The sequence below is a fragment of the Corallococcus exiguus genome (genome assembly GCF_009909105.1).
Taxonomy (GTDB): domain Bacteria; phylum Myxococcota; class Myxococcia; order Myxococcales; family Myxococcaceae; genus Corallococcus; species Corallococcus exiguus.
The window spans coordinates 167,426-223,360 of the sequence record NZ_JAAAPK010000015.1; the positions used below are offsets into that span (position 1 = coordinate 167,426).

A 55,935-nucleotide genomic window follows, 5' to 3' on the forward strand; every position below is an offset into this window, starting at 1 on the left:
CTCCTCCGGGGTGCGCACATCCAGCAGCACCGCGCCCTGGGCGACGAGTTCGTGGGCCTTCTGAGAGCGTTCCTGAGGCGTCATGCACCCCATTCAACCAAAGCCCGGGGCCCCGTCGGGCTGAAAACTGGAGGCCGCCGCACCGGGCGCTACAGTCCTGTATCGATACCCATGCGACTCGACAAGCTCACCCTGCTCCAGCAACTGTCCGAGCGACTCCAACAGAGCGACCGGCTGGCCCACCGCGCGGAGGCCGATGCCCGCGAGGCCGCCCGCAGCCTCGCCACGGAGTCCGAGAAGAAGGAGGACGGCCGCGCCGCCATCGAGTACGGCAGCCTCGCCACCGGCCAGGCCCAGCGCGCCCGCCGCCTCCAAGAAGAGCTCCAGGCCCTCACCGCCTTCGGCCAGAAGGAGCTGCCCCGCTTCTCGCGCCAGGGGCCCGTGGGCCTGGGCGCCCTGGTGGACTGCAGCACCGAGGACGAGGACGGCTTCGCCGAGCGCACCTTCTTCGTGCTCCCCGCTGGCGCGGGCACCGAGCTCACCGGCCCCGGCGGCGACGGCTTCCTCTCCGTCATCACCCCCAGCTCCCCCGTGGGCCGCGCCCTGCTGGGAAAGAAGGCCGGCGACACCGTGGAGGTGACGCTCGCGGGCGAGGTGCGCGAGTGGACGGTGCTGGAGGTCGCCTGAGCTGAAAGAGACGCGGGCCTACCCGGCGCCTACCCGCCTTGGGTGGGCCCCGGCGCCGCGTGCGCGACAAGCCACTCCTCCGGGATGTCGCCCCGGGGCAGCTCCAGGAGGAACGTGGCGCCCTCCCCCGGCGTGCTCACGGCGCTCACCTTGCCGCCGAACGCTTCGACAATCTGGCGCGTGATGTAGAGCCCCAGGCCCAGACCGCCGTAGTGCCGGTCGCTCACCGCGCGCTCGAAGCGCTCGAAGATGCGCGCCAGGTCGGCCGGCGCGATGCCGATGCCGTGGTCCTTCACGGCGAGCCGCGCCAGCGTGCCTTGCGCCTCCACGCTCACGATGACGGGCTGGCCCGCTCCGTACTTGAGCGCGTTGGACACCAGGTTCGTCACCACCTGCTCCAGGCGCAGCCGGTCCCACCGGCCCACCACCGGCACCGGCGCCTCCAGGCCCAGCTCCGTGCCGGCCTGCGCCGCCGCGGCGGAGAAGCGGTAGAGGATTTCGGCGGCCACGCTCGCCAGGTCCAGCTCCTCCAGCTCCAGCCGCAGCCGGCCCGCGGTGATGCGCGACACGTCCAGCAGGCTGTCCACCAGGCCCGACAGCCGGCGCACCTGGCGCTGCACCACGTCCAGCGCGTCCGCGACACGCTCGGTGGGCACGTCCTTGCCCTCGCGCGCCAGCACCACCACCTGCTTCTGCAGCAGCTGCACCTTGAGGCTCAGCGGCGTGAGCGGCGTCTTCAGCTCGTGGCTCGCGATGCCCAGGAACTCGTCGCGCTGGCGCACCGCTTCGCGCGCCTCGCGGTACAGCCGCGCGTTCTCCAGATAGAGCGCGGTGCGGTGGGCCAGCTCCGTGAGGAAGTGCTCCTCCTCCTCGCCAAAGGACCGCAGCGCGTTGGAGCGCAGCACCATCAGCGCGCCCAACACGTTGCCGCGCGCGCCCAACGGAACGCTCAGGCAGCCGTGCGGCCCCACCTGGCGCAAGAGCCGCGCGTGCTCCGCGTCCCGCGCGATGGCCACCACGTGCTCCTCGGACAGGATGGACAGACGCCCCGCCGCCCCGGACGCGAACACCTGGGGCAGCCCGCCCGGCACGGAAGACTCCTGCGGATAGCGCGTGAGCAGGTCACGCAACAGCGCGTGCCGTCCTGAGTCCGCGTGCAGTGACGCCGCCACGCGCAGGCCTTCATCGCCCACGGCGCCCGGTGTCCGGAGGACGAGCAGGGCCCCCTCCCCCAGCGCGGGCACCAGCAGCTTGAGCAGCGGCTCCAGCTGCGCCTCCGCGTCCACCGACGTGCCCAGGAGCGCCCCGGCTTCCGCCAGCAGGCGCGACGCATCCAACATGGACGCGGGCACCGCCTCCACGGCATGCGTGCGAAGGAGCGCCGCGGCCACCTGCCCGTCCCCGGCCCGCACCGGCACCGCGATGCAGCGCAGCACGGCGCGCGTTCCATCCGGACGGAGTACATGCCATGGGGACGCGTCCACCGGCTCGCCCGCCAGCGCTCGCGCCAGCGGTGAGTCGCCCGGCGGCAGCGGTGTGCCGTCATCCCGCACCCATTCACACCCAGGCAGGCGAGCGTGCTCGATGTGGAGAGGGACCGGAATGCCGAAGTGCGCCGCGGCTTGTGAGTTGAAAAAAGTCACACGGCCCGTGCATTCAACGAGCACAACGCCTTCGGCGTCCATGACGCGCGTTGACAGGGGCAAGCCATCCCCATCCGTCACGCGGGCCTCCAAGGCTGGAGTGGTGATGCCGGACATGCCAAGGCTTTCCGCACGCATCATGGTGTCATCTCCGCCTCCCGGGAAGAAAGGAAGACAGGACCTGCAGCCCACTCCATCCTCAAGGACAGGGAATGCTTCCCATCCTCACGCTCTTCCCGTGGGCCCCCTTGCCTGCATGATGGCGATCCTCAATCGTTCGACTGTCTCCGTGCGCGTCGCGGATGTTCCGCCCGCACGGCCAAGTTCTTCCACCGCGAGTCCTCCGCATGCAGATGCCGTTCACCCGGCCTGACGGCACCACCCCCACCGAGCGCCGCTTCCGTCAGGTCATCGACACGCTCCAGGAGGTCGTGTTCCAGACGGACACGGCGCGCACGTGGGTCTTCCTCAATCCCGCGTGGACCGAGGTGACAGGCTTTCCCGTGGAGGAGAGCCTGGGCCGCTCCGCGCTGGACTTCGTGCACCCGGACGACCGGGAGCGCACGCTGGTGGTGTGCAAGACCCTGCTCACGCGCGAGCGCGAGTTCGTCCAGCACGAGGTGCGCTACCTCACGCGCGACGGCGGCTTCCGCTGGGTGGACGTCTTCGCGCGGGTGACGGTCGACGAGGACGGCACGCTGCTGGGCATGGCGGGCACGCTCAACGACATCACCGAGCGCAAGCGCACGAACGACGCGCTCGCCCGGCGCGAGCGCTACCTCACCGCCCTGGTGGACATGCAGCAGCGCCTGCTGTCGGTGCCGGAGGGCGGCGACCTGTACAGCCCGGCGCTCGCTCCGCTGGGACAGGCCTCCGGAGCCAGCCGCGTCTACGTCTTCGAGACGTACACCAACGCGCAGGGCACCCTCATGTGCAGTCAGCGCGCCGAGTGGTGCGCGCCCGGTGTCACGGCGGAGATCGACAACCCGATGCTCCAGGACCTGCCCATGCGGCCCATCCTGGGGCGCTGGGCGACCGTGCTGGAGCGCGGCGAGGTCGTCACCGGCCGCGTGGCCACCTTCCCCTCCGTCGAGCGGGACCTCCTGGAGCCGCAGGGCATCCTCACGTTGCTGGTGCTGCCCCTGCGCGTGCAGGGCCGGTTGGTGGGCTTCGTGGGCTTCGACAACTGCTTCGAGGCGCGCGAGTGGGACCGCCTGGAGGTGGACCTGCTGTCCGCGGCCAGCGGCGCCATCTCCGTGTCGCTGGAGCGCCGCGCGTCCGAACGGGCGCTGCGCGAGCACGAGCACCGCTTCCGCCAACTCGCGGAGAACGCGTCCGACGTGCTGTACCTGTACCGGAGGGAAGCGCCGCGCGGCTTCGCGTACGTCAGCCGCGTGGCGCACGCCAAGCTGGGCCTGGGGCCGGAGGCGCACTACACGGATCCGGAGCTGTGGTACCGGCAGGTGCACCCGGATGACCGGGCCGCGCTGGAGCGCGTGCTGGAGTCGCCCCAGTCCCTGGACGGCGGGACGGTGGAGCTGCGCTTCCTGCGCCCTGACGGCAGCCTCCTGTGGCTGGAGCACGTGGTGGCGCCGGTGACGGACACCGCGGGCCGCGTGGTGGCGGTGGAGGGCCTGGCGCGCGACATCACGGAGCGGCGGGAGGTGGAGGAGGCGCTGAAGCGCTCCGAGGCCAGCCTGCGCGCGCTGATGGAGGGCTTCCCCGACCCGGCGGCCATCGAGCGCGATGGCCACATCGTCTACGCCAACGCGGTGCTCGTCACCACGCTGGGCTTCGCGCGCGCGGAGGAGCTGGTGGGCCGCCGGCTGTCGGAGTTCCTGGCGGACGTGCCGGGCACCGGCGTGGCGTCCGTGGACAGCACGCCGCTCACCAGCGAGCGGCGCCTGGTGCTGCGCGACGGGCGCACGCGCGTGGTGGAGCTGGCCTCGCTACCCCTGCGCTTCGACGGTCAGCCCGCGGTGGTGTCCATCGCGCGCGACGTGACGGAGCAGCGCCAGTTGAAGGCGCGGCTGACGCTGGCGGACCGGCTGGCGTCGGTGGGCACGCTCGCGGCGGGCATCGCGCACGAAATCAACAACCCGCTGGCCTTCGTGGTCTCCAACCTGGGCTTCCTGTCGGACGAGTTCCGCCACCACCTGTCCCCCGGACCCGGCGTGCGCGGCGTGCGCCCGCCGGACGTGGCGGAGTGGCAGGAGGTGCTGGGCGAGGCGTGCGAGGGCGCCGAGCGCGTGCGGCAGATTGTCCGCCAGCTGAAGACGTTCTCGCGGCCGGATGAAGAGCGCATGACTCCGGTGGACGTGCACGCGGTGCTGGACTCGGTGGTGATGATGGCCGCCAATGAAATCCGGCACCGCGCGCGGCTGCGCCGGGAGTACGGCACCGTGCCGGAGGTGATGGGCAACGAGGGCCGCCTCTGCCAGGTGTTCCTCAACCTGGTGGTGAACGCGGCGCAGGCGATTCCGGAGGGCTCCGCGCATGAACACGAGGTGGTGCTCGCCACGCGCGTGTCCGGCGGTCAGGTGGTGGTGGAGGTGCGCGACACGGGCATCGGCATCCCGCCGGAGGTGATGGGGCGCATCTTCGACCCGTTCTTCACCACCAAGCCCGTGGGCGTGGGCACCGGCCTGGGGCTGTCCATCTGCCACGGCATCATCACGGGGCTGGGCGGCGACATCCAGGTGGACTCCACCGTGGGCAAGGGCAGCACGTTCCGCGTGGTGCTGCCCGCGCCCCGGCCCGAACCGGTCGTCCGTCCGCCGGAAGCCCCGCTGCCCGCCGCGCCCGTGGTGCCGCGAGGCCGCGTGCTGGTGGTGGACGACGAGCCCGCGGTGGGCCGCGTGCTGCAGCGGCTGTTGCGCGGCCATGACGTGGAGGTGGCCACGAGCGGCCGCCAGGCGCTGGAGCGCATGTCGCAGGCGCCGGGCTTCGACGCGGTGCTGTGCGACGTGATGATGCCGGACCTCGCCGGCCGCGACGTGTACGAAGCCGTGCGGCGCGACCACCCGGGCCTGGAGCGCCGCTTCGTCTTCGTGTCCGGCGGCGCCTTCACCGCGGGCGCGCGCGATTTCCTGGAGCACATCCCCAACCCGCTCCTGGAGAAGCCCTTCGACGAGGCGCGCGTGCGAGGCGCCGTGGAGGAGCTGGTGCGCCACGGGCCGCCTGACGCGGCCTGACGCCGGGGAACGCCGACACGGGGCCCCATCGGTCATCGGGAGGAGGGTCCTCCCACTGACCGATGCGCCCGCGTGACGGGTCTGCGAGCGTGTGCTCGTCCGCTCGCACCCCTTGGGGGAAGGTCCGCCGCGCATGAACCGCACCAAACTGTTGCTGACTCTCGCTGGCCTGCTGTTCGTGGGGGCGCTCGCGCTCGACGCGCGCTCGTTCTTCGCGAAGACCTCCTCGCACCCGCCGGTCGTCGAAGAGCGGCTCCCCAACGGGCACCTGCGCCGGACCCCGCTCCGCTCCCCGACCGTGGCCACCAGCCCCGTGGACCAGACCCACACCGTGATTCAGCCGGATGAAGCGCCCATCCAGGGCGTGCTGCCCGTCGTCCTGGGCCAGCCCGCGTCCGGCAAGGCCGGTCCGGTGGAGCTCACGGGCAAGCTGTCCGGCGCGTACGTGAAGACGGGCCCGGGTGAGGCCTTCGCCGTATTCGAGCTGTCGGCGCGCATGCCGGAGAAGGTCCAGCGCGTGCCGGTGAACCTGTCGCTGGTGGTGGACCGCTCCGGCTCCATGGATGGCGCCAAGCTGACGGACGCGAAGCGCGCCGCGCAGGAGCTGGTGCGGCAGCTGCGCGACGGGGACCGGTTGGCGCTGGTGCACTACGGCTCCGACGTGAAGGTGGTGCCCAGCGTGGAGATCAACAACACCACGCGCCGCGAGCTGTTGAGCACCATCGACGCCATCCAGGTGAATGGCGGCACGCACATGAGCGGCGGACTGGTCGCGGGCGCGGAAGCGGTGCGTGCGTACGCCAGGCAGTACCGGGTGACGCGCACCATCCTGCTGAGCGACGGCGAGCCCACCGAGGGCGTGACGTCCAACGCGGGCCTCTTCTCCGAGGTGGGCAAGCTGCGCGATACGGGCATCACCGTGAGCGCGCTGGGCGTGGGCAGCGGCTTCAACGACACGCTGATGCGCGGCATGGCCGAGCGCGGCGGCGGCTTCTCCGGCTTCGTCAGCGACTCCTCGGAGCTGGCCGCCATCTTCACCCGTGAGCTGGAGCAGGCCGCCAGCACCGTCGCGCGCAACGTGAGCATGACGCTGACCCTGCCGCCCGGCGTGAGCGGCGTGGAGGTGATGGGCCTGCCGTCCACCCGCGACGGCAACGTCGTGCGCATCCCCCTCTACGATTTGACGGGTGGCCAGTCCGCGCGCGTGGTGGTGAAGCTGACGCTGGACGCGCCGGCGAACGCGGCGGACATGAACGTGCTGGACGCCTCCGTGTCGTACGTGGACGTGGCGGCGGACCTGCCGTCGCAGGTGACGGTGGCCCTGGGCGCGAAGGTGACGAACGACGTCCAGGTGGTGCACGCGAACCTGGACCGCGATGTGCGCGTCCATGCCATCCGTGCGTTGGGTACCCAGCAGCTCCAGGCGGCCGCGGAGCAGATGCAGAGCGGCAACCGGGAGAGCGCGCTCAGCTTCCTGACCAACGCGCGTAAACTGTTCGGCGCTTCGGCGTCCGCGCTCGCAGGAGAGCTTGCGGACGTGGACAAGACCCAGGCAGCCTATGGCAGTGCCCAGAGTGACTCCGACGTCCGCCGCGAGGCGCTCGACCTCAAGAAGAAGACGATGAAGAACTTCGGGCAGAGCAACAGCTACTAGTCCCCCCGTCGTACGGAGCCCGGTGCACCATGTCCCTCTCCATCCAACTCATCCGGCGGGAGGACTTCGAGTCGCGCTGCCTCTACGCGCTCGTGGGAGCCGGGGCCATGGCGCTGGTGGCCGGCGTGGCGCGGCAGGTGCTGCGCGTGCCGGTGGAGCCGGGCTACTTCGCGCTGATGGCGGCGGCCATCACCGCGGTGAAGCCGAAGGCGGCGGAGAACCTCCTGGTGCGCGCGGGGATGGTGCTGCTGCCCGCCGTGCCCTACGTGCTGGGGCTCGGGTCGCCCTGGACACACGCGGTGGCGGGAGCCATCGCCGCGGGGCTGCTGGCGTGGCGGGGCAACGGGCGCGACAGCCTGGGCACGCCGCTCCAGGTCGCGCTGTGCGCCGGCGCCGCGGCCGTCACCACCGCGCTGGGCCTGTACGTGCACCAGGTGCTCGACGCGCGCTTCCTCCCGGCGTGGGGCTACTTCCCGCTGATGGTGGACTACGCCGTGGTGGCGCTGTTCTGGAGCATCGGCACGCTGCCGGCGAACCTGGCCATGGACCTGGACGCGGTGGCCACCCGGGGCATGCGCCTGGAGGCCACGCTCTCCGGTGAGGTGCGCGGCCTGGTGGCCCGGGCGCTCACGCTCTACCGTCAGTGCCAGGACGAGGCGCACAAGCTGGCCCGGGGCCCGGGGCTGGAGAAGCTCCAGGCCGTGCTCGGAAAGCTGGCCCGGGACGTCTTCACCCTGGCCGAGTCCCACACCGAATTGGAGACGCAGCTGTCCTCCGCGTCCCAGGGGAGCGTGGACTCGCAGGTGCAGGAATTGAAGAAGCGCGCCCAGGACGCGCAGGACGGCGTGGCCCGGCGCCAGTTGGAGCGCGCCGCCGCGTCGCTGGGTGAGGAGCTCAACCACCTGGACGCGCTGTCGCGCAGACAGGAGCGCCTCTTCGCGCAGCTACACGCACAGGTGGCCCTGCTGGAGCGGGCCCGCGTGTGCTTCATCGGTGCGCGCGCCGCGTCCCCCCTGGACGGCGGCGGCGACCGGGTCCAGGCGCTGGCGGAGAAGCTCTCCGCGCTGGACCTGGAGTCCTCCGGCCCGGAGGGAGCGGCGCAGCCCGCGCGGGCTCCGGCGCTCCGCTCCTGAAGACCGGGCCTTGGGGGCCTGTGGGGCCGCGCCCTACTTCGCCGCCGCGCGCGGGGAGGCGCGGGTGCGCTTGCGAGCCGGTGCGGCGGCCTTCTTCGCGGTGACGCGGGGCGCGTGCAGCTCGCTGGCGATGCGCTCCTCAATCTCCTCGCGCGTGCGGCGGCTGACCTCCAGCGCGGCGTTGATGCGCTCGCGCACGATTTCGGCCTGAGCCTCCGCGGCGGCCCGGTACTCCGCGACGTCGCGGCGCAGCTCCAGGCGGCCCGCGCTGGGTGCGCCGCCCGTCGTCTTCCGGGTGGCCGCCTTCCGCCGCGCGGGGCGTTCCCCCGCCTGGGTCCCACTGCCCTGTTGTCCCTGTGCCTTGCGCGCCATCTGTCCGCCCCCTCGCGCGATCGCTCGCGCCTGTGGGCGGAAAGGTGGGGTGTGGACTTCCCGCATGGAAGTCCGCCTTCGGGTCGGACGGAGGGCGGGCAGACAGACAATGTGCGGGCGCGGCAACAGCGGAGCTTCTCAATGCCTCCAGGAAGGCGCTAAGAGAGCCCTCACCGTTCCTGGGCCAAGGGGCCTCTTGACTGATAGCTCAGGAACCACCGCATCACCCCCAAGGGCCGGGATGCGAGCAAGCCTTCGCGCCACGCGCACCCGGCAGCCCGGGCCCCGCGGCGGAGCGGATAGTGAGGGAATCCCCGTGGCGGTCTCTTTCCTGAACCGGAAGCACAACCTGGACCGGATGTCGCTGCGCGACCTGGTCTACTCGTTCTTCACCTACTACGCCGTCGTCGCCTACATCCTCATCGGTATCACCTGCATCGTGCTGTCGGTGAAGTGGTTCGACGCGCCGGTGCGCATGGGCGCGGCGATGCTGCTGGCCACGGTGGCGTACCCGTTCGGCTGGTACCTCATCCACCGGTACATCCTGCACGGCCGCTTTCTCTACAAGTCCGCGGCGACGGCGGTGACCTGGAAGCGCATCCACTTCGACCACCACCAGGACCCGCACGACCTGCGCGTGCTCTTCGGCGCGCTGCACACCACGCTGCCCACCATCGCGCTGGTGCTCACGCCCATCGGCTACCTCATCGGCGGCCGGTCCGGTGCGGCGGCGGCGCTGGGCTGGGGCATGGTGACCACGTGCTTCTACGAGTTCTGCCACTGCATCCAGCACCTCAACTACGCCCCGCAGCAGAAGTGGCTGAAGGACATCAAGCGCCTGCACATGTCCCACCACTTCCACAATGAGCAGGGCAACTACGGCATCACGAACTACTTCTGGGACCGCGTGTTCGGCACGCTGTACGAGAAGGCCTCCGACAAGCCCAAGAGCGCCACCGTCTTCAACCTGGGCTACACGGCGGAAGAGGCGCAGAAGTACCCCTGGGTGGACAAGCTCTCCGGCGGAACCCGCGGCGACGGTCACCCGCGCCGCTTCCAGCAGGCCGAAGGGCTGAGCGCGCCGGAAGTCACCAGCGAACAGTCCTGAGGACTCCTCCGTGCTTCACCCTGGACCTCCCCGCGCGCTTCGTCGCCCGGGGAGGTCTTCGTTTTGGCGCACGTCACGCGGAGAGCGGCTGGGCCATGTCCTGCTCCTGCTCCTCGCGAAAGCGCCGGGCGGACAGGAGCGGCAGGGTGTGCACGCGAGCCACGAGACACGCCGCGCTGCCGCCGGCCAGGTGGAACTGATCCAACCGCACGCTGACGGGCCGGCGTCCCAGGCCGCGCAGCACCGCCTCCACGCGAGGCACGCGCGCGCCGACGATGACGGTGTTGCCCACCTCCACCAGATTGAGCCCGAACGCGAGCGCGTCCTCGCGCGCGATGGGGACCACCTGCTGGATGCCCTCCGTGCGCGCCAGCATGCGCAGCGACTCCGGCGTGAAGGCCTCCGGACACACCAGCGCGGTGCCGTCGGACAGGACGGTGAGCGCGGTGTCCAGGTGGTAGAGGTACGGGTCGCACAGCTCCAGCGGCGTGACGGGCGCGGAGAGGAACGCCTCCAGCACGCCCGCGGCGCGCTGCGTGGAGCGCATGCCCCAGCCCAGCAGGGCGCCCCGGCCCGCGGGCAGCATGGCCACGTCACCGCCTTCGATGTGCACGCGCGGCGGCTCGATGACGTCGAAGCCGCGCGCGGACAGCCACCGGGCGCGCGCGAACTGCTCACCGCGTCGCTGGCCATGGCGCATGGTGGCGAGCAGGGCGCGCAGCTCACCCTCCTGGGAGACGAGCACCGCGTTGTCCTTGGCGAACACGGAGTCGAACGCGCCGTGGACGAAGGGCAGTTCGAAGAAGCCCGCGCCTGCTTCACGCAGGGCACGCAGGAACTCGCGGTGCTGCGTGCACGCCCGCCGCCAGGCGACAGCGCCGGGCTTCATATGCGGATTGATGTTCCATGCGACCTGATACGCGCAGTCGCGGGAGCGGACGTGGTCTTTCTCGCAACGCACCTGACTGACGGCGAAGGTGGCGGGAGCGATGTGGCCGGTGTGCAAGGTCATCCCCATACATGTGACCGGAAGGCACTCCCGCCTTCCGGTATGTGTAGAGAGGGTGCGCACCATGAGCGGGCTTGGCGAGGTGGCTGGGGAAGCGGGGACGGAGGACGCACGCCTGTCCGAACGGCTTCACCGGACCCTCTTGCGCTTCAACCACGCGCGACTGGCACCGGGGTTTCCCACCGAGGGCTGGCGGGCAGCCGTGCAGGAGGAGACGCAGTTGCGCCTGCTCGAAGGCGAGTACGTGGAGGCGGAGCGGCAGCGCGTGGCGGCGTGGGCGGCGGAAGCACCGGAGGACGCGGACGGGTTCATCGCCTGGTTCGAGGATCTGAAGGAGTCCGGTCCCGGACAGCATGATCCGCTGTTCCCGTGGCTCGCCACGCAGGCGACGCGTGAGCAGATGGACTGGTTCCTCACGCAGGAGGTCGCGGGCGAGGCCGGCTTCGACGACCTGGTGGCGCTGACGCAGTTGCAGCTGCCCACGCGGGCGAAGCTGGAGCTGGCGCGCAACTACTGGGATGAGATGGGCCGAGGGCGCGAGGACGCGATGCACGGACCGATGCTCGCGGAGATGGCGCAGAAGCTGGGGTTGAAGCCCACGGACGAGGACACGGTGTGGGAAGCGCACGCGCTGGCGAACCTGCTCTGCGCGTTCGCGTTCAACCGCCGCTACACGTACCACGCGGTGGGCGCGCTGGGCATCGTGGAGGAGACGGCGCCGGGCCGCACCGCGCGCGTCAACGAGGGCCTCAAGCGGCTGGGGTTCGACATGCGCGTGCGGCGCTATTACGCGCTGCACTCCACGCTGGATGTGAAGCACTCCGAGACCTGGAACAAGGAAGTGCTGCGTCCGCTGGTGGAGGCGAACCCCGCGTGCGCGAGGCCCCTGGCGGAAGGGGCGCTCTTGCGGCTGACGGCGGGCGCGCGATGCTTCGAGCGCTACCGCCACGAGCTGGGCCTGGACCTGAAGTCGCTGAGCTGAAGAAGCGCAGCCTGGCCGTCCTTCCCCCCCGGACCTTGCGCGTGTGCGCTGGGCTCGGGGGTGCGTTTCCCGGAGGACGGTCCGTGCGGGGGATGGGGATGCGCGGCAACCGGGGCGGACGCCAGCTTGGGGCGTTTCCCAGGCCGAGCTGGAGGTCCCGATGTCCCTGTTCCGATGCATCCCCGCCGCGGTGTTGCTCCTGACGGCGTGCGCTTCCCCGGGCACGTCCATGCAGGAGGTGATGCACCGCACCGCGCCCCTGCTGCCGAAGCGGCCGGATCCGCTGACCTACGGCACCCGGCCGGAGAACCCGGTGCGGGTGGGCTGGGGCGACAAGGGCGTGATGGCGTACTTCAAGCTCTTGCGCGGGCCGGAGGGCCAGCCGGTGGCGTGGCGCCGCATGGGGGACTGCTGCGAGTTCACCCAGGTGGATGGCCAGGGCCAGGGGAAGGGCCAGCTGTCCATCTTCGAGGTCACGTACGACGGCCTGGACACGCCAGTGGTGCTCTACGTGGACGCGTTCACCGGCGGGAACGTGTACGCGCCCTGGGGTTTCCTGCTGGAGGGCCAGGGCGACACGCCGCCCGCGTCCGGGATGGAGCCGGAGGTCATCGACCTCTAGGCGTCGCCCGACCTACCCCATGATTCCTTGAAAGCTCCGAACTCTTGCGTCCTCAAAGCATGAGGCCCCCTTCCTGGGTGGGGCCGTCGTGCCTAGATGCAAGGGTCGACAGGAGTATGACTTTCCCCCGGCTGTTGATCGTCACGCTGGCAACCTCCTTTCGTGCATGGGAGGTGCGGCGCTCTTGGCGCTGCGCTAAGCGTTCGACCGCTCTCCCGACGGAGGAGGAACCGTGGCGGCTGTGAAGAAGAAGCGTTGGCCGTATGTGCTGGGAGGCATCCTCGTCCTCCTGATCGCCATCGTGGCGGTGGTGCTGTGGCGCCTGGACGCCATCCTGCTGAAGACGGCGCGCGACCAGGCCGCGACGTACTCGCAGAAGCTGGGGCGCCCCATCGAGATTGGCGACGTCTCCACGAAGCTCTTTCCCTACGTGGGCGCTCACATCCAGAACGTCAGCGTGGGCGCCGCCGAGGGCGAGGACCTGCCGCTCGCGGAGGTGAAGGACGTGACGGTGAGCGTGGCGGCGATGCCGCTGCTCACCTCGAAGGGCAAGGACATCCGCGTACAGGACGCGGAGGTGTCCGGGCTCACCGTGAACGTCCTCCGCCTGGCGGACGGCACCACCAACGTGCAGCGCCTCCAGGAGAAGCTGGCCGCGCAGCAGCCGAAGGAGGAGACGCCCGAGGAGGAGACGCAGCCCACGGACCTGTCGGGCGTGCACGTGGAGCGCGCGGCGCTCATCGACGGCACCATCCGCTTCGTGGACCGCGCGGGCGGCGCGCAGGCGCGCGAGCTGGCGGTGAAGGACCTGGACATCGAGGTGAAGGACCTGCGCGTGGGCCAACCGCTGAAGGTGGACCTGGCGGCCGCGGTGCTCGCGGACAAGCAGAATTTGAAGATGACGCTCGCCGCGGCCCCGCTGCCGGCGACGCTCATCCCCACGCCGGAGCAGGTGACGCTGAAGGCGGAGCACATCGACCTGTCGCCGCTGGGGCCGTTCCTGCCCCCGGACGTGGGGCTGCAGGCGGGCACGCTGGACGCGGACTGGAAGGCGGACCTGGGCGGCGCGGTGCCCGGCGGCAAGGGCCCCACGAAGCTGGTGGGCGTCATCAAGGCGCTGGGGATGAAGTTCGCGGGCTCGGAGGGCGGCAAGGCGCTGGACGTGGTGCTCGACACGGACGTGACGGGCGACATGGCCACCGGTGACCTGGCGCTGGACAAGCTGAACCTGAACCTGGGCCCCGCGGCCATCACGGGCAAGGGCAAGGTGAAGGGGCTGCTCACGGACAAGCCCGCGGTGGAGGGTCTTGAGCTGGTGGGCCGCAACCTGGACCCGGCAGTGCTCGCCGAGTACTACCCGCCGCTGCGCAAGCAGCTCAACGGGATGATCGCCGGCCCCATTGGCCTGGACGTGCGCGGCAGCGGCACGCAGGAGGCGCAGGCCATCAACATCGCGGTGGACCTGACGCCGGTGCGGCTGCGGGTGCCGGATCAGCTGACGAAGGACGCCGGCGGCGCGATGAAGCTGAACGCGAAGGTGACGGGCGCGGCGGCGAGCGGCGGCGCGCTGCGCTTCGATGCGAAGGCGGACCTCAACGGCGTGGACATGCGGCCGGGCCTGCTGGTGAACAAGGCGCCGGGGCAGCGGCTGGAGGTCGCGGCGGCGGGCACGTACGCGCCGGCGAAGACGGGCAGCGGGATGACGGTGAACGTCACCAGCATGAGCCTGGGCGCGCTGGAGGACACGGTGACGGGCACCGCCACGGTGGCGCTCGCGGGCACGGGCAAGAAGGCGACGACGACGTTCAAGGCGGACGTGAAGGCCGCGCGGCTGGATGCGGAGAAGTTGTTGATGAGCGAGGAGCAGGTGCTGGCGCGCACGGGCGGAAAGCCTCCGCCGGAGCCGCCGCCGGGAGAGGCCAGTCGCTTCAACGGCTACCGGGGTGACATCCGGTTCGCCATCGCGTCGCTGCGCTACACGGCGATGGACCTGACCAATGTGACGGGCGTGGTGAAGATGGTGGACGACCTCATCACGGTGGAGAAGTTCTCGACGGGCATCTACGGCGGCAAGGTGGTGGCGGACGGGACGACCATCCGCCTGGGGCCCGCGCCGGAAGCCCGGCCCTTCACCGCGAAGGTGCAGGTGCAGGGCCTGGAGGTCGCGCAGGCGCTGGCGGCGCGCACGCCGAAGCAGGTGCTGACGGGCAAGTTCAACGGCAACGTGGACGTGCAGGGCGTGGGCTACACGCCGGACAAGCTGCAGCAGACGCTGCTGGGCGGCATCAACGGCAACCTGCTGGAGGGCACGTTCCTGGGCAAGGACCTGGTGTCGTCCGTCACGGGGCCGCTGGCCAAGGCGGTGCCCTTCGCGAAGGCGCTCAAGAGCGGCGACGTGACGTCCCTGGGCGGGGACCTGCCCTTCAGCGTGACCATCAAGAACGGCGTGGCGCAGCTGAGCAAGCCCATCACCTGGACGCGGCCGGAAGCGGCGATGAGCTTCGACGGCGGCATCGGGCTGGACGGCACGCTGGACCTGACGGGCGGCGTGTCGCTGACGCCCGCGACCATCAAGACGCTGACGGTGGGCAAGGTAACGCCGACGGAAGCCATCCCGGTAGGGCTGAAGATTTCAGGCAAGGCGTGGAGCCCGGAGGTGACGGGCATCGACGTGAAGCCGGCGGCGACGACCATCCTGAAGCTGGCCGGAGGCGCCGCGCTGGGCGGCCTGCTGGGTGAGAAGGGCAAGGCCGTGGAGGACATCATCACGGGAGGCCAGGACAAGGCGAAGGCCGAAGCGGAGGCGAAGCGTCAGGAGCTGGAGGCGCGCGCCAACGAGGAGAAGAAGAAGCTGGAGGAGCAGGCCCGCATCGAGCAGGAGAAGGCCAAGCAGCGCGCCGAGGAAGAGGCGAAGAAGCGCCTCAAGGGCATCTTCGGCGGGAAGTAGGCGCCGCTCGGTCCTGGGCATCACTCGCGCCGCGAGGTTCCTTCGGGAGCTTCGCGGCGTTCGTGTTTCCGGTGTCTGGCGTAGGCTCGCGGCCATGTCCAACCGGCTCACGCGCATCCAGGCCGAGGGCCTGCGCTCGCTTCGCGACGTCGTGCCGCGTCCCCGGCGGCTGACCGTGATTGTGGATCCGGAGGGCTCGGCCACGCGTGACCTGGTGGCCTTCTTCACGCTGCTGCGCGAACTGGCCTGCGGCCGGCTTCAACAGACGCAGGTGCTGGACGCGGTGGACGGCCCCGTGACGCTGGTGCTGGGCATGGATGACGACGACTACACCGTGACGCTGCGGCGCTTCCCGGATGGCCGGTGGCACGTCGTCCAGGAGGAACTGTCCCTGCTCGCGGGGATATCGATCCCCTTCGTGGAGCCTGGCTCGCCTCGCGACGAGGCCGTGCTCTCCACGTTTCCTCCCGGGCCCACACCTTCCCTGGGGGAAGGGGAAGCGGCGTGGCTGGGAGAGATTGCCGACCGGGCGTCTCGGGCGATGAACGGATTCCTGCGCGGATTCCGCGTCCAGCCCGCGGAGTCCTTTGACGCGGACGTCCCGTTCCTCTTCCTGGAGGAACGGGACGTGGACCTGCCCGCGAATGCCGTCTGGGACCGGGTCCAGGCCGCTCGCGCGGCGTCCTCTCGGGTCCCCGTGCTGCTGTGCACCCCGTCGGTGGCCCTGGCGGACGCCTTCGACATCGAGGACGTCCTGCGCGGCTGAGCGGCTACCGCCCGCCGGCGCCGTTCCCCTCCCAGCCACCGCCGATGGGACCGCCCCGGGGGCCGCCTGCGCCGCGCGGGTTCATGTCGTCGCGGCGCATCTGCTGGTACTGCGTCATCTGCTCCGCGCTGAGCACCTTCTGCATCTCCGCGTCGGTCTGCGTGCGCAGGTCGCGCATCTGCTGACGCATGTCACGGCCCGGCCGGCCTCCCGACATCGCCGACGCCAGCTCCTGGCGCTTCGCGTCCTCGGCCTGCATCGCCTTCGTCAGCGCCTGCTCCTGGCTGTAGTTGAGCCGCGCGTTGCTGATGAAGGTCTTCATGCGGTCGGAGCGCTCGGTCTCCGCCTGCACGCGCATCTGGTCCACCTGCTGCTGCCACTGCTGGCGCTGCTCGGTGCGCTGCTCGTCCTGCACCGTGCGCATCAGCTCCTTCAGCGACTGCTTCGCGCTGTCGTTGGTCAGCGCCTCGCCCACCATCACGCCGCGCATCTGCTCGCGCAGCTTCGCGACCTCCGCCTCCAGGCCCGCGGGCGGAGGACCGCCCGTGCCGGCCGAGGCCGTGCCGCCGCCCTGCTCGAAGGCCAGCATCCGACGGGACAAGAGCTGCACCGTCTCCTCCAGCGCCTTCACGCGGTTCTGGAGCGCCCGGACGTCCGCCGTCGAGTCCTGCACGCGGGGCGCCTCCTGGACGACAGGGGCCTCCGACTTCCCGGGCCCCCACAGGGCCACTCCGAGTGCCAGCGAAGCCATCCCCACCGATGCGATGCCGAGAATGCGGTTCATGATGCTCTCCCTGACGGAACTCCCGGCCGCGTATTCCATCGCGCCCCCGGGCTCCGCCCTGCTCCTGCATCCTCCCACCCCGCCTGCCTCCCGGGGAACCGTCCTGCGAGGCGCGCCTGCCTGCCCCTCGTGTCGCGAGCGTTGACCTCCTCCGACGGGACGCGGAGAGTCCCCCGCCATGACGCTCCGTCCCATCACTGAAGTCGGCGCCGAGCTGGGTCTCGCGCCGGAAGACGTCCTCCCCTGGGGCCGCGACCGCGCCAAGGTGTCGCTGGACGCCCTGGGCCGTGGTTCGCGCCAGGGCCGCATGGTGCTGGTGTCGGCCATCAACCCCACGCCCCCGGGCGAGGGCAAGACGACCATGTCGGTGGCGCTGGCCATGGGTCTGCGCAAGCGGGGCCGCAAGGCGGTGGCTGCGCTGCGCGAGCCGTCCCTGGGGCCTGTCTTCGGCGTGAAGGGCGGCGGCACCGGCGGTGGGCAGGCGAGCCTGGAGCCGGCGGCGGACATCAACCTGCACTTCACCGGCGACCTGCACGCCATCACCAGCGCGCACAACCTGCTGTCCGCGCTGGTGGACAACGCCGTGTACTACGGCCACCCGGTGGTGCTGGAGGGCACGCGGGTGCGCTGGCGCCGCGCGATGGACATGAACGACCGGTTCCTGCGCAACGTCATCGTGGGGCTGGGCGGCAAGGCGCACGGCGTGCCGCGCGAGACGTCCTTCGACATCACGGCCGCCAGCGAGGTGATGGCCATCCTGGCGCTGGCGGAGAACCTGAAGGACCTGGAGGCGCGGCTGGGGCGCATCGTGGTGGGGCAGGCGCCGGACGGCTCGCCGGTGCGCGCGAACGACGTGAACGCGGCGGCGTCCATGGTGGCACTGCTGAAGGACGCGCTGATGCCGAACCTGGCCCAGACGCGCGAGGGCGGGCCGGCCATCGTGCACGCGGGGCCGTTCGGCAACATCGCGCACGGGTGTTCGTCGGTGGTGGGCACGCGGCTGGCGCTCGCGTACGCGGACGAGGTGGTGACGGAGGCGGGCTTCGGCTTCGACCTGGGTGCGGAGAAGTTCCTGGACATCAAGTGCCGGAGCGCGGGCGTGTGGCCTCGGGGCGTGATGCTGGTGGTGACGCTGCGGGCGCTGAAGCACCACGGCGGAGCGGCGGCCGCGCAGGTGGCGGAGCCGGACCGAGAGGCGCTCTTGAAGGGCTTCGGACACCTGGAGAAGCACCTGGAGTCGGTGGCGGCGTTCGGACTGCCGGCGGTGTTGTGCGTGAACCGGTTCCCGCAGGACACGGAAGCAGAGCTGGACGAAGTGCGCGCGTTCGCGAAGGCGAGGGGCGTGGGCATTGCCGTATGCGACGGGTTCGGCAAGGGCGGCGAGGGTTCGCTGGAGTTGGCGGACACGGTGCTGGCGATGCTGGACGCGACGGACGCGGCGCCGCCGAAGCCGCGCTTCCTCTACGAGTTGGAGCAGACGCCGGAGGAGAAGATTCGCGCCATCGCGCGCACGGTGTACGGAGCCGACGACGTGGCCTTCACGCCAGGGGCGCGCAAGGACCTGGAGACTGCGCGGGCGCTGGGAGGCGCGGGGCTGCCGGTGTGCATGGCGAAGACGCACCTGTCCCTGTCGGACGATCCGGCGAAGACAGGCCGGCCCCGGGGCTTCACGTTGACGGTGCGCGAGGTGCGCCTGTCCGCGGGAGCGGGCTTCCTGGTGGCGCTGACCGGAGAGCTGCTCACCATGCCGGGCCTGCCAAGAGAGCCCGCCGCCCGCCGTGTCACGGTCCATCCCGACGGCAGCATCACAGGCCTGATGCAGGGCGAGTGACGTCAGAGGTAGGGCCTAGGGTCTCCCGTCTTCTCTCGACGGGAGCGCTCGGCTTGGCTGAGGCGCGCCCTACTTGCGGCGGACACGGGGAGCAGGTGCTCGTGGCCGCACTGCCTTGCGGCGGGCGGGGGCCGGCACCAGCTGAAGGCGGCACCCCAGCGCGGCGGCCAACTTCGTGACCGTCGACAGCGTGGGGTTCGCGGAAGGGGCCGTGAACAGCCGGCGCACGACCTCTGGCGGGGTCTCCGCCTTCCGGGCCAGGTCCGCCTTGCTCAGGCCTGCCTCCTCGCGCCGCGCATCCAGGGCGCGAATCAGCCTGTCCGCCGCATCCACTTCGGCGCGCGCCTTCGCATACGCCTCCGCGAAGGCCGGGCGATTGAGCTTCTTCTCGAAGTAACGGTCGAATCCCGTGGGGGGCATGGCAGGGCTCCAGGCTTCAATCCGGGGCGTAGCATACAAGTTACGCCTGACGTGACGTCCTGGCAGCCCTCCTTCCAATGCACAACAGGCCGCCCCGGTGTTTCCGGAGCGGCCCGTGGGCCCTGCTTGACGCTGTCTTGGACGGCTAGACGCGGAAGGTGGTGGACAGCTCCTGGAGCTTGCCCAGGGAGGTGTTGATCTGCCCCACCGCCTGCTCGGCGTTGCTCGTGGCCATCACCACGTCGCTCATCATCTCCGACAGCTGCGTCACCACTTCCGTCATCTGCGTGATGCCCGCGTTCTGCTGCGTCACCGAGGCGACGATCTGCCGCGCCGCCTGGCTGCTCTCCTGCACCACCTGGGTGATGTCCTTCAGCGTCGTGGCGGACGAGAGCACCTGCTCGATGCCCTCCTCCATCTTCTGGCTGTCCTCCTCCGCGATGCCCACCGTCTCGCGGATGGCCTGGTTGATCTCCAGGAGGATCTTCCCGATGCGCTGCGTGCTCTGCAGCGACTGGCTGCTCAGCGCCCGCATCTCCTTGGCCACCACCGCGAAGCCACGGCCTTCCTCGCCGGCCCGCGCCGCCTCGATGGCCGCGTTCAACGCGAGCACGTTCGACTGGTCCGCCAGGTCCTTCACGCTGCCGATGATTTCACCCGCGTGCACCGCCTGCTCGGACAGCACGCCAATGCTCCCCACCAGCGCGCCCACCCGCGCGCGGATCTGCTGCAACCCTTCCGCGCTGCGCTCGATGGACACCTGCCCGGAGGCGCTATACGCGTCCGCCTGCGCCGCCACCTTCAACACCATCTCCGCGCGGCTGGCCGCCATGCCGGACGTCTGGGCGATCTCCGCGATGGTGGAGCTGGCCTCCGTCAGGCTGCGCGACTGACTGGTCAGGAAGTTGAGCTGCTCGTGGCTCGCCGCGTTCAGCCGCGACGCCGCCGCCGTCAGCTCCGTCACCACCGCGCGCAGCGTGTTGGGCACCGAAACCAGCCGCGTCATCAGCGTCTGGATGCTGCGCGCCAGCTCACCCACTTCATCCTGCGCGCTCGTGTCGATGGCCAGCGACAGGTCGCCTTCCCGCACGATGCGAGTCGCCGTCGCCGTCAGCCGCGCCAGAGGCGTCGTCACCTCGCGCAGCAGCCACACCGTGGCCACCGCGAGCGCCACGATGCACGTCACCGCCAGCACCAGCACCCACGTCAGCGTCATGCCGTGCAGCGATGACACCTCCATGAAGGTCTCTCGCTGCGACGCCTCCTGCTGCGCCGTCACGGACTCCAGGCCGGCGTGCATCGTCCGGTACGCGGGATCCAGCTTCGCGAACGCGGCTTCCGCGGCCGCGTCATTGCGCGCCGCCAGCGCCACCACCTGCGACGCCTCCTGCCAGTAGAGCGTGAAGGCCCCCTGCAGCGCCTCCACCTTCGGGCCATCCACGTCCGGAAACGCTCGCAGCGCCGTGAGCCCCTTCTGGAGCTCCGTCACCTGCGCGTCCAGCGTCTGCTGCTTCACCGCGTGCAGCGCCACCGCGTCGCCCACGTCCTGGTGCAACGCGGCGAACCCGGCGCGGGACGTCTGCGCCTGGCTCACCGACGGCGCCAGGCTGGAACCGATGCGCTCCGAGGCACTCCGCGTGCGCGCGCCCAGCACCACCGTCACCGCCACGATGGCCACCAGGAACACCGCCGCCACCGTCGGCAGCACCATCATCTTCTGCTTGAGCCTCATCGCCATCACGCACCCCCTCGCGGGCCCATGTCACCCATCCCGATGAAGCGCGGCCGTACTCCCGCGCCGGGCCTGCTGCGCCAGCTCATTGTCGCTCATCCTTCCGCGGCCCCAATGGGCTCCCCCGAGGACCGGGGCTCCGTCAGGACTCGTAGGATAGACAACACCTCTCCCCCCGACTCAAGCCCGCGTCCCTTGAAATATCCTGCAAACGGGTCTGCATTGCCCCGCAGGGTCATACGGGACACTTCATCCTGTCAGGTGGGACCTTCGGTGGAGGACGCCTCACGTCTACAAAGGGGGCCCGGAAGGCACCCTGGCGCGATCATTCCAGCCGTCCGGCATGGGCTTCACTGCCGGTGTCGGTGGCCTGGGTGCGTCCACACAGGCCCTGCCCCGGCTGCTCGGCGGCGCTCAGCGGGTGGGATGTGGGAGGAAGGGCTCCACCTCGCGGCGGCAGGTGTCGTCGCACTCGGAGAAGCGGACGAGGAACGCCGCGTGATTCGCGCACTTCTTGGGCCAGCGCGAGGCGCCGCCATCCGCCAGGCAGAGCAGGCGGAACTCGTCGCGGGTGTCCGAGAAGAGGGCCTCGCGCTGCGAGGGGGACATGGCGTCCAGCGCGCGGTTCTCCCCGCCCTGGAGCCAGATGAAGACGCCCACCATCGATATGAAGACGAGGGCCAGCCAGGTGCCCTTGCGCAGCCAGATGCTGGGCGGTGGGACCAGCTCCTTCGCGAAGATGTTCTTCTCCTCGCCCCCCTCGTCCGGAGGCGTCCCTTCGTTGCTCATGGGCTCCCTTCCATCCATGGCGCGTGCCAGCCGCACGGCCACGCCGCAGCAGACACCAGCCCGTTCCGCGTTGCACCTTGCAACCGCCATCCGGGGCACATCGTGCCGGATGCAGTGCGCCCCCAGGGCTTGCGCCGCCCGGCATCCGACAGACGGGCCCGGCACACGGCGTGCTCCTAGACTGTGCCCATGGAAGTGCGTGCCAGTACCGAGGCGACGGAGCGCCCCATGCGGGTGCTCGTGGTGGACGATGAGCGAAACATCCGCCACACCCTGCGGGTGTGCCTGGAAGGCCTGGGCTGCGAGGTGCGCGAGGCCGCCACACCAGAGGCCGCGCTCGCGGCGCTCGCTCAAGGCCCGGCGGACCTGGCGTTCGTGGACCTGCGGCTGGGCAACGCGTCCGGATTGGAGCTGCTGCCCCGCCTGCTCGCCGAATCCCCCGCGCTGGACGTCATCCTCATCACCGCCTACGCGACGTTCGACACAGCCGTGGAGGCGGTGAAGCGCGGCGCGCGCGACTACCTGCCCAAGCCGTTCACCCCCGCGCAGATCCGCCACGTCCTGGAGCGCGCGAAGGCGCAGCGTGAGCTGACTTCGCACCTGGGGGACCTGGAGGGACAGCTCGCGCAGGCGGTGCCGGAGGCCACGCTGGAGACGGCGTCGCCGGCCATGCACGCGGCCATTGGCTTCATCCAGCGCGCGGCCACGTCCGACGCATCCGTGCTGCTGCGCGGGGAGAGCGGCACGGGCAAGGGGGTGCTCGCGCGGGCGCTGCATTCGATGAGCGCCCGGCGCAAGCGGCCCTTCGTCACCATCAACTGCCCCACCCTGTCCGAACAACTGCTGGCGAGCGAGCTGTTCGGCCACGCGCGCGGCGCCTTCACGGGCGCGGTGAAGGACCAGCCGGGGCGCGTGGAGCAGGCGGAAGGGGGCACGCTCTTCCTGGATGAAGTGGCGGAGATGAGCCCCGCGCTCCAGGCGCAGCTGTTGCGCTTCCTTCAGGAGAAGCAGTTCGAACGGCTGGGCGAGGGGCGCACGCGCAAGGCGGACGTGCGCGTGGTGGCGGCCACGCACCGCGACCTGGAGAAGGACGTGGCGGAGGGTCGCTTCCGCGAGGACCTGATGTACCGGTTGAACGTCCTGGAGGTGAAGCTCCCGTCCCTGCGCGAGCGGCCGGAGGACCTGCTCCCGCTGGCCCGCCGCTTCATCGCCTTCTTCGCGAAGGCCGCGCAGCGTCCGGCCCCGGAGCTGTCGCCCGCCACGGAGGCGATGCTGCGGGCCTACCCCTGGCCGGGCAACGTGCGTGAGCTGCGCAACGCGCTGGAGCGGGCGCTCATCGTGGGCGCGTCAGGCGTCGTGGAGCCGCAGGCGTTCCCGGAGCGCATCGCGTCCGCGGTGGGGCCTGGGGTGACGCTGGGCGGGCCGCACACGCTGGAAGCGGTGGAGCGCGAACACACCCTTCGGGTGATGGCGTCCGTGCCGACGCTGGATGAAGCAGCCCGGCTGCTCGGCATCGACGCTTCGACGCTGTGGCGCAAGCGCAAGAAGTACGAAGCGGAGACGTGACGCAGGCGGCCTGTGCGCCAGTGCATGCAGTCCGGCACTGGCGGCCGGGGCGTGCAGGGGCGCTCATCCTGGAGAGTGGATTGCGCCCTTGCGCGCTCATGCGAACCCTGGCCCGTCATGAACCTCATCGACGTGCTCATCCAGCAGCACCGCGACGCAGAGGCCCTCTTCGAGGCCTGGCACCATGCGCCGGACGAAGCGAAGCCGGAGCTGAGCCTGCGCCTGGCCGAAACGCTCACCCTGCACAGCACCCTCGAGGAGCGCTGGGTGTATCCCGTCGCGCGGACCGTCGTCGAAGGGCCGCGCATCGACTTCGCGGTGGAGGAGCACGGGGAGATGACCCAGCTGATCTCCGAACTGTTGCGCGTCCGCCACGACCCGCGCCGCCGCGAGGCCACGGTGCGGCAACTGGAGGCAGTGGCCGCGCAACACATGGCGGAGGAGGAGCGCGAGGTGGTGCCCCGACTGCGCAAGATGGACGCGGACGCGTTCGGTCAGTCGAGCGCTGAAATCGTCCGCTCCGCTTCCGACGCGCGGAAGGAAGCGATGCGCCAGCTGGAGACGTCCGCGCCGATGTGACCGCGGGCTTCAGCCCTGTTCAGGCTGCGGCAGCGTGAACCAGAAGGTGCTGCCCTGGCCCGGGGTGCTCACCACGCCCAGCTCGCCGCCGTGGGCCTGGACGATGTCGCGTGCGATGGACAGCCCCAGGCCCGCGCCTCCCGCCGGTGCGCCCGGGGCGCGGTAGAACTTCTCGAAGATGCGCGCCTGCTCCTGGGCGGGGATGCCCTCGCCGGTGTCCTCAACCTCGAAGCGCACGAGGGTGCCTTCGCGCGACACGTGCACGGACACCTCGCCGTCGTGCGGCGTGTGCTTCACTCCGTTGCCCACCAGGTTTCCCAGCACCAGGTGCAGCCGGTCTGGATCCACCCGCACCGTCTCCACGTCCGGTGACAGGGATTGCGACAGGCGCACGCCCCGGTCCTCCGCCAGCGTGCGCTGTGCGGCCAGCGCCTGCTCCACCAACTCCTCCGTGCGCACCTCCCGCACGTCCAGTTGGAGCTGCCCGGACTGGATGCGCGACAGGTCCAGCAGGTCGTCCACGATGCCCTGCAACCGCTCGCAGTCCTCGCGCGCCGCGAAGAGCAGGTCCGCCTGCTTCTCGGTCACCTGCCCCACGACGCCTTCGGCCACCAGGTGGATGGCCATGCGCAGCGACGTGAGCGGCGTGCGGAACTCGTGCGCCACCGTGGCCACCAGGTCGTTCTTCAATTCGTCGAAGCGCCGCAGCCGCGTCACATCCTGGAGGATGAGCGTGGCGCCCACCACTTCTCCGGTCTCTCCGTGCACCGGGCTGCCTCGCGGCAGGAGCCACCGGACGCCCTCTGGAGACGACTCCACTCGCACCGCCTCCTCGTAGCCCCGGGGCTGGTACGCGCCCCTTCCTCCCACGACGTGCGCTCGCACCCGCTCCAGCACGGCGCGCACCTCGGGTTCCACCCGGCCCAGCGCGTCCCCGCCCTCGTCCAGCCGCAGGCGCAGCACGTCCTCCGCCGCGGCGTTCACGTTGAGCAGCCCGCCTTCCGCGCCCAGCACCAGCACGGGGTCGGGCAGGCTGTCGATGGCCGCCTGCGACACCGCCTGCGCCTGGAGCAGTTCGCCCAGGCTGCTCTTGCGGTACTGCGCCAGCCGCTCCGCCATGGTGTTGAAGTCCCGCGCGAGCCCGGCGATTTCGTCGCGCCCCTCCACCACCGCTCGCGCCTCCACGTCGCCCTGCCCCAGGCGGCGCACCGCCTGTGACAGCACGGACACCGGACGGAGCGCGCGCTGCACCAGCGACGTGGTGAAGAACAGGCCGAAGCCCAGCGCAGCCACCACCGCGAGCACCATCAACGTGTTCACCTGCTCGCTCTGCTGGCGCAGCCGGTCGTTCTTGCGCACCATCGCGTCCTGGTTCAGCGCGAGGACGGACGCCGCCGCGGCCTTCGCCTCCTGGAAGGCCGGTGAGAGCGCTTCGAAGTAGCGCGTGCGCGCGGCCTCCGGGCCCCGTGCCTGGAGGAAGACGTCGAACTCCTCGCGGTACTTCGTCCACGCGGTGCGCAGCCGCTGCGTGGCCTCCGCCTCGCCTGGCTCCGTGATGTTGCCCTGCTGGATGCCCAGCTCCAGCTCCAGCGGTGGGCGCTGCGAGGCCTGCTGGGTCATGCCCCGCTCGCGCTCGCCCGCGATGATGAACAGCGCCGCGCTGTCCATGCGCTCCAGCTGCTCCGTGATGCGCTGGGTGGCGAGCACGCTGCGATAGTTGTCCTCCAACACCTGCTGACCGGAGCGGCCCACTCGCGCCAGGGTGATGACGGCCGTGGCTCCCAGGAAGAGCAACGCCAGCACCAGTGGCACCTGGGCCAGCAGCAGACGCGAGCGCAGCGTCATGGGCGCTTCTCCTCGTGGGATTCGAAGGACACGACGTGGATGTCGAAGCCCTCCCCTTCCCGCAAGAGGCGCGCGTCCGCGGTCATCCCCAACCGCTGGCGCCACTTCGCCTGGTTCGAACGGCCGATGATGATGTGCCCCACGCCGTGCGAGCGGGCGAAGTCCAGCAACGCTGCCACCGGGTCACTGGAGCGCAGGCGCACCACCTCCGCGCCCAGCTCCTTCGCCTTCTCGATGTTCGTCAGCAGGTGCCGCTGCGCCTCCGCGTCGATGAGGTTCGGCGCCTCGCGCGGCGTCTCCACGTACACCACGAACCAGTCCGTGTTGAGCCGGCCCGCCATGCGTGAACCCCGTCGCAACAGCGTCGCCGCGCGCGGCGGATGGCTGGAGAGGGCCACCAGCACCCGGCCCCACGCGCCGCCCTTCTGGGACGGGTCCTCGCCTGCCAGGGCCTGCCTGCCCGTGGTGGCCCGGTCCAGGCTCTCCGCCACCTCGCGCAGGGCCAGCTCGCGCAGCGTGGAGAGGTTGTCTCCGGTGAAGAAGCGCTCCAGCGCGTGCGGCACCTTGTCCGGCGCGTAGATCTTCCCCGCCTTGAGCCGTTCGTGCAGGTCCTCCACCGCGAGGTCCAGGTTCACCACCTGGTCCGCCGTCTTGAGGAAGCTGTCCGGCAGCGTCTCCCGCACGGTGACGCCGGTGTTGCGCTCCACCAGGTCGTTGAGGCTCTCCAGGTGCTGCACGTTGAAGGCACCAATCACGTTGATGCCCGCGGCCAGCAGCTCCTGCACGTCCTGGTAGCGCTTGCGGTGACGGCACACGGGCGCGTTGGTGTGGGCCAGCTCGTCCACGATGGCCACCTGCGGCTTGCGCGCGAGGATGGCTTCCAGGTCCAGCTCCTCAACGGTGACGTCCCGGTACGTGATGCGCTGGCGCGGCACGACCTCCAGGCCGGCGACCAGTGCCTCCGTCTCGGGACGACCGTGGGTCTCGACGAAGCCCAGCACCACGTCCACGCCGCGCGCTTTCAGCGCGTGTGCTTCCTCCAGCATGCGGAACGTCTTGCCCACGCCTGCCGCGAAGCCGATGTAGAGCTTCAGCCGGCCGCGCCGGCCGCGCTCCACCAGCTCCAGGAAATCCTCCGCGCGAGGACGCCGCGTCGTCATGCCTGCCTTCTCCTCACCGGGAGGCCGTGGGCGCGGGTCCGCCGAACTGACGGTCCATCGCGAGGTTCAATGTGAGCACGTTCACCCGGGGCTCTCCCAGCACGCCGAACGTTCGTCCTTCCACCCGGGACATCACCAACGCCCTCACGCGCGCCGGGTCCACGCCTCGCGCTCGCGCCACGCGGGGAACCTGCCACAGCGCCGCCTCCGGCGACACCTGCGGATCCAACCCGGACGCGGACGCTGTCACCAGCTCGCCGGGCACGGGGCCTTCCGCCTCGGGGTTCTCTCGGCGCAGCCGGTCCGCCTCGGCCACCGCGCGGTCTCGGAGCTTCTGGGACGTGGGCCCCAGGTTGCTTCCGCTGGAGGCCGTCGCGTCCCAGCCCGTGCCGGCGGCGGAGGGGCGCGGCTGGAAGTAGTCGGCTTGAGTGAAGCCCTGGGCGATGAGCGCGCTGCCCACCACCTGGCCGCGGTCGTCCTTCACCAACGACCCGTTGGCTTCATTCGGGAACAACACCTGCGCCACGCCAGTGACGGTCAGGGGGTACAGCACGCCCGTGAGGGCCAGCGTGACGGCGCTGACGCGCAGGGCGGTGAGGAGCGCGGAGACCATGGATGTTCCTTTCTTGTGTGCTCAGGCCAGGCCCACGGTGGTGAGCAGCACGTCGATGACCTTGATGCCCACGAACGGGACGATGACGCCGCCCACGCCGTAGAGGAGCAGGCTGCGGCGCAGGAGGGCCGCCGCGCCCAGCGGGCGGTAGCGCACGCCCTTCAGCGCCAGCGGGATGAGCGCCACGATGATGAGTGCGTTGAAGATGACGGCGGACAGGATGGCGCTGAACGGCGACGTCAGCCCCATCACGTTGAGCGGGGCAATCTGCGGGAAGACGCCCATGAACAGCGCCGGGAGGATGGCGAAGTACTTCGCGACGTCGTTGGCGATGGAGAACGTGGTCAGCGTGCCTCGCGTCATCAGCAACTGCTTGCCCACCTCCACCACCTCCAGGAGCTTGGTGGGGTTGGAGTCCAGGTCCACCATGTTGCCGGCCTCCTTGGCGGCCTGGGTGCCGGTGTTCATCGCCACGCCCACGTCCGCCTGGGCCAGCGCGGGCGCGTCGTTGGTGCCGTCACCCGTCATCGCCACGAGCTTGCCCTTGCCCTGCTCCGCTCGGATGAGCGCGAGCTTCGCCTCCGGGGTGGCCTCCGCCAGGAAGTCGTCCACGCCGGCCTCTCTCGCGATGGCCGCCGCGGTGCGCGGGTTGTCGCCGGTGATCATCACCGTGCGGATGCCCATGGCGCGGAAGCGGTCGAAGCGCTCCTTGATGCCGCCCTTCACCACGTCCTTCAGATGGATGATGCCCAGCACCCGAGCGCCGTCCGCCACCGCGAGCGGCGTGCCTCCTGCGTCACCGATGCGACCCGAGACCTGGGTCAGCGCCTCCGGCACGGTGCCACCCTGCGCCTGCGTGTAGCGGACGATGGCGTCCACCGCGCCCTTGCGGATGCTGCGCGGGTGCGGGTCCACCAGGTCGCAGCCGCTCATGCGCGTCTGCGCGGTGAAGGGGACGAACGTGGCCTGATGCGCTCGCAGCTCGCGCGGACGCATCTTGTATGTGTCCTTGACCAGCGTGACGACGGAGCGCCCTTCCGGCGTTTCGTCCGCGAGGCTCGCGAGCTGCGCGGCCTCCGCCAGTTCCTCCGCGCGCACGCCCGGCATGGGCAGCAGCTCCGTGGCCATGCGGTTGCCCAGGGTGATGGTGCCCGTCTTGTCGAGCAGCAGCGTGTCCACGTCCCCCGCCGCCTCCACCGCTCGCCCGCTGAGCGCGAGCACGTTCTTGCGCAGGAGCCGGTCCATGCCGGCGATGCCGATGGCGCTCAGGAGGCCGCCGATGGTCGTGGGGATGAGGCACACCAGCAGCGCCACCACCGCCGTGCCGGACAGCGGCACGCCCGAGTAGAGCGCCAGCGGCACCAGCGTCACGCACGCCATCAGGAACACCAGCGTGAGGCCCACCAGCAGGATGTGCAGCGCGATTTCATTGGGCGTCTTCTTGCGGGCCGCGCCCTCCACCAGGCCGATCATCCGGTCGAGGAACGACTCTCCCGGATCCACGCTGATGCGAATGACGATGCGGTCGGATAGCACCTTCGTGCCTCCGGTGACGGCGGAACGGTCGCCTCCGGACTCGCGGATGACGGGGGCGGACTCGCCGGTGACCGCGGACTCGTCCACGCTGGCGATGCCCTCCAGCACCTCGCCATCGCCGGGGATGACGTCTCCGGCTTCGCACACCACGCGGTCGCCCTTGCGCAGGGCGGGGGCTCCGACGCGTTCCTCTCGGCCGTCGTGGGTGAGGCGGCGGGCCTGGGTGTCCTGACGCATGCGGCGCAGGGCGCTCGCCTGGGCCTTGCCTCGGCCCTCCGCCACGGCTTCGGCGAAGTTGGCGAAGAGGACCGTGAACCACAGCCACAGCATCACGGACACGGTGAACCACATGGGCGCGGTGGGTTCCCCAGAGACCGTCAGGTCCTTGAGGACGAACACCGTGGTGAGCAGGCTTCCGGCCCACACCACGAACATCACCGGGTTCCGGGCCACGTCGCGCGGGTGGAGCTTCTTGAGGCTCTCCCAGACCGCGGGCTTGAGCAGCGCGGGGTCCAACAGCGAGGCCTGTTTGCTTGCGGGGGCCATGGTCAGAACACCTTTCCGGCCGCGCCGAGGAAGTGCTCGACGATGGGGCCCAGGGACAGCGCGGGGAAGAACGTCAGCGCGCCCACGACGACGACAACGCTCACGAGCAGGCCGGTGAAGAGGACGCCGTCCGTGGGGAAGGTGCCGGGCCCGGGGACCACGGCCTTCTTGCCCACGAGCGAGCCCGCCAGCGCCAGCACCGGCACCATCATCAGGAAGCGGCCCGCGAGCATCGACACGCCCAGGCTGATGTTCCAGAACGGCGTGTTGGCGTTGAGGCCGGCGAAGGCGCTGCCGTTGTTCGCCACGCCGCTGGTGAACGCGTAGAGGATTTCGGACAGGCCGTGCGGCCCCGCGTTGTTGAGCGACGACGTGCCCTGCGGGAGCACCGCGCCCACGGCGGACAGGCCCAGGATGACCAGCGGGAAGACGAGCACGTACAGCATCGCGAGCGTCATCTCGCGCGCTTCGATCTTCTTGCCGAGGAACTCCGGCGTCCGGCCCACCATCAGGCCCGCGATGAAGACCGCGAGCACCGCCATCACGAGGATGCCGTAGAGGCCCGCGCCGACACCGCCAAAGATGACCTCGCCCAGCTGCATGTTGACCATGGGCACCAGCCCGCCCAACGGCGTGAAGCTGTCATGCATGGCGTTGACCGCGCCGCATGACGCGTCGGTGGTGACGGTGGCGAACAGCGTGGAGGCCGCGACGCCGAAGCGCGTCTCCTTGCCCTCCAGGTTCCCGGCCTGGACGACGTTCGCGGAGGCGAGCGCGGGATTGGGCTGGGACTCGGCGGCGTAGCTGGCGGTGGCTCCCACGAGGAAGAGGACGGACATGGCCGCGAAGAGGACCCAGCCCTGCTTCGTGTCGCCGGTCATCTTTCCGTAGGTGTACGTGAGGCCCGCGGGCAGCACGAAGATGAGCAGCAATTGGACCAGGTTGGTGAGCGGCGTGGGGTTTTCGAAGGGGTGGGCGCTGTTGGCGTTGAAGAAGCCACCGCCGTTGGTGCCCAGCATCTTGATGGCCTCCTGCGAGGCCACGGGCCCGAAGGCGAGCGTCTGCTTCACGCCCTCCACGGTGGTGTGCTCGGAGTATGGCGCGAGGTTCTGGAGCACGCCCTGTGACACGAAGAACAGGGCCACGAGGAAGCTCAGGGGCAGGAGCACGTAGAGCGTGCCTCGCACCAGGTCCACCCAGAAGTTGCCCAGGGTCTTGCGGCCTTCGGGGCCGGGGCGGCGGGTGAGGCCTCGCGCGAGGGCGAGCGCGACGCCCAGGCCCGTGGCGGCGGAGACGAAGTTCTGCCACGTCAGCCCCAGCATCTGGGTGGCGTAGCTCATCGTGGATTCACCGGCGTACGACTGCCAGTTGGTGTTGGCCACGAAGCTGGCGGCGGTGTTGAAGGAGAGCGCCGGACCCACGGCGGGCAGGCCCTGGGGGTTGAGCGGGAGGACGTGCTGGAGCCGCTGGAGCGCGTAGAGGACGACGAGGCCCACGGCGCTGAAGGCGAGCAGGGCGACGGCGTACTGGACCCACGTCTGCTCCTGGTCGCGCTTCACGCCGCACAGGCGCAGCAGGGCGCGCTCGATGGGACCGAGCACGCGAGGCAGAGGTTGGGTGTCGGCCTCGAAGACACGGAAGAGGTAGAGGCCCACGGGCTTCGTCAGCGCGAGGACGAGCGCGAAGAACAGCAGGGTCTGGAGCCAGCCAATGAGGGTCATGGCGGGCTCCTAGAAGCGCTCGGGCCGGAGCAGGGCGTAGACGAGGTAGACGGAGAGGAGGACCGCGAGCGCGGTCCCTGCGGCGTATTCGAAGCTCATGGCCCCAGGAGCATGAGCATCCGCCGTACCGGAGCGGGCCTCCGTCAGGCCCAGACGTTCTGAGGGGTTGTGGGAGCTGTCCTCCTGGCCGGGTTGCAATGTGCACGAACCGGCTCCGTGCACCCCTGCGAGGTGAAATGGGGGACGGAGCCGCCGTGCGCCTACGGCGAATTGGACACGGACGAATCGCAGTCCGACGTGCACTTGCCCGAGCAGGCGACCTGGCCGGGATATGAGTCCAGGATGGCGCACTGGGTGCCGCCCGTGCAGGACACGAACTCGGTGCAGACCTTTGAATCATCCACGCAGCGCGCCTTGGACACGCCGTCCAGCTTGAGCACGAGGCAGGACAGGCCCTGGGGACACTGGGGCAGGTCCACTCCGCACTCCTGCGCCAGGTCCAGCGACTGCCCCTCCCGCAGCTTCAGCCTCCCCTGCCCTCCCTCGCCGTCCGACCCACAGGCCGCGAGGGCCATCACCGTCAGACAACCGCCCAGCATTTGCATCCAGCGCATCGTGGCTCCTTGGAATCGTGAAGCCTCATGCCCGGAGCAAGCCATGGACCAGGGGGGCATCACAGGGATTCCGCGCGCTTGGCCGGCGGAGACGGCCTCGGAAATCTGATGCCGCCTCGAATCCCTGGCGGCTTGGGACTCAGCGGAACTCGTCCACGATGTACACGCCCGCTCGCGAGGAGTTGAGGATCGCTGTTCCTGGCTTGGACTCGGGTCGCTTGCGCAATTGTCCGAAGCCGAGCCTCGCCACCGCGCAGATGGGCACGCGGTCCTTTCCCTTCAGGAACTGGGCTTCGTAGTACCGGATGACCGGCTGTTCTCCGCCCGTCCAGACGCGCCCGTAGAGGCGCATGGGCGCCTCCAACGTTCCGATGTCCTCGTCCAACACGCTCTCGATGGGCCCGTCGTGAAGCGTGATGTGCTCCGCCCGGCTCTGGTTCGCATCCAGTTGGACCCACACGGCTTCACCCACGTAGAGCTGCAGGTACCGCATCACTTCCAGCGACTTCTCCGGGCACTTCTCCGACATGGGCGCTCCATCCGCATGAAGGCGGACGTCGCCCAGGGTCGTCGCACAACCCGGATGAAGGGCCAGCAGGCCCATCCAGGCCACGAGCATGTATCGACGCGAGGTCATGCGGCTGTTCCTACTTCCCGAGCAAGCTCGGGCTCAACTCGACAACCGCCTGCCACAGCCCATCCTGCCGGTACGGCTCCAGGAACAGGGAGGTCAGGGTCCCGCCTTTTCTGATGCGACCTCGAATCCCTTGCGGCTTGGAACTCAGCGAAACTCGTCCACGATGTACATGCCTGCGCGCGCTGAATCGAGGATGGCTGTTCCTGGCTTGGACTCGGGCCGCTTGCGCAACTGTCCAAAGCCCAGCCTCGCCACCGCACAGATGGGGACCCTGCCCCCACCATTCATGAAGTGGGCTTCGTAATAGCGGATGACCGGCTGATCACCGCCCGTCCACACGCGGCCATACAGCCGAACCGGCGCTTCCAACGTGCCGACATCCTGATCCAGCACGCTTTCAATGGGCCCGTCATACAGCGTGATGGACTTCGCGCGACTCTGGTTCGCGTCGAGCTGTACCCATGCGGACTCTCCCACATAAAGGCGCAGGTACTGCATGACCTCCAGCGCCTTCTCCGAGCACTTCTCCGCCATGGGAGTGCCATCCGAGCGAAGCCGCACGTCACCCGGTGTCGTCGCGCAACCCAGTGACAGGCCCAGCAAGCCCACGAGCACGTATTGGCGGGAAGTCATGCGGCGTTCCTACTTCCCCAACAGGGCCGGATCCAACTGAACAATGGCCTGCAGGAGCCCATCCTGCCGGTACAGCTCCAGCCGCAGGGTGGTCAGCGTCTCGCCATCCAGGAAGGCGCTTCCATCCACGACGAGACCAATCACTCCGGACGTCCCGGGCTCAAAGACCGCCGCCGAAGAACGCACCGCGATCGATCTCTCCCTTGCATCCGCGACGCCCACCAACCGGACGGACTTCATGCTCCACGAGCGCACAGCGTGGAGGTTCTTGACCTTGAACACGACCGCAGCCTTGCCCTTGCCGCGATAGACCGTGCCCTCCAGCTCCGCGTCGTCGTCCGCCCCGGAAAAGTGCTCCACGCCCTTGAAGGGCGTCTGCGCCTCGGACTCCGCCGTCAACAGGGCCGCCAGCGCATGGTCCTCGGAGGACTCCTCCTTGCGGAAACGCTCGTTCTCCGCGCGGAGGGTCTTGTTCTCCTTCTCCGAGTCCACCAGCGCCGAAGCCATGGCTTCGTAGCCATCCCGGTCCTTGTAGACGTTGAGCTGCTGGTCCGCGCTTCCATGCTCGCGCCGTCCCGGAGGACGGAGGAGGAAGGGGACCTCTCGCGCATCCGACAACGTGACGAGCAGGGAGAAGCCTTCCTCCGGTGCCAGGTCGCGCCGGGGCTCCAGCACCACCTTCCGGCCCACGACGCCCACCGGCTCGAACCGCCCCTCTCCGCCCACCAGCCGTGCCCGGAGCGGCGCGAGGTCCTGCTCGAAGCGGAGGACCGTCACGACCTGCCCCTTCACATAGATGCGCTGGGGCGCGGCCTCGGGCTGCTCGGGGAGGACGAGCGTCCGGATGACGGCGTGCTCGTGCTCCTCCGCCACGGCCGCGCCGGCGAGCAGCGTCCCGAGCAACGCCCACGTCCCAGGTAGAGCGATTCGCATACAACCTGGGACATAGCATCGGCCTCTCGGGGGTCCAAGCCGCGCTCAGGGCTCGAAGCGCGCCAGGAAGACCTTGTACTGGAGCGAGACGAAGAGCGGCTTCGGCGCCACCAGTCCCGCCTGCGCGAACATCGCGAACAGCGCGGCGTCGGACTCGATGGGCTGCATCTTCGCCATGGCCTGACGCCGGGCCTCCAGCTTCTCCAGCGGCACTCCGTACGTCCGCAGCCGCCGGAACTCGACGTTCGTCAACTCGGGGTCCTGGCCGATGCGGCAGCCCAACACCAGCGGCGCTCCCGGCTTGAGCCTCCGTGTCACCTCCCGCAGCAACTCGACGCGGGCATCCTCTCCCTCCACGTGGTGCAGCACGCCCATCAACTGCGCGCCGTCGAACGGGGGACCTTGCGGCAACGTCCGCAGCTCGCCTTCGTGCAGGTGCGTGCGCGACAGCAGCCCCTCCGCCTCCAGGCGCTTGCGTGCGACTTCCAGCATCGGGCCGGAGGGCTCCACGCCCGTGAAGCGCCAGCCCGGCACGTTGAAGCGGAGATAGGGCACCAGCTCCGCTCCCGTTCCCAGGCCCACGTGGAGCAGGGACGCCGTCTCCTGTCCGTCCAACCGGGCAGCCAGGGCGCTGACGCCCAGCTCGTATGCCGCCTGGTAGCCAGCGAGGCTCACCGCCGCCTGGGCGTCGTAATGGGCCGCGCGGTCGGCTCCAAAGCCATGGACCGGCGCGTGTGCGGAATGTTCGTGGGTCATGACCGCAAGATGCGTCCGCCCCGCTCGGAATGGCAGAGCGGGGATTCAGACGGAATCAGCGGATCTTTCGATGGCGGCTCACTCCTCCGGAACGAACCCGTTCCCCTCGCGCCGGAACACCGCGCCGACCGGCGCGTCCAGGATGGCGTCCAATTCCTTGTCCCGGCCCAGCAACGAGCGCAGCGGGACGATGACCGCGTTGCCGCTCTCCTCCATGTACTCCTCGGTCTCCAGGCCCGAGGTGAAGAGCCAGCCGCTGTCCTCCTCCGCCGCGGGCTTCGAGCGCTCCGCGAAGCGGATGGGTTCCCCGTTCTCCGTGATGAAGCGCGTGACCAGCGCCTTGCGCTGACGCAGCCGGATGCCTCGCAGCAACTTCTGCCGCTCCTCCGTGCCCAGCTCCACCCGGACGCGCACCGTCCGCCCCTTCGCGTCCAGGTGCCGGCTCACCGTGAAGATGCCGTCCCCCCAGCGGTTCCCACATCCCACCACGCGCGCGCCGTCCAACACCAGCGAGGCCGTGTCCTCCTCGCTCTCACGCAGCCCGGCGTTCAACTTCTCCAGGTTGCAGTGCGGCCGGTAGTCCACCCCCACCGCGAGCCCGTCCTTCTCGAGGCGCTCCTGCAGCGGCGTGGCCTTCTCCCCCACCCGGTCCATGGGCAGGTCCTTCCACCCATACAGTCCATCGCCCAGGTCGCTCGCGCCCAGCTCCTTCGCGAGCTTCGGCGCGTCCCTGCCGTGAAACACATAGTCCGCCAGCCCGTCCTCCGGCTCCCACATGCGGAACCGTCCCATCGGGCCCAACCCGGCGAACAGCAATTGACCGTGGTCCACCATCACCCCGGACACCTGCTCCGACCGGGCCGCCTCCGCCTCCCCGTCCACGACGATGTCGATGGACCGCCAACGCCCGCCGAACTCTCCCGGCGGCATGGGCATTCCAATCACTTTCAACCCACGACTTGAGGGCAGGTTTCCCACGACCACAGCCCACAGGCCGTTGTACTTCACAACCCCCAATCCCTTTCCATGCTCCAACGCGAGCCGCGCCCGCTCCGTGTGCGGAATCCGCGCGGCCAGCACCTCCGCGCGCGCATCGAAGCCCCGCTCCCGGGCGAACCCCTCGAAGTGCGCCGCCGCGTCCGCCGGGTCCTTCCGGTCGAAGAGAAAGCGAGAGTCGAATTCGCGGTCGTAGGCCTGGCCCGCCGCGTCCGCGTCCGGCCCGGTGATGAGCAGGTCGTGCTCCGGCGGCGCCTTCTTCCGGGGCGACACCGGCTCCGCGTCATGCCGCCAGAAGCGCCCCAGGCCCGGGTCCAGGATGAGCAACACCCCCTCTGGCAGGTCGATGTCTCCCAGCTCCACGGGCTTCGGTGTCTTCGCGGGTCGCGCCATGGCTCCGGACCCTACGCCACGCAGTCAAATGCACCCCAGACAAACGGAATGGCTTTCATCCCCCACACCCACACGCGCGGTGCAATCCAGAAAAACCCCTCCGGGACACAAGAGTTGTCAGCCAAATCCCCCCATCCGTAAGGCTTTAACAAGGTTTTAAAGGAATCAAACCTATCACGTTTTCTTTTAAGTACCGGCACTGGGGGCTGCACGTGAGAGAAGAACTCGACACTTCCGACATGGAGTACGCCGATTTCGCGGTCCGTCATCAGCCCATCCTGATGGCGGTCGCCCGGAACATCTGCGGGGGGAATGCCACTGCTTGCGACGACCTGCTCCAAGACGTCCTGCTGCGGGCCTTGCTGAAGTGGGACACCTTGCGCGGCTGGGCGGAGCCGGCGCGCCGCGCGTGGCTGGTGCGGGTGCTGCACAACCGCTTCCTCGACCAGTGCCGCCGCTCGCGCACGGAAGCCACCACCGCCATCAACCTGGGCAACGTGCACAAGCTCTTCGAGGAGCCGGAGTCACGGGACCAGGAGCTGTGGGAGTTCATCACCGAGCCGGAGCTGCTCAAGGCCGTCTCGGCGCTGCCCTTCAACCTGCGCCGCACCTTCGAGCTGCACTCGGAGGGGCTGCGCCACGCGGAGATCGGCCGCCGGCTCGGGGCGCCCGTGGGCACGGTGGGCACGTGGCTCTACCACGCGCGGCTGAAGCTGCGTGACCAGCTTCGCGACATGGCCGAGGCCCGTCGGAAGCTGGGGAGCTGATGAACGTCCACTGCCCCCACCTCCCCGCCTTCGTGGACGGGGAGCTGCCCCTCGAACACCACGAGGACTTCCGCGCGCACCTGGCCTCCTGCGAGGCGTGCGGCGTGCGGCTCCATGACCTGCTGCAGGCGGACATCCTCGGACGGCTGGCGCACACGAAGGCGCCGCCGACTCCCGAGGCCACGGGGATTCCCCCAGCCCCGTGGCCCCTCCCCCCATCCGAGCCCGCCGAGGTCATGGCACCGCCGCCGCATCCGCGCCGCCAGCGCCCCCACTGGAGTCACCTGGGGGCGTTCGCCCTGGCCCTGGCCGCCGTGAGCATCTGGTCGACGCGCGTCACGCGAGAGCCCCCCTCGCCGTGGTCCGCGCCGGAGCCCACCCGGCCCCTGGAGGCCCGGCTGACCTCCGTCCCCCTGGATGGACACCGCCCCTACGTGCCCATGCGCGGAGGGGTTCCCGCGGCGGCGCCGCTACCGCTGCGGGAGCTGGCCCGGATGGAGGACCGGCAGGACTGGCGGGGCATCGCCTCCGCGTACCTGCTTGCGGGCGACGCGCGGCAGGCCCTGAACTACCTGGGCAACGCGGCCGCCTCCCCGGACGTGGACTCCGACCGCGCGGTCGCGCTGGCGCTGGCCCATGCCGGGGCCTCCGAACAGACGGCGCTCGACGAGGCCCTGGCCGTGCTGGAGGACGTGCTCCGCAAGCAGCCAGACCATCCACAGGCCCTGTGGAACCACGCGCTGGTCCTGCGGAACCTGGACCTGCCCCTGCTCGCGGCGGATGCCTTCGACGCCGTGGCGAAGCTGGGCGAGCCCGGCTGGAGCGCGGAGGCGCGGACCCATGCGGGCCTCTTGCGGGAACAGACGCTGGCCCGGGGCCGCGCCTGGAAGCAGGCCTTCGCGGCGACGCAGGACCTGATGGCGGACTCCAACGCGCCGCTGCCTTTGAAGGAGGCCGCGAACCTTCCGGGCATCGTCCGGCTGGCCTTCTACGACGCGGTCCGCGCGGCTCCCTCGAAGGACGCGGCGCTGCGGCTGCTGCCGTTGGCGGACACCCTGGACCGGGCCTATGGCGGCGGCACGGTGCTGCACGCGACCGTCACCCGCGTGGCCGCGCGGGACTTCCAGAAGCGAGAACCGCTCGCCCGGGACTACGCGCGGTCCGTGCGCGGCAGGACGCCCTTCCCTCCGGCCTTCCTGGAGACACTGCGGCGCTCCGGCGAGGACGACCTGTACGTGGGCGCGCTCGGGTACGAGCTCACGGCGGGACGGCCCGTGGACGTGGCGGTGTTCGCTCGCGCCGCGGACGGACTGGGCGACCCGTGGTTCCACCTCATCGCCGAACGCGAGCGCGCCAACCAGGAGGTGCGCGACGGCCAGTGGTGGAAGGCGGAGGCGCGCGTGCGGGAGGCGCTGCGCACGTGCGCGGCGGAGCGGCTGGACTACCGCTGCGCCGACCTGCACGCGTGGCTCACGGACATGTACCTGGGCGAGCTGCACCGCCCCGCCGAGGCCCACGCACACGCGCTGCGCGGCTGGCAGCTGGCGAAGAAGCAGGGAGAATGGCAGCAGGAGCGGCTGTTCCTCCAGGAGCTGGCGCAGGTGGCGCGCTTCCACCACGTCGCCCCCACCGCGAGCGCGTACTTCAGGGAGTCGCTGGCGCGCGTGCCCGACGACCGCACGCAGCTCAACTACGTGCACCGCAACCTGGCCACCCTGGCGTGGATGGACTTCCGCGTGGACGAGGCCCGCCAGCACCTGGAGCAGTCGATGGAGTCCGGCCTGCCGCTGGGGCTGAATGGCGCGGGCGTGCTCGCGGACCTGGCCCGCTTCGGCCCCATGCCCGGCGCGGCGGACGCGCTGTCCCGTGCCCTCTCCGGACTGAGGCAGGGCCAGGCTCGCCCCGGTGAACGCGCGTTGCTGGACTCCATCCAGGGCGAGTTCGAGCTGGAGCGCGACCCCACCGCTGGACGCGCCCTGCTGCGGAGCGTCCTCACGCAGGCGGAGCAGTGGCCCGGCGACGTGTACGCCCGCCGCGCCCAGGCCCGCGCCTCCGCCGCGCTCATCTCCGACGCCGGACGCACGGGCGCGTTCGTGGAGGCGCTCGCCCTCGCGGGCCGCCAGTTCCAGGTGACCGAGGTGCCGGAGCGCTGCGTGCTCGCGGTGTCGGTGCAGCACGAGCGCACGCTCGCGGTGGCGCGTGGCCCTTCGGGCGCGGTGCACGGGGACTTCACCCAAACGCGCACGGCGCCGCTCGGCCAGGACGCCTCCGGGCTGGTACCGCCCGCGTTACAGGAAGCGCTGCGCGGGTGTGAGCAGGTGCAGGTGCTGGCCCCGCCTCCCGTGAATGGCCTGCCCCGGCTGCTCCCGCCGGACATCGCCTGGAGCTACCGGGTAGGCCACGCGACCGTGGGCCCTCTTCCGCCGGTGGACAGCGGCGAGCACCTGGTTGTCTCCAACGTGGACACGCCCGCGGCCCTGGGCCTTCCGCGTCTGCCTCCGATGTCGCATCCCCCTGGGGAAGACGCCCGGCGCGTGATGCTGGAGGGCGCGCGAGCCACGCCATCGCGCGTGCTGGAGGCGATGGCCACCGCCACCGAGGTGGAGATCCACACGCACGGCGTGTTCAGCCCGGAGCTGTCGGACGCCTCGCTCCTCATGCTGGCCCCGGAGCAGGATGGCCGGTACGCGCTCACCGCCAACCAGGTGCGCGCTCACGGGCTCTCCAAGGCACCGTTGGTGTTCCTGGCCGCATGCGGCGCCGCGCGCACCGCGCCCTTCCCGCACGAGTCCTTCAGCCTGCCGGTGGCCTTCCTCGACGCCGGGGCGCGCGCGGTGCTGGCCGCCACGGTGGACATCCCGGACACCGCGGGCCGCTTCTTCAACGACGTGCGCGAGCGCATCCACGCGGGCGCCTTGCCCAGCGTGGCCCTGCGCGACGAGCGGCAAGCCTGGCTCCAGGCCTCCCCCGGTGACCGCTGGGTGCACGACGTGCTCCTGTTCGAATGACGATCCGTAAGGTCATTTAAAAGAACCGGACCCAGCACGTTTTCAAGAAGGAGCCGCACGCAAGCCGGAAGCGCCCATCCCGCGGCGGCCCTTCAGGAGGACGGACATGAAGAACTGTCGGAACAGTGCTGGTCAGGCCCCCGGGAAGGACAAGCCCCAGAACGATCTCCCGGACAAGCCGCCCCCGGGACCCGCTGGCGTGGACGCGTCACCCGTGGCGCCGGGGGAACAGCGCGAAGAGTTCCACAGCGACCTGCCGGACAAGCCTCCGCCGGGGCCGGCAGGATTCGATCGCTGACGCTCGCGGGCGTGGCGCGGGCCTATGCTCCCGCGCCATGCCGTCGCATCCGTATGTCGTGAGGGCCGTGCAGTCTCCAGAAGAGCTGGAGCAGGTGCTGGCCCTGCAGCGCCGCAACCTGACTCCCGCGCTGTCTCCGGAGGAGCAGCACGCCCAAGGCTTCGTCACCGTCCAGCATGACCTGGCCACGCTGGAGCGCATGCACGCGCTCGTGCCCAGCATCATCGCCGTGCAGGGCTCCGACGTGGTGGCGTACGCGCTGGTGATGCCCCGCGAGTGCCGCGCGCTGGTCCCCGTCCTGGACCCGATGTTCGCGCTCCTCGAAGGGCTCGAGCACCGGGGCCGGCCGCTGAAGGACCAGCGCTTCTACGTGATGGGGCAGGTGTGCGTGGACAAGGCCCACCGGGGGATGGGCCTCTTCGACGCGCTCTACCACCAGCACCGCGAGCAGCTTCGCTCGCGCTTCGACTGCGTCGTGACCGAGGTCTCGGTGCGCAACACCCGCTCCCTGCGCGCGCACGCGCGGGTCGGGTTCGAGACCGTTCACACCTACCGCGACGCCATCGACACCTGGGCCGTGGTGCTCTGGGACTGGGGCGCGGACACGTCCCGCTGAAGCACCGGATCCGCGCGCACCGGCGTGGGACGGTTCGCCATCCGCTTGTGGTGCAGGCCGGACAGCTTCAGCGCCAGCTCCGGACCGGTGACACCCTTGGGGATGTAGCCGTCCGCGCCGGACGCGCGCACCAGCTCGCGCAGCCGCGACTCGTCCATGGACGAGTACAGGATGAAGAGCGTGTCCGGACCCGCGAACTGGCGCACCACGCCCAGGATGCGGTCGCCGCTCAGCGCCGGGATGTTCACGTCCAGGAGCACGATGTCCGGCTGCTCGGTCCGCAGCAGGTTGGCCACGCCCAGCGCCGCGCGCGTGGTGACGACTTCGAAGCCGTAGCGGCTGATGGAGCGCTCCACCAGCTCCAGCACGAGTGGGTCATCATCCACCACAAGCGCCTTCAACTTGCCTTCCGCCATCGCGTCTCCGCCTTTCAAGACCTCGGGGGAAAGGTCTGAAGTGCATTACGTCCAGGTATGCTGTGCAATATACGCCATACCTGTATTCATGCACAATGCCCCTAGGCCTGAAGACCTGGGATGCCCGTACTTTGAGTACGAATTCCGGGTCTCAATGTCGCGCGGAGGTGGGGAAAAAGGGCCCTATGCCGCAGGGGTGACCCTGACCTCGACATATCACCGTGAGTGAAAAGCGAGCGAGCGGGCAGGGTGGGAAACCGGACACTCCAGCGCCCGGCCGGCGCCTCGTTTCACCCTTCACGCAAAGCCGTGCGCGGCCAGGCGGGGCGAGGCAGCTTTGGGGGATGGCTTCTGGAACTCCCGCCAACAACGACTTCGCCCTGCTGGTGGCGGTCCTTCCGCCGTCGCTCCAGGAGGCGGTGCGGCAGCTGCCTGAAGCGGAGCTGCTGGAAGTGGTGATGGACCTGGGGCGGCCTCCGGAGGCGCGGCTGGTGCACGGCGTGGCGCGGCTGTCGGAAGCGCCCGTGGATCAGGAGGCGCTCCAGGCGGTGCTCGCCCACGTGGGAGAGGTGGGCGGCGACAACCGCGCGGGCATCGAGCGCACGCTCCACCGCGTGTCGGCCATCCGCAACCGCCAGGGCCGCGTGGTGGGGCTCACGCTGCGCGTGGGGCGCGCCATCCAGGGCACCATCGACATGCTGCGCGACCTGGTGGAGTCCGGGCGCAACCTGTTGCTGCTCGGGCGGCCGGGCGTGGGCAAGACGACGAAGCTGCGCGAGGTGGCGCGCGTGCTCGCGGACGCGCTGGGCAAGCGCGTGATGGTGGTGGACACATCCAACGAGATTGGCGGCGACGGGGACATCCCGCACCCTGGCATCGGCGGTGCCCGGCGCATGCAGGTGAGCCGGCCGGACCGTCAGCACGACGTGATGATCGAGGCGGTGGAGAACCACATGCCCGAGGCCATCGTGGTGGATGAGATTGGCACCGCCGCGGAGGCCGCCGCCGCGCGCACCATCGCGGAGCGCGGCGTGCAGTTGGTGGCCACGGCGCACGGCAACACGCTGGAGAACCTGGTGTTGAACCCCACGCTGTCCGACCTGGTGGGCGGCGTGCAGACCGTCACGCTGAGCGACGACGAGGCGCGGCGCCGGGGCACGCAGAAGACCGTCACGGAGCGCAAGAGCACGCCCACCTTCGACATCGTGGTGGAGATGGTGAACCGCGACGAGGTGCGCGTGCACCGCGACACGGGCGGCGCGGTGGACAGGCTGCTCGCGGGCGTGGAGGTGGGCGGCGAGAAGCGGCGACAGCAGGACGGCGCCGTGCACGTGGAGGCCGCGCCGCAGGTGGTGGAGGCCACGCCTCCGGGAGGACGCGTGCCGAAGGGGACGCCCGCGCTGGGAGCGCCCCGGCCCGGGCCCACGCGCATCGCCGCGCACGCGGTGAGCCGCGAGTTGCTGGAGCGCGTGCTGCGCGACCTGCCGGTGGAGGCCGTGGTGGTGGGCCGTCCGGAGAACGCGGAGGTGGTGCTCACGCTGCGAAGCCGCGCGAATTCGCCTCGGCTGCGCCGCGCGGCCGAGCGCGTGGGAGCGCGGGTGCTGGCCATCAAGCGCAACAGCGCCACGGAGATCCGCCGCGCGCTGCGCACGGAGTTCCACCTGCTGGAGGGCGTGGACCCCGCGGACGTGAACGCCGCGGTCGCGGACGCGGAGGAGGCCATCCAGCGCGTGCTCGCGGAGGGCATCAGCCTGCCGCTCGCGCCGCGCCCTTCGCGCCTGCGGAAGTTGCAGCACACCCTGGTCGTGAAGAACCACCTGGAGGCCGTGAGCGTGGGCAGCGAGCCCCTGCGCCACCTGGTCCTCTATCCGCTGGGCACCGTCCTGACGGAAGCGTCCGACACCGCGCCGGAGGATGTGGACGCGCCGGAGCCGGATGACGACCTGGAGGACGACGACTCCTTGGCCGCGGACGAAGAGACCGGGGATGACGAGGACTCGGACCCGGAAGCCTCGCCCGCGGACGAAGGCATCTCCGAACCCCCTCGGACCTGAGCGCTGCCGCCCCTCCGGCGGCGACCCGCGGAAAGCTGTCCGACTGTCGGACAGGTTTTGGACCGGGGCCGGGCCGGAGGCGGACCGCGCGAACTTGTCCGACTGTCGGACAGGTTTGGACCGGGCGGGCCCGGACAGGGCCGCCCCTGGTTGCGCAGCTCACTGCACACGCTGCATGGGGTCAGGGGAGCCCCTTTCCCTGGAGATTCGCGGGGTTGAGGGGGGCATGACCGTTGCTGAAGGCTCGGGGTACGGTCCTCCGCGATGGCGCGGGGGAGCCGCACCGTCTTTCCGGAGACCTTCATGCGCCGCATTGCCTTCGCCGCCCTCGCCACCCTCGCCACCACCGCCTGTGGGGACAACCTGCCCACTCAGGAGGAGATAGACGACGCGAAGGCCCGCGTGGAGCGGCTGGCGGCCTCCACGCACCAGGTGCGGGGCGCGTTCGAGATGCTGGGCCTGATGCCCGTGTACACGTGCGGCGAGCCCCGGCGCTCCTTCCTGAACCGCGCCGTGGAGGGGCTGAGCGCCTCGGTGACCTGCGCGACCTTCCGGGTGCAGGCCGTGGACGCCGTCACCGACTCCGTCGTCGTGTCCTTCCCGTCCGCCTGTGACGTGCACGGCCTGCGCTTCACCGGACGCGCGGTGCTGGAGTACCGCGGCGGCGAAGACCTGATGGAGATGAAGGCGGACCTGCGCGAACTGGCCGTGGATGGCCAGACGCTCCAGGCCAAGGTGGGCTACGGCACGTGCGCGGACGAAACGCGCCTGTTCGCGGAAGTCGAGGGCCAGGTGCCCGGCCGCCAGGGCCACAGCTTCTCCATCAACAGCACCGTGGGGAAGCGCGACGGGCTGCCCATCATCGGCGGCACGTCGCTGGTGTTCGACGGGCCGGGCGAGCTGACGGGGCCGAACGGGACGGACCGCATCACGCTCACGTCGCTCGAATATGAAGTGGGCAACTACCTGCCCAAGGAGGGCACCGCCCTGGTGGAGACCGCGGACGGGCACCGCCTGAACTTCGCGTTCCAGCCGGTGCTGTGGCGCGTGGGCAAGGTGGAGGTCACCGTGGACGAGAAGGACCCGGTGACCGTGCCCGTCGTGCGCTGACGCCTACTCCTGGAACGACCGGGTGAGCCGGGCGATGGCGCCCGGCAAACCCCTCACGCGCAGCCGGCTGCCCGTCTCGTCGTAGGCCTGGGACACCACGGTGGTGTGCTCGTACACCTCGCCGATGCGGGCCTGCCGTGCGTAGGGAATCACCAGGTCCGCCTCCACCATGGAGGCCTCGAAGAAGGCGATGACCTCCCGGCGCAGCATGGCCACGTCGTCCGGCCGGTGCGCGGACAGGAAGATGGCTTCGGGGTGCTCGGCCCGGAGCGCTTCCTGGACCGCCGCGTCCAGCCGGTCCACCTTGTTGAAGAGCAGCTTGCCCGGCACCACGTCCGCGCCAATCTCCCGGAGCACCGTGCGGGTGACCTCCAGCTGCGCGGCCCACGTGGGGTCGGACGCGTCCACCACGTAGAGCAGCAGCGACGCCTCCAGCGCCTCGTCCAGCGTGGAGCGGAAGGACGCCACCAGGTCGTGCGGCAGCTTCTGGATGAAGCCCACCGTGTCGGAGACGAGGATGCGCGGCCGGGTCTCCGGCTGCATCGCGCGCACCGTCGTGTCGAGCGTGGCGAAGAGCTGATCCGCCACCAGCACCGTGCTGCCCGTGAGCGCGCGCATCAACGACGACTTGCCCGCGTTCGTGTAGCCCACCAGCGCCACGCGCAGCTGGTCCCGGCGCGCGTAGCGGCGGTGGTCCTGGTCCTTCTGGATGGCGGCCAGGCCCTCGCGCAGCTCCGCCAGCCGGTCGCGAATCTTGCGGCGGTCCAGCTCCACCGCCGAGTCACCCGAGCCGCGGCCCTGCTGGCGCTCACTGCCTCCGGAGGATTCACGAAGGCGCGGGGCCAGGTAGTTGAGCCGGGCGATCTCCACCTGCATGCGCGCCTCGTGGCTCTTGGCGTGCCGGTGGAAGATGTCCACGATGACGCCCGCGCGGTCCAGCACCTGCACGCCCGTGGCGCGCTCCAGGTTGCGCAGCTGGCCGGGGGACAGCTCGTGGTCCACGACCACCACGGTGGGCCTGGGGCCCGGTTCGACGGCGGTGGCCTCCGCGTCCGCGTCTGATTCCGCGTCCGTGTCCGGGAAGGCGTCGTCGTCCTCGTCGGGCGGCTCGGCTCCGGATCCGTTCGGGTCCGCGTCGCCGGGAGCCACCGGGGCGTCCGGGTCCTCGGGCTCCGCGTCGGCTTCGGCCTCCCACTTCTCCCGCGCCTTCGACGTCTTGCCCTGCGCGCCGGACGGGATGACGCCCGAGCCGCCAGTGAGCTCGGACAGCTCCTTGAGCTTGCCGGAGCCGAGCACCGTGCCGGTGGCCAGCCGCTGCCGGCGCTGAGACACGGTCGCCACCGCGTCGAAGCCCAGCGTGTGCACCAGCCGCTTCAGCTCCGCCAGGTCCGCGGCATGCGCCTCGTCCGTCACCCCGGGAAGCTGGACACCAACGAGGACGGCGCGTGGGCGCTCGGGAAGGGTTTTCGCCATGCATGGGCTCGTAACACGCCGGGCCCGGCCGTGCCTCTGCATCGCTCATTCAATTTTCCGCTTATTCTTGAATAACCAGTTTAAAAGCAACTCAATCCCAGACATTGAGACAACCTCGTCACCGCGCTCCTGTCGCGGTCTTCCCCATCCCCCGGAGTGAAATGAAGAATCGATTCCTCACACTCACAGTGATGACGCTGGTAGGCGGCTCCGCCTTCGCGGAAGCGCCTCCGAACCCGGCGGACCTGCGCCGCGTGACGAAGGCGCGCGAGAGCCTGGTCCCCGCCGTGGAGAAGGCCTTCGGGCCCAAGGCTCGCTTCGTCCAGCTCTTCGGCCAGGGCCGGGAGATGCTGGCGGGCATCGTCGCGGAGATCCCCGTGGAGCCGCTGGGGACGGATGACCTCCCGCTGCTGGCCATCGTCCGGTACGCCGAGGACACCGGCGCGGTCCGCGTGGTGGCCCCGGAGTTCAAGTACCGCGAGGCGCGCATCGTGGGCCAGGAGGTGGCGCTGCTGGACGGCGAGGGCACCCTGCGGCTGCGCGACGCGAACGGCCGCGAGCGGCTGCTCGCCGAGCAGGTGGGCGGCGACCTGTTCCCCACGGCGAAGGGGGACGCGCTGGTGGCCACGCTGAAGACGGGCGCCCCGGGCCCGCATGAGACGGCGGTGGGCATCATCGACATGAAGGGGCGCGTGAAGGTGCTGGCGGACGGCCCGGGCGTGGACGCGACGCCGAGCATCTCCCCGGACGGCAAGACAGTGGTGTTCGTGTCGGGCCGGACGAGCGTGGCGTCGTTCTTCGTCACGACGGTGGAAGGCGCGGAGCCCCGGCAGCTCACCAACGTGGGCCTGGAGAACTGGATGCTGTTCGGCGGCCCGCCAAAGGAGTTCGTGCCCCCGCCCGTCTCCAGCCACCACATGGAGTGGGTGAGCGAGGACGTGCTCCGCTACAACGCGGGCGGCGGCGTGTTCTGGACGCTCAACGTGCGCACCGGCCACGCGGCCGCGGACGTGGGAGGTGCGAAGTGATGCGCCTTCAGCGGCTCATGGTGGTGGCGGCGTTCGCGCTGCTTTCGCTTCCGGCGGTCTCCTCCGCGCAGACGATGTTCCGCTTCCCCGCGTCGCAGCTCGCGGATCAATGCGGCAACGGCGGCTGCACGGTGAGCGCGTACAAGGACTACGGCGGCCGGGACTACGCCTGCGGTGGCGTGCGCTACAGCGGCCACACGGGCACGGACTACGCGCTGGTGGGCGGGTTCTCGAAGATGGACTACGGCGTCTGGGCGATGAACGCCGCCCGGGGCTACGTCGAGGCGTCGGTGGACGGGTACTACGACCGGTGCAACTACTGGAACCAGTCCAATCCCTATGCCGCGTGCGGCCTCTACACGGCGAACTACATCATCATGCGGCACCCGGACAACACGCAGACCTGGTACTGGCACCTGAAGGCGTACACGCAGCAGTTCGCGCGGGGGACCACGCTCGCCTGCGGCAACTGGATTGCGCGCGTGGGCTCGTCCGGCGCTTCCACGGGACCGCACCTGCACTTCGAGTACTACGTGCCGGGCTACGGCACGGATGACCCCTACGCGGGCTCCTGCGGCACGCCCTACACGCGCTGGACCTCGCAGGGCGCGTACCGGGGGCTTCCCGGCATCACCTGCCAGTAGGCCGCGGGGCCTGTCGGGACGGGAGAGGCCAGGGAAGGCCCTCCCGTCCTGAACCGGGCGTCGCGCGGATGAAAAACCGGGAGCGCCGGGACGAAGTCGTTAGCGTGTCCGGGAACCCGCGGGCCTCTCCCCCGTGGCGCCGGAAGGAATTGCCCGTGGTGCTTCGTGGTGATGTCGCCGTCCTGCTGGAGAACGCCCCTGCGAAGCGCCAGGCGCTGGCGGAGGCCGCGTTCGTGTTCTTCGCGGTGCTGGGGCCCTCCTCGGTGGCCCGGCTGGGCCGAGGGGCCGCCGTGGCGGTGGAGCTGGCGCTGCTGGCGTGGGGGCTGATGCTCCTGCGGCCGTGGGAGTCCTCGCGGCGTGGAGCATGGTGGGGCGTGCTGGGCCTGATGGTGGCGCTGGGCGGCGCGGGCGCGGGCGCGTGGGTGGCGTCGGACGCGGAGATGACGAAGGGCTTCTCGCTGTCCATGGCGCCGCTGGTCATCCGGGCGCTGGGCATGTGCCTGCTGGTGGCGGTGCTGATGTGGCGTGACGGTCAGGGACCCGCGCAGGTGGGGCTGGTGCGCGAGGGCTGGGCGCGCGAGCTGCTGCTGGGCGGGGGGGTGCTGGTGGGCACGTACGTGGTGCACCTGGCGGCGTCGGTGCCACTGGCGGCGGTCGCGGTGGCGTTGAAGCTGGCGGGCGCGGAGCTGGCGGCGCGCAAGGGCGTGGCGGCGGCGCTCTTGGACACGGGACTGAGCATCCCGGCGTTCGCGGCCATCATGGTGGTGGTGACGGGCTTCGAGGAGTTCGTCTTCCGAGGCTTCCTGGTGCCTCGGCTGAAGGTGGTGCTGGGAGGCTGGGTGCCGGCCATCCTGGGGGCCGCGGTGCTCTTCTCCGTGGGGCACTTCTACGAGGGCACGCTGGCCGTCTTCCAGACGTTCGTGATGGGCGCCTGGTTCGGCTTCGTCCTCTGGTACCGGGGGCGGCTGCTGCCGCTCATCGTGGCGCACGCGGCCTTCAACACCATCAGCTTCGCGCTGATGCTGTGGCTGTCGCGCTCGGGCTTCCTGGAGAAGCTGCCGCCCCTCTGATGCGAGGGGCGGCGCATGTGCAATAGATTGGTTTTAGCGGCGACTTAGAAGCAATCTATTGGTTCTGACTACGCCAGCGCCCCTGGCATCAGCTCGGACGCCAGCTCCCTTACGAGCTCTCGGGCCACTTCCGCGGAAGGCAGCCCGGAGTGGCGGGCTACTTCGTCCGGCAGGTGGCTGGACGCCGCGTCGTGCTCCAGTTCGCGCCAGGCTTCACAGCGGGCCGCATCCACGCGCTCGCGAGAGTCAGGGGACAGCCGCTCCATGGCCCACGCGTTGATGGCCCACGACAGCTCCGCGTGCCTCAGCTCATCCGGGGCGATGGCGCTCAGGGACTCGCGCACCTGCGCGTCCTCGGCGCTCCGGGCCTGCCAGCCCGCCAGCAGCGCGCCGTAGGTCTCCCGCACGCAGCCCTCCACCGCGTTCTCGATGGCGAGCGCTTCCAGTGACCGCTCCTGGAACGGATCCACCTTCAGCTCCGGCATGGACGCCCCGTGACGCCGGGCCAGGGACGCCATCGCCTCCGCGTGACGGACCTCTTCCTTCGCGGAACGCCTTGCGGCACGCACCAGGTGCTCCGGCGCGCCGTGGTGGGTCAGCTCATCCGCGAGCCTTTCGAAGGCCGGCACGGACGCGGCCTCCATGTGCGCAATCTTCGCGAAGAGCACTCCGAGGACCGGCGTCCCCTGCACCACCGCGCCGTCGCTGCACAGCCCCTCCGGCCTGCGCCCGTCGCAGTTGACGCTGTCAAACACGCAGCTCACCTTGTCGGGCTCGGGAGACGTCTCCGAGGTGCGATAGGTCGAGCAGGAGCGGAGCGTTCCGAACGACACCCTCTCGCACAGCTCCTCACAAGGGGTGTCCGCCGTGAGAGCGCCTCCATCCACCGAGGAGAGCGAGGAGATGAAGGACGTCAATTCAACGGTGCCATCGCCCCCCCACTCACATCCACCCGTGAAGAAGAAACACCCACCTCCCAACGTGGCGACGGGCGCGAGCAACCACAGACGCTTGAACACGGGACGCAGCTTGCCGCGGGACATGCGGACTCCTGCTTCCATCTCGAACCCGCCGGCCCTCGGGCAACCACAGCCTACTTGAATCCCTGTCAGGCCTGCGGCGCCTGCGTCTGCGCGGAGCGCCTCCGCAGCCAGTTGCGCAGGAAGGCCTTCACCTCCGGGTGCTGCGACTGTTTGAAGTGCTCCGGCGGGCCGTACTCCACCACGCGCCCCTCGTGCATCAGCGCCAGGTTGTCCGCCGTGCCGAAGGCGGAGGCCACGTCCGGCGTAATCACCAGCGACGTGGCGCCCAGCTGCTGCTTGCCCGTGGTGATGATCTCATTCACCGCCGCCGTGGTGAGCGGATCCAGACCCGCCGTGGGGTCGTCGTAGAGGAGGATTTTCGGCTGGAGGATGGTCGCGCGCGCGAAGCCCACGCGCTTCTGCATGCCGCCGGACAGCTCTCCCGGGAAGCGCGTGGCCGCGTGCGACAGGCCTACCTTCCCCAGCGTCTCGTTCACCGTCTTGGTGATGTCCGGCTCGGACATCTTCGTGCGCTCGCGCAGCGGGAACGCCACGTTGTCGAAGACGTTCAGCGAGTCGAACAGCGCGTTCGCCTGGAAGAGGATGCCCAGCTTGCGGCGCATCTGGTTGAGCTCGGGCTCGTTCATCTTCGCCACCTCCTCGCCCTCCACCAGCACCACGCCCCGGTCCGGCCGCATCAGGCCCATGATGTGCTTCATCAGCACCGTCTTGCCCGAACCCGACACGCCCATCAGCACGCAGGTCGTGCCCTCCGGCACCACCAGGTCCACGCCCCGCAGCGCCGCCTGCCCGCCAAACGACTTGTGCAGGTCCCGCACCTCGAGGGTCAGCTTCGGCGCCGGCTCACGGCTCGCGTCACTCATCGCTCCGGAACCCTACCGCGCACGCCCTGCCCGCCGCTCTGGATTCACGCTTGCCCGCTCCCCCGCTTCCGGCGTGCGCGGCGCATCCCCAGGCCCCACAGCCCCAGCGCCAGCAGGCCCGTACCCACGGCCCCCCCAACGAGGACACTCCGCCCCAGGCCCCTGGCGGCGGGCCTCACCGGCACCAGCGCCGCGTCCCCCATCACCCCCAGCCCGGCCCACATCGCCGCGGGCTCGCCGTCCTCCCAGGCCTCGCGCTGGGCTTCTCTCAGCGCCGACGCCGCGCTCTGTCCCTCCGCCAGGTGCCGGTAGTAGCGCTCCAGCAACTCCGCGGCCTCGGCGTCGCGCATGGGCCACAGGCTGGCCACCACGGCTCGCGCTCCCGACTCGAAGAAGGCCCTCGCGAGGCTCAGCACGCCTTCTCCCGCGAGCAGCGCGCCAGAGGCTCCCCTGCAACTGGAGAGCACCACCAGCGCGTCCCTCAGCCGCAGCTCCGCGATCTCCCGGGGCTGGAGCAGGCCGTCCTCTCCCGCCGCGCCCGGGGCCAGCACCAGGGCGGAGCGCTCGGGGGACTCGACGTCGACGACCGCGTGCGCGGCCACGTGGAGGATGCGCACCGCGTCCCAACGGGACTGCTTGAGTGCCTGCTCGGACGCTTCCGTTCCTATGAGCAAACGGGGCTTCACGTCCGTGTCCTCCAGGGCCTCGCTCACGGTGCGGCCCTCTCGCCGCGCCTCCGGAAGCGCGCCCAGGTTCGCGGTCTCCAGGAACATGCCGCCCCTCGCGAAGGCCACTTGCGTGCCCTGAAGGGTGCCGCCCCGGTCGGGATCCGCCAGGACCAGGGCCTCACCCTCGGGAGGCTTCGCGGGCTGCTCGCGCCAGTAGTGGAGCAGGCTCGCGGAGGGTACCCGCGCCAGTTCATACCGGGCCATCAACGGTGGGCCGTCCGCGTGCTCCCGCAGCGCGGCGAAGGGCAGGTCGTGCAGCGGACCATCCGGCACCAGCAGCAGGCGCGACACCTTCGGCGGAAGGTCCCGCAACACCGGGGCGAGCAGCTGCGCGTACAGCGCCGCGGCGGGAGCTACCTCTGAACCGTCGCGGCGCTCGATGAGGCCCGACAGGAGCGCCACCGCGGGGCGCAGCCGTGCTCGGTCCGGGATGCGGTACGCGTGCGTACCCTTGCGCGTCACCGCCATCACCCACGCGCCTCCCGCGCGTTCGCCCTGGACGTCGTGATCAGAGCCCGCGAGGAAGACGAGCAGGGCCTCCTCCTCGCCCAGGCGCTGCTCGGTCGCGGTGAGCGACGCGAACGGCAGCTCCGCGTGCCGGGCCGCTGGACGCAGCTCCCTTTCGCGGCGCTCCAACTCCTGGAGTTCGCCCAACAGCCGCGTGCGCTCGGACGCGGACAGCGCGGGGTCCAGCAGCCCCCGCTGAATGACGGACAGGCTCCGCAGCACGCCGTCCCTCGCCTCCCGTTGCTCTGGTGGCTCCTCTTGCGCCGGGAGCGCGCGGGAGGCCACCAGGGCCTCGAACAACGTCCTCGCCCGCAGGCGCTCACTCACCGCGAAGGCTCGCTCCAGGGCCTCGCGGGGCGGCACGGCGGAAGTCTCTCCGGCCTCCAGGGTGCGGCCCGCGAGCCGGTGGTAGTCGCTGGCCCAGTTGGAGAAGAGCTCGGCCTGGCTGGAGGCGTCCCGCTGCCACTGGCGCAGCACCTCCACCGCGTCGAGCGCGCGCTCAGCGTGTCCCAGGGCCTCCGGCAGCGGGCGCGTGCGGAAGGCCACCGTCGCCCGCGTGCGCCACACCGAGGCGAGGTAGAGCGGGTTGTCGTGCTCGGCGGCCAGCGCCAGGCCCTCGTCCACGTCACGCCACGCGGCGGCCGAGTCCACCGCCGCTCTGCGTTCGGCGCGCGTCCACAGACAGGTGATGCGCCGCTCGGTCATCCCCGTCTCCCGGGCGATGTCGATGCAGCGGCCGAGGGCATCCTCCGCTTCGCTCCGCTCTTCAGGCCCGTCGCCCAGCAGCTCCGCCACGAGGCGCAGCGACATCGTCTCTAGGACCTTGCTGCCCGCGCGCTCGGACGCCATGAGCGCCTCACGTCCGAGCCGCAGCAGCGCCGACCGGCCTTTCGCGTTGGGACGTTCGTCCAGCCGCCGCCAGGCGAGGTTCGCGAGCGCGAAGCGGACGCGCGCCTCCGTGTTCGCGTCCTTCGTGCGCTCCGCCAGCTCCGCGAGCCGCCCGTACACGTCCAGCGCCTCGTCGAAGCGCCCCAGGTTCACGCTCACCGTCGCCAGTGGGACCAGCAGCTGCTTCTTCAGGCCGTCGGTCCCGTCCGGAAAGGCGAGCCCTTCCGCGCGCTTGAGCAGACGCCTGGCACGTCCCAGGTCCTGACCCAGGTCGGAGAGCTCGGCCGCCTCCAGGATGAGCGCGCGCACCTCCAGCCAGGGGTTCCCGGAGGCCCGGGCCACTTCGCCCACGCGCAGCACCCACTGGTGCGCCTCCTCCGTCTGGCCGCGAAGGCCCAGCGCGGCGCGGAGGTTGATGCCGGCCATCACCTCGCCCTCGGCATCCCCCTGACTCCGGAAGGCGAGGGCCGCGCGGCGATAGGACGCCTCCGCCAGGACGGGCTCGGAGTGCAGCTCCATGTGGCCGAGCACCAGCGTGAGCCAGGGGCGCTCCGGGTGCCGCGCGATGAGGCCCTGGAGCCTGCGCCGGGCCTCGTCGCGCGCCTCCTGCCCCTGGGCGTTACGGAAGAAGCACATCGCCGCGTCGGAGTCCTCCGGGTGGGCGTCGAAGTCCTCCTCGCACCGGGCGAGCGCGGAGGACTCCGCGGCGGCCAGCGTGGGGGCGCACAGGGCCAGCCCCACCGAAAGGGTGAAGCCGCCCCACCGCCCCACGCGCAGTCGCCGCACCCCCATCACCTCAGGTCCTCTGGGTTTCCACCCTGCATCCCCAGAGAGTGACAGGATCTCCGCCCGTTCCGGGATCCCTGCTGACCGGAATCTCACAGACATCCCGCGTGGGAGGAGGCGGCGGGTCGCCCTGCCCCAACCGCTCGATGACCAGGATGCCGGCGGACATCTTCCCGGCACCGGGCGGCAGGGTGAGCTGCGCGCGGACTCCGCCGGACGAAGGTGCCAGCACGCTCACCCGCAGCGGCACCGTCGTGCTCACGGTGCCCGTGACGGTCGCGAGCACGAAACCAGAGTCATCCAGGATGCGCAGGGTCATGGGCACCGTGGACGACGGGCCCAGGACTCCCGCGTCCACCACGGAGGCCACCACCGTGTCGTTCGCGGCACCTGTCAGCGGCTCCGTGGTGATGATCATCGTGTACGACGGGGGCGCGGGCTGTGCCGCGGCCGAGGCCCCCCACAGCATCGCCATCATGGACAGCGCGCGCACCCATCCCCTGCCAACATTGATTGCCTTCATACATCCCCCTCTGCTTGTCATTGAGCCACCGGCCTGGCCCAAGCGTTGCGGCACTCACCGCAACCGGTTCACGAACGTGCTGCCGCGCTGAACGCTTCCATCCGGAAGCCGCGCTTCCACCTGCCACAGGATGCGCGCGCCGGAGGGCAACTCCGCGAGCACGTCCACCGGCACCGTGTATTCGCGCGACTCCAGCCGCTCCGCGCGATGGAACAGCTTCAAATCCTCCGACGACACCTGCACGTTCCAGGACACCGCCTGGGGCACTCCGCTCCAGCGGAGCACGAACTGTTCGCGAGGAAGCGCGGTGGCCTCCGGCACCTGCGAGGCGATGGCCTCCGCCGTGCCGCCGCGGATCCGCGTTGGATCCACTTGCGCCTGCTGCTGCCGCACCACCACGACCGCGCCCACCAGGACCACCACCGTCGCGGCCATCGCGGCCATCGCCTGCCGCCCCTGCCAGAAGCGCCGGGCGGTCAGGGACACCACCTTCGCGGGAGCCTCCACGCCTGTCGCGGGCACCACCGCCGGAGCCCCCCGCTCCGCCTCCGCCGCTGCCTGCGACATCGCCTTCGCCAACCGCCACGCCTGCGCCCACGCGGGATCCGCCGCGACGCGCTCGATGACCGCCCGGCGCTCCTCCACCGGCAGCTCCTGCCTCACCGCGCGCCAGACGAGGTCCGCGTCCACCGGCTCCCCTGCCGCGTCATCCTCGCGCAGCGCCGTGCGCAGCCGCTCCACGCCCTCGGCATCCAGCGTGTCATCCTCGGGACGGCGTTCGCTCACGGCTGGATTCCCTTCATGGAGAGACAGGCTCGCAGCGCGCTCAGCCCCCGGTAGATGAGGTTCTCCGTCCGCTTCGCCTCCCACCCCAGCAGCTCCGCGGCCTCCGGGACGGTGTGTCCTTGCAGGTGCAGCGTCACGGCGAGGCGGCGGTCCTGCACCAGCCCCTGAAGACAATCACGCACGGCTCGCGCAATCTGCGCGGCCCCCGCCGCGCGCTCCGGGTCTCCCGGCGCCACGGGTTGGGCGGGCCCCTGCTCCACCTCCTCCAACGCCACCTCCTTGCGCGCCCCCATCCGGCGAAGCTCGTCGATGAGCGTCGTGTACGCCACCCGGTACAGGTACGCGGGGGTCAGCTCCGCCTGGCCCTGGGTGCGCCCGCGCAGCTCCACCACCTTCATCATCGCGACCTGCAACAGGTCCTCCCGCCGGTCCGCGAGCGACGCGGGACAGACGCTCGCGAGCGCCCGGCCCAGGTCACGCCGCAGCGTCTCCAACCCGGCATCCGGGGATGCACCCGCCCATGGGCCGTGTCGCAACTCCAAGATGCCTCCCCTCGCGAGAACGGGTGCCGAGCGTCATTCGAACGCATCATCGGCGGCAAGGAGAAGCCGGGCAATCCGCGAAAATTCCCCCGGAGCCCAGAGGCCCCGGGGAAGACATTCGCGCGCTACTGGAGATTCGCGTCCCAGGCAATCAGACGCAGGTCTCCGCCGCCCCCCGTGCCCGTCGTCAGGCGCACGGCGGTGATGACGAAGCGAGCGCCCACGGAGGTGGCGGTGGTGGCCAGGCCCGACACGATGGCGCCCGCGCGCTCCTTGCCGGTGCGGTGCACCTTGCCGTCCGCGTCCACGTCCCAGGTGTAGACGCGCAGGTTGCCCGTGGTGTCCCGCACCGGCGTGACCACGTGCGCTCCCTTCACGCGCGCCGCGCTCAAATCCAGGATGGCCTCGCCGTCCTCGTGGTCACGCCGCACCAGCTGTCCGGACGCCGTGACGTCGAAGGAGATGTTGCGCAGCACGCCGTTGGTCAGGCGCGTGCTGGCCACCACCATGTCGCGCACGCTGTTGCCAATGGTGACGGTGCTGAGGGCCACGTCCGTCACCGCGCCCGCCAGATAGGAGCCCCG

General features: G+C 70.5%; 50 protein-coding genes (2 of these 50 only partly in view). 21 read left to right on the top strand and 29 right to left on the bottom strand.

All coding sequences use genetic code 11. From position 1 onward, the window contains the following. Positions 1–84 carry the 5' portion of a rhodanese-like domain-containing protein gene (locus tag GTZ93_RS38850; RefSeq protein WP_014400616.1) on the bottom strand. 198 nt of this gene lie to the left of the window's left edge, so 84 of the gene's 282 nt are visible here — the first part of the coding sequence; its start codon is at positions 82–84; the stop codon falls past the left edge of the window. A gap of 87 nt (positions 85–171) precedes the next feature. Here GTZ93_RS38850 and GTZ93_RS38855 point away from each other — a divergent pair, with 87 nt between their 5' ends. Then, positions 172–687 (top strand): GreA/GreB family elongation factor, encoded by a 516-nt coding sequence (locus GTZ93_RS38855; protein ID WP_120595009.1) that lies wholly within the window; start codon positions 172–174, stop codon positions 685–687. Positions 688–716: 29 nt separating this feature from the next. Here GTZ93_RS38855 and GTZ93_RS38860 read toward each other — a convergent pair whose 3' ends face one another. Beyond that, the gene (locus GTZ93_RS38860) at positions 717–2,240 is read right to left on the bottom strand and encodes a GAF domain-containing sensor histidine kinase (protein ID WP_257979040.1); all 1,524 of its coding nucleotides are present in this window, start codon (positions 2,238–2,240) and stop codon (positions 717–719) included. Positions 2,241–2,677: 437 nt separating this feature from the next. On the opposite strand from GTZ93_RS38860, the gene GTZ93_RS38865 reads away from it, so the two are divergent. The 3 genes from GTZ93_RS38865 (at position 2,678) to GTZ93_RS42390 (ending at position 8,311) form a co-directional block, all read left to right on the top strand. Continuing rightward, positions 2,678–5,524 carry a PAS domain S-box protein gene (locus GTZ93_RS38865; protein WP_139916169.1) on the top strand — a complete coding sequence of 949 codons (2,847 nt, stop codon included), beginning with the start codon at positions 2,678–2,680 and terminating at the stop codon, positions 5,522–5,524. A 133-nt stretch (positions 5,525–5,657) separates the two neighbouring features. Continuing rightward, the gene (locus tag GTZ93_RS38870; RefSeq protein ID WP_139916170.1) at positions 5,658–7,178 is read left to right on the top strand and encodes a vWA domain-containing protein; all 1,521 of its coding nucleotides are present in this window, start codon (positions 5,658–5,660) and stop codon (positions 7,176–7,178) included. Between the two features lie 29 nt (positions 7,179–7,207). Beyond that, positions 7,208–8,311, top strand: coding sequence for a hypothetical protein (locus GTZ93_RS42390; RefSeq protein WP_120576339.1), 1,104 nt, complete (start codon positions 7,208–7,210; stop codon positions 8,309–8,311). A 33-nt stretch (positions 8,312–8,344) separates the two neighbouring features. Here GTZ93_RS42390 and GTZ93_RS38880 read toward each other — a convergent pair whose 3' ends face one another. After that, the gene (locus GTZ93_RS38880; RefSeq protein WP_257979041.1) at positions 8,345–8,683 is read right to left on the bottom strand and encodes a hypothetical protein; all 339 of its coding nucleotides are present in this window, start codon (positions 8,681–8,683) and stop codon (positions 8,345–8,347) included. 358 nt (positions 8,684–9,041) lie between these two features. On the opposite strand from GTZ93_RS38880, the gene GTZ93_RS38885 reads away from it, so the two are divergent. Beyond that, positions 9,042–9,791, top strand: a complete 750-nt coding sequence (locus GTZ93_RS38885; RefSeq protein ID WP_120595017.1) for a sterol desaturase family protein — start codon at positions 9,042–9,044, stop codon at positions 9,789–9,791. A gap of 73 nt (positions 9,792–9,864) precedes the next feature. On the opposite strand, the gene GTZ93_RS38890 is transcribed toward GTZ93_RS38885, so the two are convergent. Continuing rightward, positions 9,865–10,803, bottom strand: a complete 939-nt coding sequence (locus GTZ93_RS38890) for a dimethylarginine dimethylaminohydrolase family protein (protein ID WP_139916171.1) — start codon at positions 10,801–10,803, stop codon at positions 9,865–9,867. Between the two features lie 61 nt (positions 10,804–10,864). On the opposite strand from GTZ93_RS38890, the gene GTZ93_RS38895 reads away from it, so the two are divergent. From GTZ93_RS38895 to GTZ93_RS38910, 4 genes are all read left to right on the top strand, one after another. Then, positions 10,865–11,782, top strand: a complete 918-nt coding sequence (locus GTZ93_RS38895) for an iron-containing redox enzyme family protein (protein ID WP_139916172.1) — start codon at positions 10,865–10,867, stop codon at positions 11,780–11,782. Between the two features lie 160 nt (positions 11,783–11,942). Then, positions 11,943–12,404 (top strand): fibril protein, encoded by a 462-nt coding sequence (locus GTZ93_RS38900; protein WP_120576337.1) that lies wholly within the window; start codon positions 11,943–11,945, stop codon positions 12,402–12,404. Positions 12,405–12,636: 232 nt separating this feature from the next. After that, entirely contained in the window at positions 12,637–15,351 is a 2,715-nt protein-coding gene (locus tag GTZ93_RS38905) for an AsmA family protein (RefSeq protein WP_139916173.1), read from the top strand. Between the two features lie 94 nt (positions 15,352–15,445). After that, positions 15,446–16,117: an AAA family ATPase gene (locus GTZ93_RS38910; protein ID WP_139916174.1), complete on the top strand. Its 672-nt coding sequence runs from the start codon at positions 15,446–15,448 to the stop codon at positions 16,115–16,117. 4 nt (positions 16,118–16,121) lie between these two features. Here GTZ93_RS38910 and GTZ93_RS38915 read toward each other — a convergent pair whose 3' ends face one another. Continuing rightward, positions 16,122–16,901, bottom strand: a complete 780-nt coding sequence (locus tag GTZ93_RS38915; protein WP_139916175.1) for a hypothetical protein — start codon at positions 16,899–16,901, stop codon at positions 16,122–16,124. 178 nt (positions 16,902–17,079) lie between these two features. Between GTZ93_RS38915 and GTZ93_RS38920 the strand changes: the two genes are divergently transcribed. Beyond that, the gene (locus GTZ93_RS38920) at positions 17,080–18,732 is read left to right on the top strand and encodes a formate--tetrahydrofolate ligase (RefSeq protein WP_139916176.1); all 1,653 of its coding nucleotides are present in this window, start codon (positions 17,080–17,082) and stop codon (positions 18,730–18,732) included. Positions 18,733–18,801: 69 nt separating this feature from the next. Here the strand turns inward: GTZ93_RS38920 and GTZ93_RS38925 are convergent, their stop codons facing one another. The 3 genes from GTZ93_RS38925 to GTZ93_RS38935 all read right to left on the bottom strand — a co-directional run bounded on the left by GTZ93_RS38925 (position 18,802) and on the right by GTZ93_RS38935 (position 21,673). After that, on the bottom strand, positions 18,802–19,152 hold the full coding sequence (locus tag GTZ93_RS38925) for a helix-turn-helix domain-containing transcriptional regulator (RefSeq protein WP_139916177.1): 351 nt from the start codon (positions 19,150–19,152) through the stop codon (positions 18,802–18,804). 145 nt (positions 19,153–19,297) lie between these two features. Beyond that, positions 19,298–20,890: a methyl-accepting chemotaxis protein gene (locus GTZ93_RS38930; protein ID WP_139916178.1), complete on the bottom strand. Its 1,593-nt coding sequence runs from the start codon at positions 20,888–20,890 to the stop codon at positions 19,298–19,300. A 408-nt stretch (positions 20,891–21,298) separates the two neighbouring features. After that, the gene (locus GTZ93_RS38935; protein WP_139916179.1) at positions 21,299–21,673 is read right to left on the bottom strand and encodes a hypothetical protein; all 375 of its coding nucleotides are present in this window, start codon (positions 21,671–21,673) and stop codon (positions 21,299–21,301) included. A gap of 228 nt (positions 21,674–21,901) precedes the next feature. Between GTZ93_RS38935 and GTZ93_RS38940 the strand changes: the two genes are divergently transcribed. Further along, positions 21,902–23,239 (top strand): sigma-54-dependent transcriptional regulator, encoded by a 1,338-nt coding sequence (locus tag GTZ93_RS38940; protein WP_139916194.1) that lies wholly within the window; start codon positions 21,902–21,904, stop codon positions 23,237–23,239. A gap of 117 nt (positions 23,240–23,356) precedes the next feature. Continuing rightward, on the top strand, positions 23,357–23,818 hold the full coding sequence (locus GTZ93_RS38945) for a hemerythrin domain-containing protein (protein ID WP_139916180.1): 462 nt from the start codon (positions 23,357–23,359) through the stop codon (positions 23,816–23,818). Positions 23,819–23,827: 9 nt separating this feature from the next. Here GTZ93_RS38945 and GTZ93_RS38950 read toward each other — a convergent pair whose 3' ends face one another. The 12 genes from GTZ93_RS38950 to GTZ93_RS39005 all read right to left on the bottom strand — a co-directional run bounded on the left by GTZ93_RS38950 (position 23,828) and on the right by GTZ93_RS39005 (position 36,201). Further along, positions 23,828–25,663: a HAMP domain-containing sensor histidine kinase gene (locus tag GTZ93_RS38950; protein ID WP_139916181.1), complete on the bottom strand. Its 1,836-nt coding sequence runs from the start codon at positions 25,661–25,663 to the stop codon at positions 23,828–23,830. Continuing rightward, positions 25,660–26,823, bottom strand: coding sequence for a sensor protein KdpD (locus tag GTZ93_RS38955; protein ID WP_126934226.1), 1,164 nt, complete (start codon positions 26,821–26,823; stop codon positions 25,660–25,662). Before GTZ93_RS38955 ends, GTZ93_RS38950 begins: the two co-directional genes overlap by 4 nt. 13 nt (positions 26,824–26,836) lie before the next feature. Further along, positions 26,837–27,436, bottom strand: coding sequence for a potassium-transporting ATPase subunit KdpC (gene kdpC, locus GTZ93_RS38960; RefSeq protein ID WP_139916182.1), 600 nt, complete (start codon positions 27,434–27,436; stop codon positions 26,837–26,839). 21 nt (positions 27,437–27,457) lie between these two features. Next, entirely contained in the window at positions 27,458–29,518 is a 2,061-nt protein-coding gene (gene kdpB / locus GTZ93_RS38965) for a potassium-transporting ATPase subunit KdpB (protein WP_139916183.1), read from the bottom strand. Between the two features lie 2 nt (positions 29,519–29,520). Then, a complete protein-coding gene (gene kdpA / locus GTZ93_RS38970) occupies positions 29,521–31,239 on the bottom strand; it encodes a potassium-transporting ATPase subunit KdpA (protein ID WP_139916184.1) in 1,719 nt (572 codons plus the stop codon). 9 nt (positions 31,240–31,248) lie between these two features. Continuing rightward, positions 31,249–31,338, bottom strand: a complete 90-nt coding sequence (kdpF, locus tag GTZ93_RS38975) for a K(+)-transporting ATPase subunit F (protein WP_120576322.1) — start codon at positions 31,336–31,338, stop codon at positions 31,249–31,251. A gap of 161 nt (positions 31,339–31,499) precedes the next feature. Then, the gene (locus tag GTZ93_RS38980; protein WP_139916185.1) at positions 31,500–31,853 is read right to left on the bottom strand and encodes a hypothetical protein; all 354 of its coding nucleotides are present in this window, start codon (positions 31,851–31,853) and stop codon (positions 31,500–31,502) included. A 139-nt stretch (positions 31,854–31,992) separates the two neighbouring features. Beyond that, the gene (locus tag GTZ93_RS38985) at positions 31,993–32,490 is read right to left on the bottom strand and encodes a hypothetical protein (RefSeq protein ID WP_139916186.1); all 498 of its coding nucleotides are present in this window, start codon (positions 32,488–32,490) and stop codon (positions 31,993–31,995) included. A gap of 144 nt (positions 32,491–32,634) precedes the next feature. Beyond that, positions 32,635–33,123: a hypothetical protein gene (locus tag GTZ93_RS38990; RefSeq protein ID WP_139916187.1), complete on the bottom strand. Its 489-nt coding sequence runs from the start codon at positions 33,121–33,123 to the stop codon at positions 32,635–32,637. Positions 33,124–33,132: 9 nt separating this feature from the next. After that, a complete protein-coding gene (locus GTZ93_RS38995) occupies positions 33,133–34,056 on the bottom strand; it encodes a DUF2381 family protein (RefSeq protein ID WP_139916188.1) in 924 nt (307 codons plus the stop codon). A 45-nt stretch (positions 34,057–34,101) separates the two neighbouring features. Further along, positions 34,102–34,812, bottom strand: a complete 711-nt coding sequence (locus GTZ93_RS39000) for a methyltransferase (RefSeq protein WP_139916189.1) — start codon at positions 34,810–34,812, stop codon at positions 34,102–34,104. Between the two features lie 78 nt (positions 34,813–34,890). Beyond that, positions 34,891–36,201 (bottom strand): DUF2185 domain-containing protein, encoded by a 1,311-nt coding sequence (locus GTZ93_RS39005; RefSeq protein WP_139916190.1) that lies wholly within the window; start codon positions 36,199–36,201, stop codon positions 34,891–34,893. Positions 36,202–36,440: 239 nt separating this feature from the next. On the opposite strand from GTZ93_RS39005, the gene GTZ93_RS39010 reads away from it, so the two are divergent. The 4 genes from GTZ93_RS39010 (at position 36,441) to GTZ93_RS39025 (ending at position 40,890) form a co-directional block, all read left to right on the top strand. Beyond that, a complete protein-coding gene (locus tag GTZ93_RS39010) occupies positions 36,441–36,968 on the top strand; it encodes an RNA polymerase sigma factor (RefSeq protein ID WP_167548668.1) in 528 nt (175 codons plus the stop codon). Then, positions 36,968–39,976: a CHAT domain-containing protein gene (locus tag GTZ93_RS39015; RefSeq protein WP_161663315.1), complete on the top strand. Its 3,009-nt coding sequence runs from the start codon at positions 36,968–36,970 to the stop codon at positions 39,974–39,976. Before GTZ93_RS39010 ends, GTZ93_RS39015 begins: the two co-directional genes overlap by 1 nt. A 106-nt stretch (positions 39,977–40,082) precedes the next feature. Then, positions 40,083–40,274, top strand: coding sequence for a hypothetical protein (locus GTZ93_RS39020; RefSeq protein ID WP_120599277.1), 192 nt, complete (start codon positions 40,083–40,085; stop codon positions 40,272–40,274). Positions 40,275–40,311: 37 nt separating this feature from the next. After that, a complete protein-coding gene (locus GTZ93_RS39025; protein ID WP_139922096.1) occupies positions 40,312–40,890 on the top strand; it encodes a GNAT family N-acetyltransferase in 579 nt (192 codons plus the stop codon). Here the strand turns inward: GTZ93_RS39025 and GTZ93_RS39030 are convergent. Beyond that, entirely contained in the window at positions 40,824–41,306 is a 483-nt protein-coding gene (locus GTZ93_RS39030) for a response regulator (RefSeq protein ID WP_121782262.1), read from the bottom strand. The two genes, GTZ93_RS39025 and GTZ93_RS39030, sit on opposite strands and share 67 nt — an antisense overlap. A 344-nt stretch (positions 41,307–41,650) precedes the next feature. Between GTZ93_RS39030 and GTZ93_RS39035 the strand changes: the two genes are divergently transcribed. Together GTZ93_RS39035 and GTZ93_RS39040 are read left to right on the top strand one after the other, a co-directional pair. Next, positions 41,651–43,360 carry a R3H domain-containing nucleic acid-binding protein gene (locus GTZ93_RS39035; RefSeq protein ID WP_139922097.1) on the top strand — a complete coding sequence of 570 codons (1,710 nt, stop codon included), beginning with the start codon at positions 41,651–41,653 and terminating at the stop codon, positions 43,358–43,360. Between the two features lie 303 nt (positions 43,361–43,663). Further along, positions 43,664–44,470 carry a hypothetical protein gene (locus GTZ93_RS39040; protein ID WP_139922099.1) on the top strand — a complete coding sequence of 269 codons (807 nt, stop codon included), beginning with the start codon at positions 43,664–43,666 and terminating at the stop codon, positions 44,468–44,470. 3 nt (positions 44,471–44,473) lie between these two features. Here the strand turns inward: GTZ93_RS39040 and hflX are convergent, their stop codons facing one another. Continuing rightward, entirely contained in the window at positions 44,474–45,943 is a 1,470-nt protein-coding gene (gene hflX, locus GTZ93_RS39045) for a GTPase HflX (protein ID WP_139922101.1), read from the bottom strand. A gap of 161 nt (positions 45,944–46,104) precedes the next feature. Here hflX and GTZ93_RS39050 point away from each other — a divergent pair, with 161 nt between their 5' ends. From GTZ93_RS39050 to GTZ93_RS39060, 3 genes are all read left to right on the top strand, one after another. After that, positions 46,105–46,971, top strand: a complete 867-nt coding sequence (locus GTZ93_RS39050) for a TolB family protein (protein WP_120599282.1) — start codon at positions 46,105–46,107, stop codon at positions 46,969–46,971. Further along, positions 46,971–47,615, top strand: a complete 645-nt coding sequence (locus tag GTZ93_RS39055) for a M23 family metallopeptidase (RefSeq protein ID WP_120580842.1) — start codon at positions 46,971–46,973, stop codon at positions 47,613–47,615. Before GTZ93_RS39050 ends, GTZ93_RS39055 begins: the two co-directional genes overlap by 1 nt. A 155-nt stretch (positions 47,616–47,770) precedes the next feature. Then, the gene (locus tag GTZ93_RS39060; protein ID WP_306770491.1) at positions 47,771–48,685 is read left to right on the top strand and encodes a CPBP family intramembrane glutamic endopeptidase; all 915 of its coding nucleotides are present in this window, start codon (positions 47,771–47,773) and stop codon (positions 48,683–48,685) included. Positions 48,686–48,753: 68 nt separating this feature from the next. Here GTZ93_RS39060 and GTZ93_RS39065 read toward each other — a convergent pair whose 3' ends face one another. The 7 genes from GTZ93_RS39065 to GTZ93_RS39095 all read right to left on the bottom strand — a co-directional run. Then, positions 48,754–49,728, bottom strand: a complete 975-nt coding sequence (locus GTZ93_RS39065; RefSeq protein ID WP_139924073.1) for a hypothetical protein — start codon at positions 49,726–49,728, stop codon at positions 48,754–48,756. Positions 49,729–49,793: 65 nt separating this feature from the next. Further along, positions 49,794–50,591 (bottom strand): ABC transporter ATP-binding protein, encoded by a 798-nt coding sequence (locus GTZ93_RS39070; protein WP_139924071.1) that lies wholly within the window; start codon positions 50,589–50,591, stop codon positions 49,794–49,796. A gap of 44 nt (positions 50,592–50,635) precedes the next feature. Then, positions 50,636–53,506 carry a CHAT domain-containing protein gene (locus tag GTZ93_RS39075; RefSeq protein WP_261779025.1) on the bottom strand — a complete coding sequence of 957 codons (2,871 nt, stop codon included), beginning with the start codon at positions 53,504–53,506 and terminating at the stop codon, positions 50,636–50,638. Positions 53,507–53,510: 4 nt separating this feature from the next. Further along, entirely contained in the window at positions 53,511–54,023 is a 513-nt protein-coding gene (locus GTZ93_RS39080; RefSeq protein ID WP_139917931.1) for a hypothetical protein, read from the bottom strand. A gap of 54 nt (positions 54,024–54,077) precedes the next feature. Beyond that, positions 54,078–54,809: a hypothetical protein gene (locus GTZ93_RS39085; protein ID WP_139917933.1), complete on the bottom strand. Its 732-nt coding sequence runs from the start codon at positions 54,807–54,809 to the stop codon at positions 54,078–54,080. Next, complete coding sequence (locus GTZ93_RS39090) at positions 54,806–55,351, bottom strand: RNA polymerase sigma factor (RefSeq protein WP_139917935.1); 546 nt, start codon at positions 55,349–55,351, stop codon at positions 54,806–54,808. The genes GTZ93_RS39085 and GTZ93_RS39090 overlap by 4 nt, the downstream gene beginning before the upstream one ends. A gap of 125 nt (positions 55,352–55,476) precedes the next feature. Then, positions 55,477–55,935, bottom strand: partial view of a M23 family metallopeptidase gene (locus tag GTZ93_RS39095; protein ID WP_139917937.1) — the final stretch only. It continues 1,467 nt past the right edge of the window; 459 of the gene's 1,926 nt are visible here — the last part of the coding sequence; the start codon falls outside the window, past its right edge — the gene reads right to left on this strand; the stop codon is at positions 55,477–55,479.

What these genes read in the sequence shown, in the direction of transcription:
- GTZ93_RS38855 (WP_120595009.1), top strand. Translation starts at nt 172, where the DNA reads ATGCGACTCGACAAGCTCACCCTGCTCCAGCAACTGTCCGAGCGACTC.
- GTZ93_RS38865 (WP_139916169.1), top strand. Translation starts at nt 2,678, where the DNA reads ATGCAGATGCCGTTCACCCGGCCTGACGGCACCACCCCCACCGAGCGC.
- GTZ93_RS38870 (WP_139916170.1), top strand. Translation starts at nt 5,658, where the DNA reads ATGAACCGCACCAAACTGTTGCTGACTCTCGCTGGCCTGCTGTTCGTG.
- GTZ93_RS42390 (WP_120576339.1), top strand. Translation starts at nt 7,208, where the DNA reads ATGTCCCTCTCCATCCAACTCATCCGGCGGGAGGACTTCGAGTCGCGC.
- GTZ93_RS38880 (WP_257979041.1), bottom strand. Translation starts at nt 8,683, where the DNA reads ATGGCGCGCAAGGCACAGGGACAACAGGGCAGTGGGACCCAGGCGGGG.
- GTZ93_RS38885 (WP_120595017.1), top strand. Translation starts at nt 9,042, where the DNA reads ATGTCGCTGCGCGACCTGGTCTACTCGTTCTTCACCTACTACGCCGTC.
- GTZ93_RS38890 (WP_139916171.1), bottom strand. Translation starts at nt 10,803, where the DNA reads ATGACCTTGCACACCGGCCACATCGCTCCCGCCACCTTCGCCGTCAGT.
- GTZ93_RS38895 (WP_139916172.1), top strand. Translation starts at nt 10,865, where the DNA reads ATGAGCGGGCTTGGCGAGGTGGCTGGGGAAGCGGGGACGGAGGACGCA.
- GTZ93_RS38900 (WP_120576337.1), top strand. Translation starts at nt 11,943, where the DNA reads ATGTCCCTGTTCCGATGCATCCCCGCCGCGGTGTTGCTCCTGACGGCG.
- GTZ93_RS38910 (WP_139916174.1), top strand. Translation starts at nt 15,446, where the DNA reads ATGTCCAACCGGCTCACGCGCATCCAGGCCGAGGGCCTGCGCTCGCTT.
- GTZ93_RS38915 (WP_139916175.1), bottom strand. Translation starts at nt 16,901, where the DNA reads ATGAACCGCATTCTCGGCATCGCATCGGTGGGGATGGCTTCGCTGGCA.
- GTZ93_RS38920 (WP_139916176.1), top strand. Translation starts at nt 17,080, where the DNA reads ATGACGCTCCGTCCCATCACTGAAGTCGGCGCCGAGCTGGGTCTCGCG.
- GTZ93_RS38925 (WP_139916177.1), bottom strand. Translation starts at nt 19,152, where the DNA reads ATGCCCCCCACGGGATTCGACCGTTACTTCGAGAAGAAGCTCAATCGC.
- GTZ93_RS38930 (WP_139916178.1), bottom strand. Translation starts at nt 20,890, where the DNA reads ATGGCGATGAGGCTCAAGCAGAAGATGATGGTGCTGCCGACGGTGGCG.
- GTZ93_RS38935 (WP_139916179.1), bottom strand. Translation starts at nt 21,673, where the DNA reads ATGAGCAACGAAGGGACGCCTCCGGACGAGGGGGGCGAGGAGAAGAAC.
- GTZ93_RS38940 (WP_139916194.1), top strand. Translation starts at nt 21,902, where the DNA reads ATGCGGGTGCTCGTGGTGGACGATGAGCGAAACATCCGCCACACCCTG.
- GTZ93_RS38945 (WP_139916180.1), top strand. Translation starts at nt 23,357, where the DNA reads ATGAACCTCATCGACGTGCTCATCCAGCAGCACCGCGACGCAGAGGCC.
- GTZ93_RS38950 (WP_139916181.1), bottom strand. Translation starts at nt 25,663, where the DNA reads ATGACGCTGCGCTCGCGTCTGCTGCTGGCCCAGGTGCCACTGGTGCTG.
- GTZ93_RS38955 (WP_126934226.1), bottom strand. Translation starts at nt 26,823, where the DNA reads ATGACGACGCGGCGTCCTCGCGCGGAGGATTTCCTGGAGCTGGTGGAG.
- kdpC (WP_139916182.1), bottom strand. Translation starts at nt 27,436, where the DNA reads ATGGTCTCCGCGCTCCTCACCGCCCTGCGCGTCAGCGCCGTCACGCTG.
- kdpB (WP_139916183.1), bottom strand. Translation starts at nt 29,518, where the DNA reads ATGGCCCCCGCAAGCAAACAGGCCTCGCTGTTGGACCCCGCGCTGCTC.
- kdpA (WP_139916184.1), bottom strand. Translation starts at nt 31,239, where the DNA reads ATGACCCTCATTGGCTGGCTCCAGACCCTGCTGTTCTTCGCGCTCGTC.
- kdpF (WP_120576322.1), bottom strand. Translation starts at nt 31,338, where the DNA reads ATGAGCTTCGAATACGCCGCAGGGACCGCGCTCGCGGTCCTCCTCTCC.
- GTZ93_RS38980 (WP_139916185.1), bottom strand. Translation starts at nt 31,853, where the DNA reads ATGCGCTGGATGCAAATGCTGGGCGGTTGTCTGACGGTGATGGCCCTC.
- GTZ93_RS38985 (WP_139916186.1), bottom strand. Translation starts at nt 32,490, where the DNA reads ATGACCTCGCGTCGATACATGCTCGTGGCCTGGATGGGCCTGCTGGCC.
- GTZ93_RS38990 (WP_139916187.1), bottom strand. Translation starts at nt 33,123, where the DNA reads ATGACTTCCCGCCAATACGTGCTCGTGGGCTTGCTGGGCCTGTCACTG.
- GTZ93_RS38995 (WP_139916188.1), bottom strand. Translation starts at nt 34,056, where the DNA reads ATGCGAATCGCTCTACCTGGGACGTGGGCGTTGCTCGGGACGCTGCTC.
- GTZ93_RS39000 (WP_139916189.1), bottom strand. Translation starts at nt 34,812, where the DNA reads ATGACCCACGAACATTCCGCACACGCGCCGGTCCATGGCTTTGGAGCC.
- GTZ93_RS39005 (WP_139916190.1), bottom strand. Translation starts at nt 36,201, where the DNA reads ATGGCGCGACCCGCGAAGACACCGAAGCCCGTGGAGCTGGGAGACATC.
- GTZ93_RS39010 (WP_167548668.1), top strand. Translation starts at nt 36,441, where the DNA reads ATGGAGTACGCCGATTTCGCGGTCCGTCATCAGCCCATCCTGATGGCG.
- GTZ93_RS39015 (WP_161663315.1), top strand. Translation starts at nt 36,968, where the DNA reads ATGAACGTCCACTGCCCCCACCTCCCCGCCTTCGTGGACGGGGAGCTG.
- GTZ93_RS39020 (WP_120599277.1), top strand. Translation starts at nt 40,083, where the DNA reads ATGAAGAACTGTCGGAACAGTGCTGGTCAGGCCCCCGGGAAGGACAAG.
- GTZ93_RS39025 (WP_139922096.1), top strand. Translation starts at nt 40,312, where the DNA reads ATGCCGTCGCATCCGTATGTCGTGAGGGCCGTGCAGTCTCCAGAAGAG.
- GTZ93_RS39030 (WP_121782262.1), bottom strand. Translation starts at nt 41,306, where the DNA reads ATGGCGGAAGGCAAGTTGAAGGCGCTTGTGGTGGATGATGACCCACTC.
- GTZ93_RS39035 (WP_139922097.1), top strand. Translation starts at nt 41,651, where the DNA reads ATGGCTTCTGGAACTCCCGCCAACAACGACTTCGCCCTGCTGGTGGCG.
- GTZ93_RS39040 (WP_139922099.1), top strand. Translation starts at nt 43,664, where the DNA reads ATGCGCCGCATTGCCTTCGCCGCCCTCGCCACCCTCGCCACCACCGCC.
- hflX (WP_139922101.1), bottom strand. Translation starts at nt 45,943, where the DNA reads ATGGCGAAAACCCTTCCCGAGCGCCCACGCGCCGTCCTCGTTGGTGTC.
- GTZ93_RS39050 (WP_120599282.1), top strand. Translation starts at nt 46,105, where the DNA reads ATGAAGAATCGATTCCTCACACTCACAGTGATGACGCTGGTAGGCGGC.
- GTZ93_RS39055 (WP_120580842.1), top strand. Translation starts at nt 46,971, where the DNA reads ATGCGCCTTCAGCGGCTCATGGTGGTGGCGGCGTTCGCGCTGCTTTCG.
- GTZ93_RS39065 (WP_139924073.1), bottom strand. Translation starts at nt 49,728, where the DNA reads ATGTCCCGCGGCAAGCTGCGTCCCGTGTTCAAGCGTCTGTGGTTGCTC.
- GTZ93_RS39070 (WP_139924071.1), bottom strand. Translation starts at nt 50,591, where the DNA reads ATGAGTGACGCGAGCCGTGAGCCGGCGCCGAAGCTGACCCTCGAGGTG.
- GTZ93_RS39075 (WP_261779025.1), bottom strand. Translation starts at nt 53,506, where the DNA reads ATGGGGGTGCGGCGACTGCGCGTGGGGCGGTGGGGCGGCTTCACCCTT.
- GTZ93_RS39080 (WP_139917931.1), bottom strand. Translation starts at nt 54,023, where the DNA reads ATGAAGGCAATCAATGTTGGCAGGGGATGGGTGCGCGCGCTGTCCATG.